This window comes from Listeria sp. ILCC797, from assembly GCF_900186185.1.
GTDB classification, from domain to species: domain Bacteria; phylum Bacillota; class Bacilli; order Lactobacillales; family Listeriaceae; genus Listeria; species Listeria goaensis.
On record NZ_FYBS01000010.1, the window covers coordinates 1 to 57,671 of the forward strand.

The 57,671-nt window shown below is 40.6% G+C and carries 56 protein-coding genes and 1 tRNA gene (1 of these 57 running past the window's edge); 46 read left to right on the forward strand and 11 right to left on the reverse strand.

All coding sequences use genetic code 11. The features are described from left to right. The first annotated feature begins 721 nt into the window (after nt 1-721). From BN1609_RS10495 to yjeM, 12 genes are all read left to right on the forward strand, one after another. Entirely contained in the window at nt 722-1,018 is a 297-nt protein-coding gene (locus tag BN1609_RS10495; protein WP_088809173.1) for an NfeD family protein, read from the forward strand. Continuing rightward, a complete protein-coding gene (gene floA, locus BN1609_RS10500) occupies nt 1,019-1,969 on the forward strand; it encodes a flotillin-like protein FloA (protein ID WP_088809172.1) in 951 nt (316 codons plus the stop codon). It begins immediately after the preceding gene. Between the two features lie 20 nt (nt 1,970-1,989). Beyond that, nucleotides 1,990-2,481, forward strand: coding sequence for a hypothetical protein (locus BN1609_RS10505; protein WP_088809171.1), 492 nt, complete (start codon nt 1,990-1,992; stop codon nt 2,479-2,481). A gap of 188 nt (nt 2,482-2,669) precedes the next feature. After that, nucleotides 2,670-3,446, forward strand: coding sequence for a DUF2653 family protein (locus BN1609_RS10510; RefSeq protein WP_088815343.1), 777 nt, complete (start codon nt 2,670-2,672; stop codon nt 3,444-3,446). 106 nt (nt 3,447-3,552) lie between these two features. Continuing rightward, the gene (locus tag BN1609_RS10515) at nt 3,553-3,936 is read left to right on the forward strand and encodes an OsmC family protein (RefSeq protein ID WP_088840835.1); all 384 of its coding nucleotides are present in this window, start codon (nt 3,553-3,555) and stop codon (nt 3,934-3,936) included. 169 nt (nt 3,937-4,105) lie between these two features. Next, nucleotides 4,106-4,381, forward strand: coding sequence for a hypothetical protein (locus tag BN1609_RS10520; RefSeq protein WP_088840836.1), 276 nt, complete (start codon nt 4,106-4,108; stop codon nt 4,379-4,381). Next, nucleotides 4,374-5,108: a hypothetical protein gene (locus BN1609_RS10525; RefSeq protein WP_088840837.1), complete on the forward strand. Its 735-nt coding sequence runs from the start codon at nt 4,374-4,376 to the stop codon at nt 5,106-5,108. Before BN1609_RS10520 ends, BN1609_RS10525 begins: the two co-directional genes overlap by 8 nt. 326 nt (nt 5,109-5,434) lie before the next feature. Beyond that, nucleotides 5,435-6,508 (forward strand): Glu/Leu/Phe/Val dehydrogenase dimerization domain-containing protein, encoded by a 1,074-nt coding sequence (locus BN1609_RS10530; protein WP_088809166.1) that lies wholly within the window; start codon nt 5,435-5,437, stop codon nt 6,506-6,508. A gap of 97 nt (nt 6,509-6,605) precedes the next feature. Beyond that, nucleotides 6,606-6,842, forward strand: coding sequence for a hypothetical protein (locus BN1609_RS10535; protein WP_088809165.1), 237 nt, complete (start codon nt 6,606-6,608; stop codon nt 6,840-6,842). A gap of 1 nt (nt 6,843) precedes the next feature. Next, a complete protein-coding gene (locus tag BN1609_RS10540) occupies nt 6,844-7,506 on the forward strand; it encodes a YdeI/OmpD-associated family protein (RefSeq protein WP_088815341.1) in 663 nt (220 codons plus the stop codon). A 118-nt stretch (nt 7,507-7,624) separates the two neighbouring features. Beyond that, nucleotides 7,625-8,128 carry a dual specificity protein phosphatase family protein gene (locus BN1609_RS10545; RefSeq protein WP_088840838.1) on the forward strand — a complete coding sequence of 168 codons (504 nt, stop codon included), beginning with the start codon at nt 7,625-7,627 and terminating at the stop codon, nt 8,126-8,128. Nucleotides 8,129-8,397: 269 nt separating this feature from the next. Next, on the forward strand, nt 8,398-9,894 hold the full coding sequence (gene yjeM / locus BN1609_RS10550) for a glutamate/gamma-aminobutyrate family transporter YjeM (protein ID WP_088809162.1): 1,497 nt from the start codon (nt 8,398-8,400) through the stop codon (nt 9,892-9,894). A gap of 275 nt (nt 9,895-10,169) precedes the next feature. On the opposite strand, the gene BN1609_RS10560 is transcribed toward yjeM, so the two are convergent. Further along, complete coding sequence (locus BN1609_RS10560; RefSeq protein WP_088840839.1) at nt 10,170-12,215, reverse strand: MucBP domain-containing protein; 2,046 nt, start codon at nt 12,213-12,215, stop codon at nt 10,170-10,172. 716 nt (nt 12,216-12,931) lie between these two features. Between BN1609_RS10560 and BN1609_RS10565 the strand changes: the two genes are divergently transcribed. The 9 genes from BN1609_RS10565 (at nt 12,932) to BN1609_RS10605 (ending at nt 22,427) form a co-directional block, all read left to right on the forward strand. Then, nucleotides 12,932-13,555 carry a Crp/Fnr family transcriptional regulator gene (locus BN1609_RS10565; RefSeq protein WP_088809159.1) on the forward strand — a complete coding sequence of 208 codons (624 nt, stop codon included), beginning with the start codon at nt 12,932-12,934 and terminating at the stop codon, nt 13,553-13,555. Between the two features lie 215 nt (nt 13,556-13,770). Beyond that, complete coding sequence (gene ptcA / locus BN1609_RS10570; RefSeq protein WP_088815338.1) at nt 13,771-14,799, forward strand: putrescine carbamoyltransferase; 1,029 nt, start codon at nt 13,771-13,773, stop codon at nt 14,797-14,799. Nucleotides 14,800-14,855: 56 nt separating this feature from the next. After that, nucleotides 14,856-16,253 carry an APC family permease gene (locus tag BN1609_RS10575; RefSeq protein WP_088809447.1) on the forward strand — a complete coding sequence of 466 codons (1,398 nt, stop codon included), beginning with the start codon at nt 14,856-14,858 and terminating at the stop codon, nt 16,251-16,253. Next, entirely contained in the window at nt 16,240-17,331 is a 1,092-nt protein-coding gene (gene aguA, locus BN1609_RS10580; protein ID WP_088809157.1) for an agmatine deiminase, read from the forward strand. The genes BN1609_RS10575 and aguA (BN1609_RS10580) overlap by 14 nt, the downstream gene beginning before the upstream one ends. A 16-nt stretch (nt 17,332-17,347) precedes the next feature. Further along, nucleotides 17,348-18,292, forward strand: a complete 945-nt coding sequence (arcC, locus tag BN1609_RS10585) for a carbamate kinase (RefSeq protein WP_088825570.1) — start codon at nt 17,348-17,350, stop codon at nt 18,290-18,292. 92 nt (nt 18,293-18,384) lie between these two features. Further along, complete coding sequence (aguA, locus tag BN1609_RS10590) at nt 18,385-19,509, forward strand: agmatine deiminase (protein ID WP_088809155.1); 1,125 nt, start codon at nt 18,385-18,387, stop codon at nt 19,507-19,509. Between the two features lie 14 nt (nt 19,510-19,523). After that, a complete protein-coding gene (locus BN1609_RS10595; RefSeq protein WP_088809154.1) occupies nt 19,524-20,309 on the forward strand; it encodes a MurR/RpiR family transcriptional regulator in 786 nt (261 codons plus the stop codon). Nucleotides 20,310-20,386: 77 nt separating this feature from the next. Next, a complete protein-coding gene (gorA, locus tag BN1609_RS10600; RefSeq protein WP_088809153.1) occupies nt 20,387-21,736 on the forward strand; it encodes a glutathione-disulfide reductase in 1,350 nt (449 codons plus the stop codon). A 16-nt stretch (nt 21,737-21,752) separates the two neighbouring features. Then, the gene (locus BN1609_RS10605) at nt 21,753-22,427 is read left to right on the forward strand and encodes a histidine phosphatase family protein (protein WP_088809152.1); all 675 of its coding nucleotides are present in this window, start codon (nt 21,753-21,755) and stop codon (nt 22,425-22,427) included. A gap of 54 nt (nt 22,428-22,481) precedes the next feature. Here BN1609_RS10605 and BN1609_RS10610 read toward each other — a convergent pair whose 3' ends face one another. Beyond that, nucleotides 22,482-23,627 carry an AI-2E family transporter gene (locus tag BN1609_RS10610; protein ID WP_088809151.1) on the reverse strand — a complete coding sequence of 382 codons (1,146 nt, stop codon included), beginning with the start codon at nt 23,625-23,627 and terminating at the stop codon, nt 22,482-22,484. A gap of 123 nt (nt 23,628-23,750) precedes the next feature. On the opposite strand from BN1609_RS10610, the gene BN1609_RS10615 reads away from it, so the two are divergent. The 4 genes from BN1609_RS10615 (at nt 23,751) to BN1609_RS10630 (ending at nt 26,769) form a co-directional block, all read left to right on the forward strand. Continuing rightward, the gene (locus tag BN1609_RS10615; RefSeq protein WP_088809150.1) at nt 23,751-24,134 is read left to right on the forward strand and encodes a GntR family transcriptional regulator; all 384 of its coding nucleotides are present in this window, start codon (nt 23,751-23,753) and stop codon (nt 24,132-24,134) included. A 2-nt stretch (nt 24,135-24,136) separates the two neighbouring features. After that, nucleotides 24,137-25,237 carry a DUF1648 domain-containing protein gene (locus tag BN1609_RS10620; RefSeq protein WP_088809149.1) on the forward strand — a complete coding sequence of 367 codons (1,101 nt, stop codon included), beginning with the start codon at nt 24,137-24,139 and terminating at the stop codon, nt 25,235-25,237. Between the two features lie 62 nt (nt 25,238-25,299). Next, complete coding sequence (locus BN1609_RS10625; RefSeq protein WP_088825573.1) at nt 25,300-25,794, forward strand: GyrI-like domain-containing protein; 495 nt, start codon at nt 25,300-25,302, stop codon at nt 25,792-25,794. A gap of 159 nt (nt 25,795-25,953) precedes the next feature. Further along, nucleotides 25,954-26,769: a formate/nitrite transporter family protein gene (locus tag BN1609_RS10630; RefSeq protein WP_088840860.1), complete on the forward strand. Its 816-nt coding sequence runs from the start codon at nt 25,954-25,956 to the stop codon at nt 26,767-26,769. A gap of 39 nt (nt 26,770-26,808) precedes the next feature. Here the strand turns inward: BN1609_RS10630 and BN1609_RS10635 are convergent, their stop codons facing one another. Together BN1609_RS10635 and BN1609_RS10640 are read right to left on the reverse strand one after the other, a co-directional pair. After that, on the reverse strand, nt 26,809-27,324 hold the full coding sequence (locus BN1609_RS10635) for a DUF2812 domain-containing protein (RefSeq protein ID WP_088840840.1): 516 nt from the start codon (nt 27,322-27,324) through the stop codon (nt 26,809-26,811). Then, nucleotides 27,314-27,640 (reverse strand): PadR family transcriptional regulator, encoded by a 327-nt coding sequence (locus tag BN1609_RS10640; protein ID WP_088840841.1) that lies wholly within the window; start codon nt 27,638-27,640, stop codon nt 27,314-27,316. The genes BN1609_RS10635 and BN1609_RS10640 overlap by 11 nt, the downstream gene beginning before the upstream one ends. 282 nt (nt 27,641-27,922) lie before the next feature. Between BN1609_RS10640 and abc-f the strand changes: the two genes are divergently transcribed. The 10 genes from abc-f (at nt 27,923) to BN1609_RS10690 (ending at nt 38,563) form a co-directional block, all read left to right on the forward strand. After that, nucleotides 27,923-29,515, forward strand: coding sequence for a ribosomal protection-like ABC-F family protein (gene abc-f / locus BN1609_RS10645; protein WP_088809145.1), 1,593 nt, complete (start codon nt 27,923-27,925; stop codon nt 29,513-29,515). A 90-nt stretch (nt 29,516-29,605) separates the two neighbouring features. Beyond that, nucleotides 29,606-30,790, forward strand: a complete 1,185-nt coding sequence (gene eis / locus BN1609_RS10650; RefSeq protein WP_088809144.1) for an enhanced intracellular survival protein Eis — start codon at nt 29,606-29,608, stop codon at nt 30,788-30,790. Between the two features lie 164 nt (nt 30,791-30,954). Beyond that, complete coding sequence (locus BN1609_RS10655; protein ID WP_088809445.1) at nt 30,955-31,980, forward strand: permease; 1,026 nt, start codon at nt 30,955-30,957, stop codon at nt 31,978-31,980. 15 nt (nt 31,981-31,995) lie between these two features. Beyond that, a complete protein-coding gene (locus BN1609_RS10660) occupies nt 31,996-32,835 on the forward strand; it encodes a TIGR03943 family protein (RefSeq protein WP_088809143.1) in 840 nt (279 codons plus the stop codon). 90 nt (nt 32,836-32,925) lie between these two features. Continuing rightward, nucleotides 32,926-33,846, forward strand: a complete 921-nt coding sequence (gene coaA / locus BN1609_RS10665; protein ID WP_088809142.1) for a type I pantothenate kinase — start codon at nt 32,926-32,928, stop codon at nt 33,844-33,846. Between the two features lie 104 nt (nt 33,847-33,950). Continuing rightward, entirely contained in the window at nt 33,951-34,673 is a 723-nt protein-coding gene (locus BN1609_RS10670; RefSeq protein ID WP_088809141.1) for an ABC transporter ATP-binding protein, read from the forward strand. Continuing rightward, entirely contained in the window at nt 34,670-35,797 is a 1,128-nt protein-coding gene (locus BN1609_RS10675; protein ID WP_088825576.1) for an ABC transporter permease, read from the forward strand. Before BN1609_RS10670 ends, BN1609_RS10675 begins: the two co-directional genes overlap by 4 nt. 75 nt (nt 35,798-35,872) lie before the next feature. After that, nucleotides 35,873-36,469, forward strand: coding sequence for a TetR/AcrR family transcriptional regulator (locus BN1609_RS10680; RefSeq protein ID WP_240310324.1), 597 nt, complete (start codon nt 35,873-35,875; stop codon nt 36,467-36,469). 226 nt (nt 36,470-36,695) lie between these two features. Beyond that, entirely contained in the window at nt 36,696-37,106 is a 411-nt protein-coding gene (locus BN1609_RS10685) for a MarR family transcriptional regulator (RefSeq protein ID WP_205408896.1), read from the forward strand. Between the two features lie 80 nt (nt 37,107-37,186). After that, complete coding sequence (locus BN1609_RS10690) at nt 37,187-38,563, forward strand: MATE family efflux transporter (RefSeq protein ID WP_088809138.1); 1,377 nt, start codon at nt 37,187-37,189, stop codon at nt 38,561-38,563. Between the two features lie 105 nt (nt 38,564-38,668). On the opposite strand, the gene kdpDN is transcribed toward BN1609_RS10690, so the two are convergent. The 4 genes from kdpDN to BN1609_RS10710 form a co-directional block, all read right to left on the reverse strand. Then, the gene (kdpDN, locus tag BN1609_RS10695) at nt 38,669-39,817 is read right to left on the reverse strand and encodes a KdpD-like non-kinase potassium sensor (RefSeq protein ID WP_088809137.1); all 1,149 of its coding nucleotides are present in this window, start codon (nt 39,815-39,817) and stop codon (nt 38,669-38,671) included. 122 nt (nt 39,818-39,939) lie between these two features. Beyond that, the gene (locus BN1609_RS10700) at nt 39,940-40,689 is read right to left on the reverse strand and encodes an SDR family NAD(P)-dependent oxidoreductase (protein WP_088809136.1); all 750 of its coding nucleotides are present in this window, start codon (nt 40,687-40,689) and stop codon (nt 39,940-39,942) included. A 102-nt stretch (nt 40,690-40,791) separates the two neighbouring features. Continuing rightward, nucleotides 40,792-42,033 carry a dicarboxylate/amino acid:cation symporter gene (locus BN1609_RS10705; RefSeq protein ID WP_088809135.1) on the reverse strand — a complete coding sequence of 414 codons (1,242 nt, stop codon included), beginning with the start codon at nt 42,031-42,033 and terminating at the stop codon, nt 40,792-40,794. Nucleotides 42,034-42,323: 290 nt separating this feature from the next. Continuing rightward, nucleotides 42,324-44,297: an LTA synthase family protein gene (locus tag BN1609_RS10710; protein ID WP_088840842.1), complete on the reverse strand. Its 1,974-nt coding sequence runs from the start codon at nt 44,295-44,297 to the stop codon at nt 42,324-42,326. 212 nt (nt 44,298-44,509) lie between these two features. Between BN1609_RS10710 and BN1609_RS10715 the strand changes: the two genes are divergently transcribed. Both BN1609_RS10715 and BN1609_RS10720 read left to right on the forward strand, forming a co-directional pair. Next, nucleotides 44,510-45,124, forward strand: coding sequence for a DNA-3-methyladenine glycosylase (locus BN1609_RS10715; protein ID WP_088809133.1), 615 nt, complete (start codon nt 44,510-44,512; stop codon nt 45,122-45,124). Between the two features lie 65 nt (nt 45,125-45,189). After that, entirely contained in the window at nt 45,190-45,852 is a 663-nt protein-coding gene (locus tag BN1609_RS10720; protein ID WP_088809132.1) for a class A sortase, read from the forward strand. An 82-nt stretch (nt 45,853-45,934) separates the two neighbouring features. On the opposite strand, the gene BN1609_RS10725 is transcribed toward BN1609_RS10720, so the two are convergent. Further along, nucleotides 45,935-47,122, reverse strand: coding sequence for a multidrug effflux MFS transporter (locus BN1609_RS10725; protein WP_088838808.1), 1,188 nt, complete (start codon nt 47,120-47,122; stop codon nt 45,935-45,937). Nucleotides 47,123-47,370: 248 nt separating this feature from the next. Here BN1609_RS10725 and BN1609_RS10730 point away from each other — a divergent pair, with 248 nt between their 5' ends. From BN1609_RS10730 to BN1609_RS10755, 6 genes are all read left to right on the forward strand, one after another. Beyond that, entirely contained in the window at nt 47,371-48,102 is a 732-nt protein-coding gene (locus BN1609_RS10730; RefSeq protein WP_088809130.1) for an MBL fold metallo-hydrolase, read from the forward strand. Nucleotides 48,103-48,117: 15 nt separating this feature from the next. Beyond that, entirely contained in the window at nt 48,118-49,113 is a 996-nt protein-coding gene (locus BN1609_RS10735) for a lipoate--protein ligase (protein ID WP_088840843.1), read from the forward strand. 215 nt (nt 49,114-49,328) lie between these two features. After that, entirely contained in the window at nt 49,329-49,715 is a 387-nt protein-coding gene (locus tag BN1609_RS10740) for a hypothetical protein (RefSeq protein WP_088809128.1), read from the forward strand. 206 nt (nt 49,716-49,921) lie between these two features. Continuing rightward, nucleotides 49,922-50,353, forward strand: coding sequence for a LytTR family DNA-binding domain-containing protein (locus tag BN1609_RS10745; protein WP_220387164.1), 432 nt, complete (start codon nt 49,922-49,924; stop codon nt 50,351-50,353). Continuing rightward, nucleotides 50,353-50,802, forward strand: coding sequence for a hypothetical protein (locus BN1609_RS10750; protein ID WP_088809126.1), 450 nt, complete (start codon nt 50,353-50,355; stop codon nt 50,800-50,802). The genes BN1609_RS10745 and BN1609_RS10750 overlap by 1 nt, the downstream gene beginning before the upstream one ends. 245 nt (nt 50,803-51,047) lie before the next feature. Further along, complete coding sequence (locus BN1609_RS10755) at nt 51,048-52,751, forward strand: carboxylesterase family protein (protein ID WP_088840845.1); 1,704 nt, start codon at nt 51,048-51,050, stop codon at nt 52,749-52,751. A 34-nt stretch (nt 52,752-52,785) separates the two neighbouring features. Here BN1609_RS10755 and BN1609_RS10760 read toward each other — a convergent pair whose 3' ends face one another. Together BN1609_RS10760 and BN1609_RS10765 are read right to left on the reverse strand one after the other, a co-directional pair. Beyond that, entirely contained in the window at nt 52,786-53,760 is a 975-nt protein-coding gene (locus BN1609_RS10760) for a glycosyltransferase family 2 protein (RefSeq protein WP_088809124.1), read from the reverse strand. A 19-nt stretch (nt 53,761-53,779) separates the two neighbouring features. Beyond that, nucleotides 53,780-55,774: a glycosyltransferase family 39 protein gene (locus tag BN1609_RS10765; RefSeq protein ID WP_088840846.1), complete on the reverse strand. Its 1,995-nt coding sequence runs from the start codon at nt 55,772-55,774 to the stop codon at nt 53,780-53,782. A 222-nt stretch (nt 55,775-55,996) separates the two neighbouring features. Here BN1609_RS10765 and BN1609_RS10770 point away from each other — a divergent pair. The 3 genes from BN1609_RS10770 to trmL form a co-directional block, all read left to right on the forward strand. Continuing rightward, nucleotides 55,997-56,067, forward strand: a tRNA-Gly gene (locus BN1609_RS10770). Between the two features lie 85 nt (nt 56,068-56,152). Beyond that, a complete protein-coding gene (queG, locus tag BN1609_RS10775) occupies nt 56,153-57,289 on the forward strand; it encodes a tRNA epoxyqueuosine(34) reductase QueG (protein WP_088815326.1) in 1,137 nt (378 codons plus the stop codon). Between the two features lie 7 nt (nt 57,290-57,296). Then, nucleotides 57,297-57,671, forward strand: the 5' portion of a protein-coding gene (trmL, locus tag BN1609_RS10780) for a tRNA (uridine(34)/cytosine(34)/5-carboxymethylaminomethyluridine(34)-2'-O)-methyltransferase TrmL (RefSeq protein WP_088809121.1). 135 nt of this gene lie beyond the right edge of the window; only the first 375 of its 510 coding nucleotides appear in the window; it begins with the start codon at nt 57,297-57,299; its stop codon lies off the right edge, out of view.

Here is a 57,671-nt window from a genome sequence, read left to right on the forward strand (position 1 = left end):
GTTAATCCATAAAAGAAAATGACGCTTTAGCGTTTAGAAACGCAATATAAGACCGAACGGAGAGAGGTGTTAATCCATAAAAGAAAATGACGCTTTAGCGTTTAGAAACGCAATATAAGACCGAACGAAGAGAGGTGTTAATCCATAAAAGAAAATGACGCTTTAGCGTTTAGAAACGCAATATAAGACCGAACGGAGAGAGGTGTTAATCCATAAAAGAAAATGACGCTTTAGCGTTTAGAAACGCAATATAAGACCGAACGAAGAGAGGTGTTAATCCATAAAAGAAAATGACGCTTTAGCGTTTAGAAACGCAATATAAGACCGAACGAAGAGAGGTGTTAATCCATAAAAGAAAATAACGCTTTAGCGTTTAGAAACGCAATATAAGACCGAACGAAGTCCATAAAATCCCCCCGCGCATCAAGAGCTGCCATTCAGACGGCTTTCTCACCAAACTTAACCTTCTGCCCCTCCCAATCACTCCCATACGAATCAGTCCTAAGACGGATAAGCCATACTTTCCTAGACGTTGGAAAATAAACGTTAGGTCAGCTATAATTATTTTATAAGCAAAAATTTTCAGTTAACTATTTATTGGCGTTAATTAAATTACAAGAAAGGAGCTTTTTTACAAAAAAATAATTGTAAATGAATGGTAATTAAGGTATGGTAAAGGTATAGCAGTTGCGCATGACCTTGATGAAAGAGGGTGACACAAATGACGCACAATTTTTCAGAAGACGAGCTAGTATACGGAGACTCTTGGGGACTCGTTCATCGTGGCGTTTTAGAGGATAAAGAAATTGAAAGAATGAAAGCGCTACGAGATAAGGTTTATGGAAAGTCTGGTATTGCTGTGACAACGATGAAGCCGATTGGGCGTGTTGAGATTGAAGGCAAAGTATATGAGGCGAGACTTGAAAATGGTTATTTGGACGTTCGGACGCCAATTATAGTAGTTGGAATTGATTTTGGCTATTTGCTTGTAGAAGAACTAAAAATGGAGGCGAAGTAGATGATGTATGCAGGACCAATTATTATTGCAGTACTTATTATTCTAGTTTTAATTATTTTCTTTACACTAGTACCAGTGGGGCTTTGGATTAGTGCAATCTCCGCGCGAGTGTCGGTAGGGCTTGGAACGCTTATCGGAATGCGCTTACGTCGTGTTGTTCCGTCGCGAGTTGTGAAACCACTTATTAAAGCTGTAAAAGCTGGACTTGAACTTGAAGTTAACCAATTGGAAAGCCACTATTTAGCAGGTGGTGACGTTGATAATACGGTTGATGCCCTTATTGCGGCTCATCGCGCAAATATTGAGCTTGATTTTAGTCGTGCGGCTGCCATTGATTTAGCAGGTCGTGACGTTTTAGAAGCGGTTCAAACTTCCGTAACGCCAAAAGTTATTCGTACACCTGAATTTACAGGTGTAGCGCAAAACGGGGTTGAAGTAAAAGTTATTACGCAAATTACGGTGCAATCTAATATTGAACGTATCGTCGGTGGTGCCGGTGAAGATACTGTTATCGCCCGTGTCGGTGAAGCAGTTGTATCAACAGTCGGTGAAACGCGTGAACATACAGATGTTTTAGAAAACCCAAATAGCATCTCGAAAAAAGTTCAGGAGCAAGGGCTTGGAGACGGGACAGCATATACAATTTTATCCATTGATATTGCGGAAATGCGTATCGGGGACAATATTAAAGCAAAACTTGATATTGAAAAAGCAAATGCTGACATGGAAGTTGCTCAGGCGGCGGCTTCGAAACGTAAAGCGGAAGCGATTGCGCTGGAACAAGAAAATCGTGCAGCCGTTGTGGCAGCAGAAGCCGAAGTTCCTAGAGCGATTGCAAGTGCTTTTGAGGCAGGAAAACTAGGGGTCATGGATTACTATAAGATGGAGAACGTTCAAGCGGATACAAGTATGCGCGAAACAATTGCCGGCGACGACAAACCAATCGGTTGATAGGAAAGTAGGTGCCTAATATGTCTTTTGATCCAATGGATTTCATTAGCGACTTGATGGGCTTTTTACCACTGATTATCATGGTAGGTGGCGTCTTGCTTGCTAGGCATGCTAAAAAAGAGGCTGAAAGTAAGCGGAAAGCTGGAACTGGAAAAGCTCCGCAAAGTAAGATGAGGCAAGCAATGAATGAGGCGCGGAATGAATATCGTGATGCGATGAAAACTCATTCAAAACCGAGCCCGAAAGCAAAACCCGCTGTAACAAGTGGGACTTATACAAGCGCACCGCAAGTTCAAACGGCGAAAGTAGATGTTGCGGCTAAAAAACAAGCGGAGCGTGCGCGAAAACAAATGGAGCGCGAGTCGACTATTGAAGATATTAATGTGACGAGAAGTGGATTTGAAACGCATCGTTCACATCGACAAAAACTTTCAAGCATAAATTTGAAGCGTGCCATGATTGCGAAAGAAGTTTTAGACAAACCAGTGTCTCTTCGTGATCATTCATCTTGAAATTTGCTTTAGAAACGTGTATAGTTGTAGTTAAGTTCATAAGAAAATCCCGCTTAAGGGGAGTAGCAGTCATAGCTATGTCGTCAATCCGGATTTTATGCCCGGCATAGTTAGCAATTTTAAATTGTTTGCAAGACCTTACGTTTATTTCGTAAGGTCTTTTTGTACGCAAAAGAAGGAGGAAGAGTGTGAAAAAATTAGTTTCTGTATTATTAGCAGCTGGCTTAATCTTTACGCCAGTAGGAGGTACGATTGTTGACAACCTAGTTCCTGCACAATATTCGCAAGTGAAAGAGGCGGACGCAAGGGGCTACCGCTCGCCAGTTAGATCGTTTAAATCAAATAACAACGGAATTAATCGTTCAAATGTAAACCGCTCGCAAACGAATGCGAATGCTGGTAAACGAGGGTTTTTTAGCGGCGGAGGACTTATGGGCGGCTTAATGATGGGCGGAATCGCTGGTTTATTATTTGGCGGTCTGCTTTCTGGAATGGGCGCATTTGGAAACATTTTAGGTTTAATGATTAACATTCTAGCGATTATTTTAATTATTCGTCTAGTAATGATGTTGTTTAGTAAACGAAAAAATCGCCATGCGGAACCAGTGGTGGAGTCTAGTCGCGGCAACCATGCCGATGTTCAGCATGAAACGATTCAAGCAGGAACAACTACGCGAGAAGAAATCCTTGATGAAGGAAATATTTCAAACGCGGTTATCGCCTTCTTCACGCACGAAAAAGGTTTAACGCTCGATGATGTACAAGTCGCGCTAACCTATGATGATAAAATTGGGTTTGGCGCTGATGTCATTCAAAATGACCGTGTGATTCAGCAATTAGACCATTTCTCACTTATTCAAGCGATTCGCTACTGGGCGGAACATTTCGCGCACATGGATCCGAATATGGGGCTTAAGCTTGAGTACTCGGAACGCGACGGCATCTATGCTGTTGTCACAGAATAAAATGAAGGCGGCTAGGCGTAAAAGCTTAGCTGCTTTTTTTGACAGGCGAAGCAACTAGCGGTATAATTATTCTTACTTATTTAGTCGGAATTTGGAGGGGTTTGGATTGCATTTAAAAAAAGTAGGAAAGAAAGTGGAACTTTTACACGAAACTGGGAACTGGCCTTTAATCAAAGAAGAAGGTTTTTCCCCGGTTCAAATTACAGTGGCGGCTGTCGCGGCTTGTAGCGTCTATGTGTACGCGAAGTTGCTTGAGAAGAAGCGGATTCCGTTCGAAGATTTGGAAGTTGATGTGGACTACGAGCAAGATTTAGAGCAGCCGGTGCACGTGATTAAAAAGATTAATGTGCAGTTCGAAGTAAAAGTGGCAGCGGAATTCCAACAAAAGGCTGAAAAAACGGTGCATCTCGTGAAAGACGCTTGTCCCGTCGCGAAAAGCATGCACCCTGATATTGAGATTACAGAGCAAGTAAGGTTTTTTGAAAAGTAGGTGTAAACCCACGGAGAATTTGCTCTGTGGGTTTTAAAAATGGAAGATAAAATGATTTGCTTTACAAAATATTAGTTTTGTTTTATTGTTATGCGGTATATCGAATTGTGAGATGATAAACAAATGTTAATGCTAACGTAGTGTATAGATGATTATAAAGTGGACTTAGTTGCTGTTAACATGGGGTAGCAAACAATATATAATTACTGTAGTTAATGATTACTATTCTGAAATCAGTGCGGGTGAAACAAACCGAGCTGATGAGTTTATTATGAATTTAGGTAAAGGTTCTTATGATAATGGAATGGATTGTTTAGTTTTGCAATATCAAGAGCATATGCATAATACAAAAGCGCAAAATATAACAATTGAAGATAGGAAAGTTGCTGCTGATTTCTTTCAAAACATACAAAATCATAATAATGAGTGGGTGGAATATGAATAAAAAAGTTATGTTACTTTCGTTAGTCAGCTTGATATTTTTATTCATGTTAGGGCTATTTAATTATTCATCTATTAAGCATAGTTACTGGCTTGAACATGCAGGTGCAAAAGAGCGAACACATTATTTTTTACAATTGAAGTATGATAAAGATTGGAAAAAGTTGAACCCTAACATTACTTTTAACTTTGACTCTCTTTTTGGGCGCAATGAATTATCATTAAATGATTATAGTATTGATGCTTGGGTTGAACCAGAGAGATATGATCGAAAAGTTACTAAAGTTAATTGGGACACGGATGTTTTTTTTCATGTACTTCTTAATAATGGTTATGATGCTAGTGTTCCGTGGGAGAATACGGGCAATATATACATTAGAAAGATTGAAAAAAATGAGGGAGAAAACGATAATGATACGGTTTATGAAATACCTTTCCGAGAGAAAAATGGAAAAGCGAATCCGGAATTAGAAAATGCTGTTGGGCTAAGTACAAAATCTATAACGAGAAAAGTGAACGATGCTTATAGTCAGCATATTGGCTATCTAAATAAGATGACGCAAGTCGAATTAAAGGAGTCTTTAACGAAACGAAATGTTAGACTCATTATCTCTTCTGTTTTAATTTTATTATATATTTTCATTGTATTTCGTACATGTAGGAAGATTAATCAGAATAAGAAAGAAATGGATGTATATTTTGATGCGTTAGAAAAGGAACAACCAAAATAAACTTTAAAATATTAATTAGTAAAATGTATTTCCCCTGCAAAGCATAGAATTTGTGGGGGTTCCTTATTTACAATAATACTTTTTTATTTTTCTGCTTCGAATTAATTTTCAAACTATGGCACTTTGTGCGACGTAGAAACTAAAACGAAAGTCCTCTTTTTTGTGAAAGCGCATACAAATAAAATAGGCCGAAAGTTTTTGTTTTAAACAAAAAGTATGAATTTCGTCTTAAATAATCCAAAAACTTTTACAGCGCTTTCAAAATTCGTATAATAAGGGTAGCGAGTTGAGTTTCATGTGTTTTAGACTAAAGGGGGCAATGTATCATGTTATTTGAGAAGATGGAAAAATATGATTATGAACAAGTTGTTTTTTGTCAAGATAAGGCTTCTGGACTAAAAGCGATTATTGCGATTCACGATACGACACTCGGACCAGCGCTTGGTGGATGTCGGATGTGGCCGTATGAAACGGAAGAGGAAGCGCTTCTCGATGTGCTTCGTCTAGCTCGTGGGATGACGTATAAAAATGCAGCTGCGGGGCTCAATTTAGGTGGCGGGAAAACGGTCATTATCGGAGATCCGAAAAAGGACAAAAGCGAAGCGTTGTTTCGTGCGCTAGGTCGTTATGTGGAAAGTTTAAACGGCCGTTACATTATTGCTGAGGATGTCGGTACGACCGTTCAAGATATGGACTACATTCATGAAGAAACCAAATATGTGACAGGGATATCTGAAACGTTTGGCTCATCGGGTAATCCAAGTCCAATGACAGCGCGGGGTGTTTATGCAGCAATGAAGCGCACTGCAAAAGAGGCTTTTGGAAGTGATTCTTTACTTGGGAAGAAAGTAGCGGTCCAAGGTGTTGGCAACGTGGCGTACGCGCTTTGTGCGCTGTTACGCGCGGAAGGCGCGGAGCTTGTCGTGACGGATATTAACCCAGACGCGGTAGAGCGAGCGGTACGCGATTTTGGTGCGGAAGCGGTCTTGCCAAATGATATTTATACGGTTGACGCGGATATTTTTGCCCCGTGTGCGCTAGGCGGAATTTTAAATGACGTTACCATACCAAATTTAAAATTTAAAATGATTTGCGGAAGTGCAAACAACCAATTGCTTGATATTCAAACGCATGGCGAAATGCTTTCTGCACGAGGAATTTTATATGCGCCCGATTATATCGTAAATGCTGGCGGCGTCATTAATGTGGCGGATGAATTGCTTGGCTACAATGAAAACCGTGCGAAGAAAAAAATTGATGAAATTTATGATCAAATTGGAAAAGTTTATGAGATCTCAAAAGCTGAAGGCATCATTCCAGCAGAAGCTGCTGACCATATGTCTGAAAAGCGAATTGAAATGATGAAGCAAGTTCGTAGTACGTTTTTGATGATGAAATAGCGTAAAGGGTCCCTTTGTTTTTTTAAAGGGGCTTTTTCTTGCCTAAAAAGCGCTGGATTATTATACTTATTTCATAAGACACAAGGAGGAATTGACAATGAATGAAGGACAACAAAAGTTTCTTGATTTTATTTTAGAGCGGACTGAAAAGGGGAAAGAATCCGCTATGAAGGAGCTTCTTAGCGAGAGCTTTGGCAAACAAGATTCGGGAGATTTTGACCAAAAGTATTTGATGGCAATGGTTCCAAAAATGGTTTCTTACATTCGCGAGGATAAGCGTGATGAAGTCATGGAAGTAGTTCAAAAATTTGGCGCAAGTCATGTGAGCAAATAATATGGCAAAGTCGATTGTAGAAAAACTTAATTTAACGAAATACGCGAACAAAGCGGTTCTAAACGTGCCACAGGATTTCACTGAGCTTGATGCTTTGGCTAGCGTGGACCATTCTTTTAAACAAAAACAGTACGATTTGATTTTTGGTTTTGCGCTAACGATGGCGGAAATGGAGGCTTTTGTAAACGATGTTGTTCAGCACGACCGCCTGGCCAAGAAGGGCTATTTGTTTGTGGCATATCCGAAAAAAGGAAATTCGGTGTATGACACATTTGTGCATCGTGATGAAATTATGCCAACGCTTAAAGTTGATGAGGAAGGCTTTTTGCCAAAAAGTAGTTTGAAGTTTTCGCGCATGGTGAGCATGGATGATACGTTTACAGTTGTTGGTATGAAGGAAGCTTTCAGTGAAAAAGGAAAAAGTGCAGCGAAGGCTGAGACGAATTATGCAGAGAAAATTCCCGATTTAAAAGCGCGACTTGCGGACGATGCGGAGGCTTCTGAGCTGTATGAAAAACTTGCTGCGGGTTATCAAAAAACTTGGGCAAGCTATGTTTTTAGTGCGAAACAAACGGCAACAGAAGAGAAACGCTTGGAAGAAACAAAAACCATTTTAAAGGCGGGCTTTAAAAGTAAAGATTTATACCGTCAAAATAAAAAATAAACGGAACGTACTTAGTGAATTTTGCTAAGTACGTTTTTTTCTATAAAGCTATGATAGCGTGGAAAAAGGCGAAATATGTTACAATACGAGTAGGAATAGTGGAAGGGACACGTTTTATATGGCGAATTATGTGAATAAGGAAAAACGACAAATTGATTTCGATCCATTGCAGTTGCCTATCATTGCCATCCCAGAAGTTATGGCGGTTTCGTTTACGCCAAAATCAGAAAATGCGCTTTTAATCCGAATAACAGATGTTGGTCTGGCTTTTAAAACGCTTAAAAATCCTGAGCTATTTGAAGGGATTCTTGAAGTGCGCTTTAATGACATTAACGAAGAAGACGACTACTGGGGATTAAGCCAAAAAGAAGAACATGAAATGAAGCTCTTTAACGAGCGACACGCTGCTGCGATTTATTCTTTTTTAGACCATCACGCAAATCATGGTCAAATTGTTGTGCATTGTAACGCAGGCGTCAGCCGAAGTAGCGCGGTTGCGATGGGAATTGCTGAATACTACAACGATACACCTACACTTTTAAAATTAAAGGAAATCAAACGATATTTACCGAATCCGCGGGTGCTAACTGTGATGCGCGGTGAGAAATTTACATCAGCCTGATGACAAACGGCCATCTTCGTCGTTAAAATACACGTCGGTGCGGTTCCAGACAAGTCATCAGGCTAGTTTTGTGTTCATTTATCGATTTGAAATGTGCTTTTTTTTTTGCGAATCATTGTCGGAAAAGTCACGCACGTCAGACTTTACATTCTATTTGAATTGTTCTTTTAAAAAGGATTTTTGTTTTTTAATGGTATAATGACATTCTAGTATGGGATACAATAATTAGTAATTATATGTATAATAATACACAAAAAGGAATGAGATTTATGTCAAATGAAATTAAAAAAATGGGACTTATTAGTTTAATTCTAATGATTTTCACGTCCGTATTTGGTTTCGCAAACGGTCCAATTGGCTTTTACCGAATGGGTTATAGTGCGATTCCATGGTACATTGGAGCCGGAATTTTCTTCTTTATTCCATTTGCGCTTATGATGGCCGAATACGGAGCCGCTTACCGTAAAGAAAAAGGCGGAATTTATTCATGGATGAACGATAGCATCGGGCCACGCTATGCCTTCATCGTTACTTTCATGTGGTTTACTTCTTACGTCATTTGGATGGTCGGAACCGCTTCTAAAGTTTGGATTCCATTTTCCATCTTCCTATTTGGCGAAGATAAAACCCAAACATGGTCGCTTTTCGGCTTATCGCCAACACAAACCGTCGGGATACTTGCCGCTGTTTGGATGCTTATCGTTACGTTACTAGCTTCAAAAGGTTTAAAACAAATTACAAAAGTAACGGCTGTCGGCGGAATCGCCGTTATGGGTCTAAACATCGTTTTAATCGTCGTAAGTTTACTTATTTTAATGTTAAACGGCGGAAATTTTGCGCAAGATATTTCGGGAGTAAAAGATTTCCTTGTATCGCCAAACCCAAGTTATCTTAGCCCGATTGCTATCTTGTCGTTCTGCGTATTTGCGATATTTGCATACGGGGGAACCGAGGCAGTAGCCGGCCTAGTTGACCAAACGAAAAACCCAACGAAGACTTTTCCAAAAGGTATTATGATTGCCGCCTTTATTATTTCAATTGGCTATGCTTTAGAAATTTTCATGTGGGGAATTAGTACCAACTGGGATAAAATTTTGAGTGGATCCAATGTCAACTACGGGAACATTACATACGTTTTAATGTACAATCTTGGTTTAGAATTTGGGAACGCGCTTGGTCTTGCAACGGACGCAGCATCGCAAATGGCCAATTGGTTCGCAAGAGTTACTGGTCTTTCTATGTTTTTAGCATACACGGGTGCGTTCTTTACGCTCATCTATTCACCGCTAAAAGCCATTGTACAAGGTACAGCCGAGTACTGGCCAAAGCGCATGAGCAAAATCAACAAATTCGGCATGCCGGAATTTGCAATGTGGATGCAGTGCTTACTCGTTGTTATCATCGTGCTCATCGTTTCATTCGGTGGGAAAAGTGCTTCGGCATTCTATAACACGCTAACACTTATGGCAAATGTTTCTATGACACTACCATATGTGTTTCTAGCCTTTGCATTCCCGTTCTTTAAAAATCGTGAAGGACTTGAACGACCTTTCGTTGTGTATAAAACAAAGGCAATCACGTACATTGTGACAATTATTGTCGTAGCTATTGTTGGCTTCTCAAATGTTTTCACAATTATTGAGCCTGCGATGAGCGGTAACTGGAATGATACTATTTGGATGGTAGTCGGACCAGTCGTATTCGCCGTGATTGCAATGGGAATTTATGAAAACTATCAGATTCGACAAAAGAGATTGAAGAAATAAACTTAAAAAACACTGCTCCCGATTTATCTAATCGAGCCAAACATTCATAACTGCGGAGATGGTTTTTGGAATCGGTATAATTGGAATCATTACAAGCACAATAACCTCCTTTTTTATTTCAACAAAAAAAGATGTTTATACGATTTTAAAAGATATCGATTTGCTTGCAGAAGAAGATAAAAATAAGGTTAAGAAGTATTTAGAAACGAATTGCTAAAAAAACAACTCCCATAAGTTTTGGGAGTTGTTTTTCATTTATTTTTACTTAATTATACTTATTTTGTTTTTCTTTGTCTGCGAGTGAATACTGCGAGAGCGCCTAATAATAATGCGCCAAGTCCGACTAGAATACCGCTGTCTACCGCTGAATCACCTGTTTTTGGTAGTGATGTTTTCACTTTTTCTGGATTGTTAGAAGTAGGGTCTTTGATGACGTTTTTCTCTTGTACATCAATGTTAGTGCTAGGAATCTTGCCATCTGTATCTGTTGTGTCGTTATTATTGTCCGTTGAATCATCGGCAGGAGGAGTTGGCATAACATCATTGGACGCCTCTTCATAAATGTAAGTGACAGTTTGAGCTGTGTCACTAAATAGACCTGTTGCATTATCAGGAGTGGTTTGTAAAACCCAACCGTCGATGTCTTTTGCGGTAGAAGTGTAGTTATCTCCGATATTTCCACTTAATGTATCAGCAGCGGCTAAATCATTGCCATCACTATCTACGTATTTAACGGTAATATCTTGAGCAGGGACAACTTCTTTTTCATACACATAAGTGACAGTTTGAGCTGTGTTGCTAAATACGCCTGTTGCATTATCAGGAGTGGCTTGTAAAATCCAACCGTCGATGTCTTTTGCGGTAGAAGTATAGTTATCTCCGATATTTCCACTTAATGTATCAGCAGTGGCTAAATCATTGCCATCACCATCTACATATTTAACGGTAACATCTTGAGCAGGGATAACTTCTTTTTCATACACATAAGTGACAGTTTGAGCCGTGTCACTAAATAGACCTGTTGCATTATCAGGAGTGGTTTGTAAAACCCAACCGTCGATGTCTTTTGCGGTAGAAGTGTAGTTATCTCCAACAACTCCACTTAAAGTATCGGACGGAGCAAGCGTATTACCATCGGTGTCGACATAGTTAACAGTTACTTCACTGTAAGTATCATCTACAACCTTAATTGGTTGTGATACTTTGAGGGAATAAGAAAAATCTACGCCATCTGCTGATTGGTCTGTAGCAGCCACGTTATAAGTGACAGTAGTATCACTTGTCATATTATCCCATGAAATAGTTTTTGAATCACTAGAGATTTGTCCTTCATTAGAAGCACTTTGCACAGCCATCACTTGATTATCTAACCCTTTTGTAGGATTTTGGGAAACGGCAGTGTCACCTTGTTTAACAGTTATTGCTGGTAAAGTAATGGTTTGATTATTGATTTGCAAACCTTTATAATCGTCAGAACCTTTTATCATTGTGTTAAATAAATGATTTAGAGAAGAGACATCTACAATATGATTAGAATCTGCATATAAGATTTCTAATCCTTCTAAAGTTGCTAGGTCATCTAAGGAAGTAAGATCGTTTTGATTTAAATATAAAACTTCTAAGTTATTCATATTTTCCAATGGAGCAAGTTGCTGTACATTATTTTTATTTAAAATCAATGTTTGAATTGAACTATTCCCGCTTAATGGAGAAAGATCACTGACTTCGTTGTCATTTAAATTAAGAATTTGAAGATTAGGCATTTCTGCAAGAATAGAAATGTCATCAATTGCTGAATAGTCGCTAGAAAGCCAGCGGTAAGATTCATAGCTGAAAGAGGTTAGGTTTTTAGCTCCTAGTAGTGGTGAAAAGTCTTGAATATAGTCACCACCGAGTTCTAATTGCTCAAGTGATGGAAGGTTTTGAATGCCTTCTAGACTTGTAAGTGCCGTATTGACACCAACAATCCTTTTTAGCTTGGGTAAATTTATTATGGGTGTAATATCGCTTACATCACTAGCTGAAATATCCAGTTGAGTCATGTTTGTTGCAAATTCTAACCCTGTTAAATCTGAAACTCGTCCAGGAACAGCAGCTTGAGCTGGATTAGAATAGTTAATTGCTGCATTGTCAAGTTGTGCCAAATCAGCTTCTGTTAAAGAAGTTGCAAATGGTTTATCTAATAAGTCTTTCAAGCCTTCAAGAAGGTTTTGATCTGGAATGTTGACAGTATCTGTCGCCGCAGCTTGAACGTGCATGCCAGGATTAATGCCAAAAGTTGCAAGTAAGCAAGCTAATATTGTGGCTACTATTTTTTTCATTTTGTTCTCCTTTTCCCATTTATTTTAAATCCCTTAATATCCGGTACTACAATCAAGATGTTTATGGTGTAAACTTGGTTACATTATTTCTTAGATAAGGATTATGCCGTTTGGCAGTAGAAATAACATAGTTTTTTCATCTTGGATACGTGTTTAAGCTTAACAGAGTTATAGAACATACTCGTGTGTAAATTCGACATAACTAATCGCTTTTTTTAACGAATTGATGAACTTTGTGATTTTCGTTCATAATTAGATTTATATCTTGTCGCTTTTGGCTATTTATTAGCATAGAGCAATTTTTCAAGGAGATTAAACAAAGTGAAGTGACCTATCATTCATCTCATTTTATTTGTTTATAGACAAAATTAGAGCTTCTATTTATGTAAATAGGGGCAAATCATTTTTATTTGTTTTCTTTGTCTGCGAGTGAGTATTGCAAGAGCGCCTAATAATGTGCCAAGTCCGACTAAAATACGTATCACCTGTTTTTGGTAATACTGATGTGGGTGCTTTTGTTGAAGTTGAATCTGTTAGTGTTTTATAAAAAAGAGGGGAGATAAATTGTTCTTCTAACATAGGGGAGGTATACGTATTTATGAAAATTTTGTCACATTATTTTTAGAGAAATATAGTGGTTGTGTATAGTTTATACACGATAAAGTAGAAGCTTTTTGATATCCTAAGTTATAAAAATTAAAATAGGAGTGAGTAGAATGAAAAATAAAGAAACAGTCAAGGTCATAAAGGATTTAGAGAAGAATCAGGCAGAGCCGACTTGGGTTCGTCGAATGGATTTGATTAAAAGCACAATGATTTCGGGGAAGTATTTTAAAGAAGAGTTTATGATTGTGATAGACGGGACTATGCACTTAGAGAGTAGAAACAAACAAATCATACTGTTCTTTTCAGATGGGGATGTCATCAATCAGCAAGTGTCAGAGCTAAGTATTCATAATGATCTTCAGTTAGTGTGCGATACGGATGTAAAAGTGGTGTTCGTTTATCGAGAATATTTCCTGAATTTTGCAACGAATAAGCCGACGTATTTAAAATGGTTTCTTGATATTTCTTTACTTAATAATATGAATCTGTACAATGAACTAATAAAATACCAATACTCCTCAGAAGAAAGACTTATGTGTTCGCTAAAAATGATTTGTGAAAAACTGAACATAAAAATTGAGAAAGGATATTACCAAATACCATCTTTTATAAATAAGATAACTTTGTCAAAATATAGTCATATTTCGCGCCAACAATTAGATATTTTGCTAGCAGCACTCATTAAAAAAAGAGAGATTAAAATGGACAATCGAACGCTTTATATCAGAAATTGATAAACTTCAAATTCTATTTGAACCAAGAAATAAAAATTTTACAGCACTTTTAGCGTTGTAATCTGTTACGCAAAATGTAACAGGTTACAAGCCTTGCGTTTTCGTTTTGAAAACGCTTTTTTCTATTCCAAATTAGAAATGCTTGTATTATGATGAACATGCGGCAAATAAAACTCGAGTAAAGCCCGTTAGAATCTAATTTTGAGGTGAGAAGGATGACGAAAAAACGTGATTTTGTAGATACGAAAGATTTTTCAAAAGAAGAAATTCTATTCATGATTGAAATAGCTTTAAAAATGAAGCAATCCATAAAAGATGGACATTACCCACAGCTTCTTAAGCATAAAACACTTGGAATGATTTTTGAGCAGTCATCAACACGGACACGCGTGTCATTTGAAACGGCGATGACACAATTAGGTGGGCACGCACAGTATTTGGCACCTGGGCAAATTCAATTAGGTGGGCACGAATCGGTTGGGGATACAGCGCGCGTTTTATCGCGTTTAGTAGATATTTTAATGGCTCGTGTAGAAAGACATCATACGGTTCAGGAATTGGCGAATACGGCGTCCATTCCAGTCATTAATGGTATGAGTGACTACAATCACCCAACGCAAGAACTTGGGGATGCAATTACGATGTTTGAACATTTACCTGAGGGTAAAAAAATTGAGGATTGCAAAATTGTTTTTGTGGGCGATGCTACGCAAGTTTGTGCGTCCACGATGTTTATGGCAACAAAACTCGGAATGAATTTTGTACAGTATGGTCCGAAAGGTTTTCAGCTCAAAGAAAATCATTTGGAAATTGCGGAAGAAAATTGCAAGGTTTCTGGTGGTAGCTATCTCATCACTGAAGATCCTCGTGAGGCTCTTCAGGATGCAGACTTCATTTATACAGACGTATGGTATGGTTTGTATGAAGCTGAACTTTCGGAAGAGGAGCGTATGAAAGTCTTCTATCCGAAGTATCAAGTGAACAAAGAAATGATTGAAATGGCGAGTCCAGATGTGAAATTTATGCATTGTCTTCCAGCGACTAGAGGGGAAGAAGTGACCGACGAAGTGCTTGATGCCTCTTATTCGGTTGTCATTGATGAGGCAGAAAACAGGTTAACAGCGATGCGTGCGCTTCTCGTTTTCTTTATGAAGCCATACTTGAATTTTGCATCAGAAAAAGTAGGAAATGTGTATGATGCCGAGCTTGAGCTTTTACTTAGAAATGCGCCACAAGAAAAATAGTTTGAACCAAGGAGGAGAGGGGCAACCTTCTCCCCCACTTAAAAAAAGGAGTGGGTATTTTGGAGAAAAAGAAATTTCGTTTATTTGATGCTGTTTTGATGGCGGTTTGTGTTATTTTAGTCGTGGAGTCAGCAGCTCCTGCGGCGGCCATTGGTTCATCACAATTTTTCTGGTGGATTGCACTTTTGATTTTATTTTTCCTGCCATATGGACTTATTTCCGCAGAACTTGGGACAACGTATGATGATGAGGGCGGGATTTATGATTGGGTAAAAAGGGCTTTTGGGAGAAAATGGGGTGGCCGTGTTGCCTGGTTTTACTGGATTAACTACCCAATTTGGATGGCGAGCCTCGCCGTTTTATTCGTAGAAGTAGGCGGACAAATTTTTAAGCTGAATATTAGTACGCCAGTTTCAATTTTCATTCAACTTATTTTCGTTTGGCTAGTTGTTTTAATCAGTTGTTATCCAGTGAGCGATAGCAAATGGATACTGAATGTCGCAGCTTTTTGTAAGGTTGCTATTATGATTAGCTTAGGAGCACTAGGCATTTATTTTGCGATTACAAAAGGCTTGGCGAATGATTTTTCTGGGAAAGCGTTACTACCGAGCTTTGATTTGCAAAGTTTATCGTTTATTTCTATTATTTTATTTAACTTTTTAGGATTTGAAGTCGTGACGACGCTTGCGAGCGATATGGAAAATCCGAAAAAACAAATTCCGCAAGCGATTATTTACGGTGGAATATTAATTGCATTTTTCTATTTGCTAGCAGCATTTGGTATGGGGGCAGCCATTCCAACGTCAGAACTTTCAACGTCTAGCGGACTAATTGATAGTTTCATTATGCTTGTTGGCGGCATCAACCCATTTGTCATTATTATTGGGCTTATGTTTATGTATACGCTCATTGCAAACTTAATTTCGTGGGCGCTTGGTGTGAACTATGTAGCGATGTATGCAGCGAAGCATAATGACTTGCCTAGCGTATTTGGGAAGGTGAATAAGAAAAATGAAATGCCGATTGGCTCAAGCATTTTAAATGGGATTGTTGCTTCAGTATTAATTGTGATTGCGCCACTCATTCCAAACGAGAACATTTTTTGGGCGTTTTTCGCATTAAACGTTGTGGCCCTTTTAGCTTCATATATTATGATGTTCCCGGCATTTTTAAAACTTCGCAAAATCGATCCGGACCGCGAGCGTCCGTTTAAGGTACCTGGTGGAAAAGTAGTGCTACGACTGATTACGTTTGTTCCAGTTGTGCTACTTGTCGTTACACTGATTTTCTCAGCGGTTCCTCTAAATGGTTCTAGCGCTGAATTAAATGAAAAAATTCCAATTTTAATTGGCTCTATCATCGCATTTGTCATTGGTGAAATTTGTATTTTCGTAGCTGGAAAGAAGAAGGAAAAGAATAGGGAAGAGGGAGTGAATTCGAGTGAAAACAATTGATAGCTCACCAAAAAAAGATGGTTTTAGAATGCCAGGAGAATTCGAAAGACATGCAGGTTGTTATATGTTATGGCCAGAACGCACGGACAATTGGCGTAATGGCGCTAAGCCCGCTCAAAAGGCTTTTGCAGATGTGGCAACAGCTATTTCAAAATTTGAACAAGTAACTGTTGGCGTGTCAACAGCTCAATTTAATAATGCGCGCTATATGTTGCCAGATGAGGTGCGTGTTGTTGAAATCGATAATGATGATGCTTGGGTGAGAGACTCGGGCCCAACTTTTGTGAAAAATGATGCTGGTGATATTCGTGCAGTCGATTGGAGCTTTAATGCATGGGGTGGCCTAACAGACGGCCTTTACTTCCCGTGGGACAAAGATGATCAAGTCGCGCAAAAAATCGCTGAACTCGAAATGAAGGACCGTTACCGTTTAGCCAATTTCGTCTTAGAAGGAGGATCGATTCACGTTGACGGCGAGGGAACGCTCATTGCAACCGAAGAATGCTTGCTCTCAGAAGGCCGCAACCCGCAACTTTCCAAAGAACAAATCGAACAAGTGCTAAAAGAATATTTAAACCTTGAAAAGATTATTTGGTTAAAAAGAGGCATTTATTTAGACGAAACAAACGGCCATGTTGACAATATCCTTAATTACGTGGCACCAGGCGTTGTTGCGCTTGCTTGGACGGATGATAAAAGCGATCCACAATATGAAATCTCCAAGGAATGCCTAGATATCCTTGAACAGGAAGTGGACGCAAAAGGGCGCAAGTTAGTTGTGCATAAAATCCATGTGCCGAAGCCAATTTTAATTACTGAAGAGGAAAGTCACGGCGTAGATGCTGTAGAAGGCACATTACCACGTGTAGCAGGTGATCGTCTTGCAGCGAGCTATATCAATTATTATACGGCAAACGGAGGCGTTGTATTCCCACTGTTTGGTGACCCGAAAGACAATGAGGCGAAACAGAAGCTTTCAGAGCTATATCCAGATCGCGAAATCATTGGCGTGCCCGCGCGCGAAATTTTACTTGGCGGTGGAAATATTCACTGTATCACTCAACAGGTGCCAAGATAATCTAGGAGGAAAGCAGATGGGAAAACGTAAAATTGTAGTTGCGCTTGGCGGAAACGCCATCTTATCGAGCGATGCAAGCGCTGAGGCACAACAAAAAGCATTGGAAGAAACAGCCGAACATCTCGTGCAGTTCATTTTAAACGGCGATGACTTAATTATTTCGCATGGTAATGGGCCACAAGTTGGTAATTTGTTACTGCAACAGCAAGCGAGCAATTCGGAAAAGAACCCTGCTTTGCCGCTCGATTCATGTGTGGCGATGACGCAAGGAAGTATTGGTTACTGGATGCAAAATGCGCTTGATAAAGCGTTTCACAAACATGGAATTGAGAAGGAAGCGGTTTCGGTCATCACACAGGTCATTGTAGACGAAAAGGACAGCGCCTTTCAAAATCCAACAAAACCAATTGGCCCTTTTTTAACAAAAGAAGAAGCAGAAATTGAAATGCGTGAAACGGGTGCGATTTTTGTGGAAGATGCGGGACGCGGCTACAGGAAAGTTGTGCCATCACCAAAACCAGTTGGGATTAAAGAACACAAAGCTATTAAACAGCTTATTGAGGGCGGTATTGTGACGATTTCAGCTGGCGGCGGTGGGGTTTCCGTTGTGAACCATGACGGTGATTTAGTCGGTGTTGAAACGGTTATTGATAAAGATTATGCCTCATTAAAACTCGCGGAAATGGTGGAAGCAGATTTGCTTGTTATATTAACAGGCGTCGATAATGTGTATGTGAACTTCAATCAGCCCAATCAGCAGAAATTGACGCAAGTCACGGTTTCAGAACTGGAAAAATATATGGAGGAAAATCAATTTGCGAAAGGTAGCATGCTACCAAAAATTGAGGCAGCTACAGATTTCGTCCGGAAACGTCCAATGAGTAAGGCAGTTATCACATCGCTTGAAAATATCGGGCAATTTCTTGCAAATGAAGACGGCACGATTATTGTCGCCGGTTAAAACAAAGCAAAATGGACTTTAGTGATATTTTTCACTAAAAATCCATTTTGCTTTACGTGTTTATTGTATAATGGAAATGTGGAGGGATGGACATGGCAAAATTAAAACACGAAACACCAAATGAAAACGGATTCTTTATGCCTGGAGAATTTGAAGAACATGAAGGCTGCCTTATGATTTGGCCAGAACGAACCGATAATTGGCGGCTTGGGGGAAAACCTGCACAGAAGAGTTATCGTGATGTCGCGGTGGCGATTAGCAAGTTCGAGCCAGTTACCATGTTTGTGTCTTATGAACAGTACGCAAACGCACGTGATATGTTACCAGACAATATTCGCGTCATTGAAATGAGCAATAATGATGCATGGATGCGTGATTACGGCCCAATATTTTTAGTAAATGAAGCACGGACGAAAATGCGTGCTGTAGATTTTCGCTTTAATGCATGGGGCGGACTACTTGATGGCTTATACTTTCCGTGGGAGAAAGATGACCAAATGGCCCGGAAGATAAGTGATTTATTTGGCATTGATTATTACTTTTTGGACAAGTTCGTGCTAGAAGGTTGCTCCGTTCACGTAGACGGCGACGGAACGCTCATCACCACCGAAGAATGTTTGTTATCAGAAGGACGTAACCCACATTTGTCTAAAGCAGAGATTGAAGACGTTTTAAAAACGTATTTTAATGTGTCAAAAGTCATTTGGCTTTCACACGGTTTTTATTTGGACGAAACAAATGGCCATATTGATAATATTGTGAACTTTGCCGCACCAGGCGAAATTGTTTTATCTTGGACAGATGATAAAAATGATCCGCAATATGAGATTTCAAGAGAATGTTTTCAATTGCTCGCAAATGAAACAGATGCAAAGGGGAGAAAGTTTCACATACATAAATTATATTGCCCCACCCCAATGTACATAACGAGAGAAGAAAGTGAAGGCGTGGACGCTATTAAAGGAACAATTCCAAGACAACCTGGTGATCGTTTGGCAGCTAGTTATGTGAATTACTACACAGCAAATGGTGGTATTATATTTCCTTTGTTTGATGATGAAAATGACATAGCGGCGCGGGAACTTCTCCAAACACTATATCCAACGCGCAAAATTATCGGAATTCCAGCGCGGGAAATTTTGCTTGGTGGAGGAAATATTCATTGCATTACCGAACAAATTCCCAAAATTACGCATCTTGTTGAAGCCGTAAAATAAAGGAGCGCTTATTGATGGATTTTTTTGAAATCTCAAGTAAACATGTATCAACCTTGACGCGAAATGAACGAATTTTATTTGATTACGTTGTAAAAAATATGAATACAATTAAAAATCAAAGCATTCGTGAGGTATCGGCGGAATGTTTTGTATCCACCACGACATTCCTGCGTTTTGTTCGCAAATTAGGATTTTCAGGCTATAGCGAATTTACAACTGTACTTAAATTTACTCTTTTAAGCAAAGTAGAACTAAAACCATCTCCATTCGTTGTGGAACAAAAAGATTATCGGGAAGAATATTTGAAAAATATTATAGAGTCTGTCCGTGTATTAGAGCCGTCAAAGATGACCAAAATCACTCGAAAGCTTATGAATAAATCAAAAATTTATTTTTTTGCAAAAGGGTTAAGTAAACATGCGGCTCAGTATATTAAGTATCTGTACACGATGAGTGGCTTTTTAGTGGAGTTTCCAGAAGATTATCAATACCGGCAAGCGATTTTGCAACATATTGGCCCCGATGATTTAGTTTTTATTTTGACATATGGCGGACACGATATTGAGCTGATTCAGACTGCGCAAAAATTGAAAGCGCGCAAAACGCCGCCGATGCTAATTTCTATAACAGGCGCAGATAATAATATCATTCAGAACATGAGTGATATCAATTTATATATTTTTACCGATGAAATCGAGTTAGATGCGTTAGATATTACATCGCGAATTTCAACCATTGCGATTATGGAGCTGATTTTATACCAATTTATGGAAGATATGGATCCAGAATGCGGCGAATAAAATGCTTTTTTCTATTAGAAATCCTCTTTTTCTAGTACACTTAATTGAGAAGAGCTAGTCAGGAATGGAGGATTTTTATGAGTAAACATTACGACTATATTGTTATTGGCGGAGGCAGTGGTGGAATTGCTTCGGCGAATCGGGCGGCGATGTACGGGAAAAAGGTGGCGTTAGTTGAGCCTGTTCATCTTGGCGGGACGTGCGTCAATGTTGGCTGTGTCCCAAAGAAAGTGATGTGGTACGGGGCGCAAATCAAAGAGGGCATTGAAAAACTAGGCCCGGATTATGGGTTAAACGGAAAGGTGAATTTTGACTTTAAAACGCTCGTCAAAAATCGCGAAGCCTATATTGAGCGGCTACACGGTATTTATAAATCCAATTTAGACAAAAATAAAGTGACGGTTTTAAACGGCTTCGCTAAATTTACGAGTGAAAAATCGGTCGAGGTCGCAGGCGAAACTTATTCGGCGGACCACTTTTTAATTGCAACTGGCGGCAAGCCGACAATTCCGGATATTCCAGGCGCCGAGTTTGGAACGGATTCAAACGGCTTTTTTGCAATGCGTGAGTTGCCAAAGCGCGTGGCCGTCGTTGGAGCTGGCTACATTGCTGTTGAATTGTCGGGGATTTTAAACGCGTTTGGCGTAGATACGCATCTTTTTGTTCGCAAGTCTCTGCCACTGCGCCATTTTGATTCAATGATTTCGGAGACCCTAAAAGAATTGATGGCGAAAACGGGGCCGAAGCTGCACACGGAAAGCGTGCCTCAAGCTGTTCGAAAAAACGAAGATGGCAGCCTAACGCTTGAACTCCAAAATGGGCAAGAAACGGTCGTTGATAAGCTAATCTGGGCGATTGGGCGGACTCCAGTTACTGAGACGCTAAATATTGCCGCTAGTGGCGTAGAACTTGACGCAAAAGGTTTTGTCAAAGTTGATAAATATCAAAATACTTCGGTTCCGGGGATTTATGCGGTCGGTGATGTGACGGGGCATATCGAGCTGACGCCAGTAGCGATTGCAGCGGGTAGACGGCTTTCTGAGCGACTTTTTAACGGGAAGCTTGACGAACATTTGGACTACAATCTTGTGCCGACTGTCGTGTTCAGCCATCCGCCGATTGGGACGATTGGTTTAACCGAAGAAGAAGCAAAAGCAAAATTTGGGGAGAAAAATATTAAAATTTATTCGTCGTCGTTCACATCGATGTACACGGTTATTACCGAACATCGCGAGCCGTGCCGCATGAAACTTGTCTGCGAAGGCGTTAACGAAAAGATTGTCGGACTACACGGAATTGGAGCCGGCATGGACGAATTATTACAAGGCTTCGCAGTAGCAATTAAAATGGGTGCAACGAAAGCTGATTTCGACAACACAGTTGCGATTCACCCGACGAGCGCCGAAGAATTTGTTACGATGCGATAAAAAAGGAGGAGCTATCATGGCAAAAAAACTTGCACTTTATTTCGTTAGACATGGACAAACCTATTTAAACAAAAACCTGCGCATGCAAGGCTGGGCGGACACCCCGCTCACACCAGAAGGGATTGAAATCGTGCGTCAAAGCGGGCGAGGTCTTGCGGACACAGAATTTGTTGCCGCCTATTCCAGTGACTTACACCGCACCATTTCAACTGCTGAAATCTTGCTTCACGAAAATAAACACGGCTTCGGCTTGCAACTTGAACCTCGCAGTGAATTTCGCGAAACGTTCTTCGGTTCTTTTGAGGGGGAAAAGGGGAGTGTGGCGTGGGACGAAATCGCCCGCTCTAACGGCTACGATTCGCAGGAAGACTTCTTTTCAAAAGTGGACGTCAGAACGATGATGAACGACACGAAAAAAGCCGACCCAACTGGCGATGCCGAGGACTTCATGACCTTTTGGACACGCGTCGAAAAAGGTTTCCTTCACGTCATCAACCAACACCGTGACACAGGTGGAAACGTCCTAATTGTGGCCCACGGAAACACCATTCGTAACATCGTCCACGAACTCGAGCCGTCCATCACAGAAAGCTTTGTCCTAGACAACGCCAGCGTAACAGTTTTAGCTTACGAAAACGGCCTATTTAAAGTTGAACGACTGAATGACATTTCGCATTTTCGAGCAGAATAAGCAAAACAAAGAGGCTGATCTCCATGTCCCAGCCTCTTTGTTTTGCGTTTTTTATTATGTTTCCAAAGTATCGAGTTCACTTTCCCCATCATCAGGAGGAGGTGCGTTCTTATCACCTCGCCGCAGTTGAATGAGTTTGACGATATTAACAATAATCGTTTTAACGACTGCGTAAAGTGGGACACCTAAAACCATGCCAAGTAGTCCAGCTAAATTACCAGCTACAAGTAAAATGACGATGATTGTTAGCGGGTGAATTTTAAGCGAGCGTCCCATAATAAGTGGCTGAAGCACGTTGCCATCGATTTGTTGCACGATGACAACTACGATAATAACGAGCAACGCCTGGAACGGCGAAGTGAAGAGTGCCACAATAACGGCAGGTGCCGCTCCAATGACAGGCCCTAAGTACGGTATAATGTTTGTTACAGCGGCAATAAGCGCGAATAACAAGCCATATGGCTGGCCGATAATTAAATAGCCGATAAACGTAAAAATACCAACAAATAAGCAATCCAGAGCTTGCGAGCTAATGTAAGAGGATAATGTTTTGTTCATTTCTTGGATGATTTTTTTGGCATCTGGACGAATAACTTTCGGGAAAAACTTTTCAACGGAATCCATAAAGCGATGACCATCTTTAAACATGTAAAGTAAGATGAACGGCACCGTAACGAGAATCATCACGAAGCTTGTAAGGAAGCTTGCGATGGCGCCAATTCCTGCAGTTACACCGTTTAAGACGCTATTTAAGATTTGAGGTACCGAAATATTTGCTTTTTCGAGTTCACCTTTAATATCAAAATCATTTAATGGTGGATTTTTTGTAATGCCGCTGAGCCATTTTTCAAAATCAGACCAGTAACCTGGAATTGCTTTCGCAAGTTCAGATATTTGATCGGCAAGGATAGGGCCAATTTGAACGACTGCAAGTGTGACCACCACGATGAATGCGATGAAAATTAAAATGACACTAAGTAGACGTGGGACCTTCCTTTTTTCTAAAAAAAGTACGAGTGGGTTGAACATATAAAATAAAAATCCCGAAACTAAAATTGGTAAAAATAAAGTTGAAATAATAACCCCAATTGGTGAGAATATATATTTCATTTGAAGTAATAAGAAAACAATCGCGACAACCGCCAAAACTTCGATTGTCCAAAAGAATAACTTGCTTTCCCTAAAGCGTGATCCTTTCATTTGGAGCCCCTTTCTAAAATTCTTTTTTTATAGTGTACCATTATCCGCATGAAATAGCCATGTATAAATTGACCTTCTGCGAGAACTGTTATATTATATATATAACAGTAAGGAGGGGGAAGTATGCTCTTACAGATTGACCTACAGGCAGAAGAGCCCATCTACATGCAAATTGTCAATCAGATTATTGAAGGCATTGCGAAGCATGAGTTAAAACCAGGCGATGATTTACCTTCCGTAAGAAGTTTAGGCGCTGATATTGGTATTAATTTTCATACTGTGAATAAAGCATATCAAATATTGAAGCAGGAAGGCTTTATTTTAATTCATAGACAAAAAGGGGTTGTCATTCACCCTGATGGTGCATTTTTGGCAGATCAAGCTTATTTTGAAAAGTTGAAGCGGGCTATTCGGCCGATAATTGCGGAAGCGGCTGCGCGCAAAATGCCACTTGATGAGATGACAAAATTGGTTACTGCTTTATACAGCGAGATGGAAGGAGAATAAAAATGGAGGCAATTATCTTCATAATGATGTCGCTACTTATTATTTTACTGGAAGCGATAACCCCGTTTATTGTGCACCGGACAGAATGTTTTGGTGTCAGCGTCGGGGTCCGAGCTAACCAAGAGCCTGAACTAAAGCAAATGAAAAAGCAATACGCCTATAAAGTAGTGCTATACGGAATTTTTGTTGTATTGCTTAGTTTTGCTTTAATGGCAGCTTTTTCAGGAAATGATACGGCGCAAGGCTTTTTATTTACGGCATCGATGTTTTTAATTTTAATTATTGCATTCGTGCTTTACGTGAAATATCACCGGCAAACGGTCGCTTGGAAAGCGAACAAAATTGAGCGTGGGGAAATTGGCGAATCGAGCGTTGTCCTCGTTGATACAGCTTTTCACCGGAATAAAATGATTATTTCTTATGCGTGGTTTCTCATTCCGTTTTTGATTACACTGATTACGGTGGCGATGACGATTGTGTTCTACAGTTCAGCACCAGACGTCATACCGAGTCACTACGATTTCAACGGAAATATCACGAATGAAATGCCGAAGACCGTTCGGAATGTATCGTTGCTCATCGTGATGCAACTTTTCATGATTGGCTTATTTATGGGAATCAATTTTATCATGTCGCGCAGTAAACAGGTGCTGGATAATGATAATCCAAATGACTCTGTAAGGCGCAATCAGCTTGCGCGCGCTATTTTTAGTAAAGCAATGCTTGTGATGTGTATTTTAATGGTCTTGATGCTTTTTGGGATTCAATTGACATTTTTAACTGGGCTTAGTGCGGAAATAATGACGACGGTGACACTTATTTTCATGTTGCTCCTGTTAGTTATCGTCTTCCTGCTTGCTTTTTTCGTGGGTCAAGGCGGCTCAAGGCTGAAAATCGGGGGGACGAAAAATACAGATAAGCCCATTCGGGACGACGACAAGTACTGGAAACTAGGTATCTTTTATTTAAACAAAAGTGATCCTGCGCTCTTTGTCGAAAAAAGATTTGGCCTTGGGTGGACGATTAATGTGGCGCGACCGCTTGCTTGGATATTGCTCCTTGCCGTGATTTTGATTTCGGTTCTCATCGGCGTCATCCTTTAGTGTGCAACTTCTGCCGTTTTGTGTTATCCTTTTAGCTATAAAGCAGCAAAGGAGTGAGTGAAGTGTCTTTACAATCCGCACGGTTAGAAGAACATGAAGATCTCTTTTTAGTTGGCTTAGCTTGGCAGGGAACATTTGCCGAGGCACGCAAGGGAAATATTCGGGAGGTCATCCAGAAAATGAAATCGCTTCTAGGAGGCGAGTTTACAGAGCTTTACGGAATTTCCATTCACAATATCGAGGAAGGGCTGACGCATTATTCGGCGGTTTTAGCTGACCACAAGCCGAAACAATTGCCTGATGAGCTCGAATGGCTAGAAATCCCAGCGCACACTTACTTTGTTGGAAAACACGAGGGGAAAACAGATGTCGAGGCAACTTACAAAGAAGTTGCGTCAGAAATCGAGAATCGCAATTATGAACCCTACATGACGGCTGATTTTCCTGTTTTCGATCCGCTACCATTTAAAATTGAAATTTTTGATTTAAAAGAAGACATCAACGGAGAAAGCGAGTTTGAAATCCGCATTCCCGTTGTCCGTAAAATTGTTGACTAACACAGGAAAGATTCCTGCATCATAAATAAAAAAACGTATCATGTTCAATTGGACTGATGCGTTTTTTATTTGGAAATGGCTAGAAGGAACAGACGAAATATGCTATAATGAAATCGCATTTTTGTGAATGAATTAACAAAAAGGAAGAAGTGATTGAGTTTGTCCTATTACAGTCCAAAAGAAATTACAGATGTGACGATTGAAAAGGGGATTCAAAAAGCGCGTTCGGGTACATTAAGTTTAGTTATTTTAGGATTTCTAGGAGGCGCATTTATTTCGCTCGGGTATTTGCTTTATATTCGCGTTGTGGGGACGATGCCGCATGAGTGGGGAAGCTTCGCCACATTTATCGGTGCGAGTGTGTTCCCAGTTGGCTTAGTTTGCATTTTACTCGGCGGCGGGGAACTGATTACCGGCAATATGATGGCGGTTCCGTTAGCTTTTTTTGATAAAAAAATAACTACTGCGATGTTGCTCCGTAATTTGGGCATTGTCACGGTGATGAATTTGGTAGGCGCTTTGTTTGTCGCTTACTTTTTCGGACACTTCATCGGTCTTACGGAAGGTGACTTTTTGGAAAAAACCGTTGCAACGGCGGGATCAAAAATTGACGCCTCGTTTTGGGTAGCCTTCGTTTCAGGTATCGGCTGTAACTGGTTTGTTGGTATTGCTGTCTGGTTATCTTACGGTGCAAAAGATTTTGCTGGTAAAATTTTAGCTATTTGGTTTCCAGTTATGGCTTTCGTTGCCATTGGTTTCCAACACGTTGTCGCGAATATGTTTATTATTCCCGCCGCGATTTTCGCAGGGCATTATACATGGGGGGATTTCATTTTAAATATCATTCCGGTATATCTTGGAAATGTAGTCGGTGGCGCCATTTTTGTTAGCCTTTGCTACTTCCTAGCGTTTAAAAAGGACGCACCACAACCGGAGAAAGAAGAAATTAGACAACCCGTAACAGAAAACGAGTAGTGCTTGTCACTACTCGTTTTTTTATAAATAGAAGTCATTTTAGCTTAAAGTCTTTATTTTTCTTGTTAAAGTGATAAAGATATTGCCGTAAAGAATGATGAGGAGAAGTGGTAATACAAGCCAATATGGCGATAAGGTAAAAGTTGGAAATACACTAAAAGGAATCATGATAGCTCCGAAAATTGTCCAACGTAAGCGAATTCGTTTGCAAAGTTCAATAAGTGATTCTGAATCTGTATAGAGTTGCGCTTGCGGTTCATTTGGAACAGTTTCGTGTGTGAAGTACATCCATGCCCCTTGAAAAATGGAATATTGGAAGACGTTTTGAAAGCCAGCATCCTCGTGAAGGCTTACGTACTCGGATAAATCATTTAAATCCGCTTTGAAATCAATCTGATAAGACATTTTTTTAGGTTCCCCTTGTTTAAAATAGTAAAAAGGAAAGCGGTATTTTTCAAAGTGCCAACCTGAAGCCGCCATTTTTTCCAAGTATTGTTCTTCCTTTTCAAAATTCGCGACAGTAAAAAATTTAATCGTCCGTTTCCTAGTTTTCATGGCGGATTCCCCCAATATTTTCGTAAAGTTCGATAATACGTTTTTTTTCAAGTGCTAAAATTTCAAGTCCAAGAGGTGTGATTTGATAGATTTTTCGATTGCTTACTTCTTCAACGGGTTCAATTAAACCATCTTTTTTCATTTTGGAAAGACTCCCATATAAAGTTCCAGGCCCCAGCTTGATGCGGCCATTTGTTAGCTCATCGACGTTTTGGATGATGGCGTAACCATGCCTTCGTTTACTCAAAGAAAATAAAATGTAAAAGGCGGTTTCTGTCATTGGAAGATACGTTTTTCTTAAAGCATCAGTTAACATTGTATCGCACCTCGATATATTTGATGTCTTAACTATATCACGACGCGATATAGTTAGCAAGCAAAACTTGCAAAAAACAGCAAATGTCTTTATACTTAAATTATTAAATTAAAGGGGTGTTATTTTTAAGCCAATGAAATTATAATCCTGTTTTATATGAAAAAATGAATGCAAAACCATTTTTTTCGGACAGGATACGTATGCTCATTTCGCTTGTTAACATCTGCGGACTTATGTTTATTTTGTGTACTCCTATCCGGAAAATGGACAGGAGGTTTTTTTATGTTTACGTTAGAAGTAAAAGATTTGAAAAAAGATATGGGGGCAAGAACGCTGTTTGAAATTCAGCATTTGACAGCCAAACACGGAGATAAAATTGGTATTGTTGGGCGGAACGGGACAGGAAAGACGACGTTACTTGAAATTTTAGCTGGCGAAGCGGAAGCTGATGCGGGGACGGTTTTTCGTGATGGTGCAACAGGTTACATTCGGCAAATTAATCCGCAAGATGAGCGGCTCAGTGGCGGGGAAAAAACGCGGAAGTTGATTCAGGAAGTGCTGCGTACAAGACCGGAGCTTTTGTTCGCGGACGAGCCAACTTCGAATTTAGATGCGGACAGTGCGGCGCATTTAAAACGCGATTTTAAGAAATTCGCTGGGACTATTTTTGTGATTTCACATGACCGCGATTTTCTTGACGCGATTTGTTCGGAAATTTGGGAGCTTGAAGGGGAGACGGTTACACGGTACAAAGGAAATTATACGGCGTATCGTAAGCAAAAATCGCAAGAGCAGGAAATGCAGCAAAAAGCGTACACGGAAAATGTGGCGGAGAAAAAACGGCTGGAGTCGGCCATTTCGTATCGGAAAGATATGGCGGGCAGCATGGACGCTAAACAGGAGAAGCTATTTAAAAAAGGGCTGACACGGAAAGAAGTGGCATACGGCAAGATGTTTAAAGGCGTTCAGCAAAAAAGCCAGCATAAAACGATTAAGGCGACCGAAAAACGGCTTTCGCGGCTCGAACACGTCGACAAACCGTTTCAGTTTAAGCCCGTTAAAATTACGCTGCCGGAAACGCGCAGACTGAAAAAGGGCACGACGCTTTTGCAAATTTCGAAAGGGGACGTCACAGTTCCAGGGAAGAAGCTTTTTCAAACGGAAGCTTTTTCGTTAAAAATAGGAGATAAAGTGGCGCTTGTTGGGAAAAATGCCAGCGGGAAGACGAGCTTTTTGCGAGCGGTTTTAAACGAGGACGATTTTATTCGGCGGACGAAGGAAGTACGAATCGCCTACTTCGATCAAGAACTGGCGGGGCTTAAACTTTCCGACACGTTAATTGAAAATGTGAACCGTGTGAATGCCCACGACAAACAGCTTGCGATGGACGTTTTAGGTAGCATGCATTTTACGCAGGCCGATTTAAATAAGAAAGTTACGATTTTATCTGGCGGCGAACGCGTCAAGCTTTATCTATCGATGATTTTACTAAGCGATGCCAATTTGCTCATTTTAGACGAGCCAACCAATTACTTGGATATTGACGCGATGGAAGCGCTCGAAGGTATGATTCGCGGTTTTGACGGCGCCGTTTTATTTGTCTCGCATGACGGGGCGTTCGTTCGCAATGTGTCTGAACAAGTGATTCGCATTCAAGATGGCACGATGAAATGGATTCCAAAAGCGATGACGGACATTTTGAAGGAAGAGGATAGCTCTAAAGAAACAGTTGCGGAAGACAAATTGGTTGTCCAGTTACGGCTTACAGAAATCGCCGCGAAGCTTTCCGACCCGAAAATAAGTGCGGCAGAAAAAGAGAAGTTAAACGAGGCTTATTTGGAAAATAGTAGAATTTTGCGGCAACTTGAAAAGTGAATTATTGCGGTGTTTATGATAAAGTGAACTTAATTCAAGTTAAAGCGAGGTAATATTACGTTGCAGAATGATGTCCATGACAGGTTGAAAATGAAAAAAGTTGAGATGGAGCACTTAGTGCAGTTTAATGAACTTTTGCGCTATGTGTTTCAGGTGACGAACCAAGATTTGCAAGAAGTAGGATACGAGGAAGGCGAGATCGAGCAAGCGAAACGCCCCGTTTTAAAACAAGCAGATGTTTTAGGTTGGTTTGATAACGAGAAGCTTGTGTCACAGCTTGCGGTTTATCCGCTTCAGGTGAACATTCACGGTGAGATTTATGAGATGGGCGGCTTGACGGGCGTTGGCACGTATCCAGAGTACGCCAATTTTGGTTTAATGCATCAACTCATGCGGCAAAGTTTAAAAGATATGCGCGACCGCAAGCAAACCGTGTCGTATTTATTCCCTTATTCAATTCCTTATTATCGCCGCAAAGGCTGGGAAATCATTTCAGATATGATGACCTTTTCCATTAAAGATACGCAGCTCCCAAGCCTCGTTCAAGTTTCTGGCATGGTGGAGCGCACTAACATTAATCACTCAGACATAAAAGCCACTTACGACCGCTTTGCGCGCACACATCACGCAGCGATGATTCGCGGTGAGCTCTCGTGGGAAGAATATTTTCGCTGGGAAAAAGATGAACTCACAGCGGGTGTTTATTACGACGCGAACCACACACCACAGGGCTTTGTCTTCTACTGGATTGCGGACGATATTTTCCACCTAAAAGAAATGATTTATTTAACAGAAGAGGCGCGGTTAGGGCTGTGGAACTTCATCAGCGCACATTTTTCGATGGTGACCGATGTAAAAGGGCGCACCTACACGAATGAACCGATTGCTTATTTGCTCGAAGATAGCGAGATTGTCGAAACGATTCAGCCGTACTATATGGCGCGAATCGTGGACGTTCTAGGCTTTTTGGAAAAATACCCATTTCGACATCAAGGAAACGAGTATGCTTTCCATTTTGTTGTGGAGGATCCACTACTAGACTGGAACTTGGGGCCTTTCGGCGTTTCATTCGCTGATGGTAAGAAACGCATTACCCAAGAAGCAGTCGGCCCTGAAGTGAAAATTGACATCGGGACACTCACCACCATGCTATTTAGCTACAAACGCCCAACCTACCTAGCAAAAATTGGCCGCATCAAGGCAAAAGAAGAGACCATCGCCTGGCTCGAACAACTCATTCCACTTGAAACCGCCTATTTCTCAGATTATTTTTAAATGGAATAATGAGCCAAATAAAACGCAATAAGCGAACTAAGATGGCCGTTTGTCATCAGTCTGGGCACACCTTTCAATTTTGAAAGGTGTGCTTTTTTAACTTGATTTCTGCGGCTGATAGGAATAGAATAAACAAAGATTTGAAACAGGAAGAAGGTAACCAATTGTTCAGCAATTTACCTAGCTCATTTTTACAAATGAATACGATTTTTATCTCCATTTTAATAGAAGCATTGCCATTCGTCTTAATCGGTGTGTTTATCGCAGGATTCATTCAAATGTTTATCTCCGAAGCATTCATCGCACGTGTTATCCCAAAAAATCGCTTTTTTGCGGTCGTCATTGGTTCGTGCATCGGCGTCCTTTTCCCATCATGTGAATGCGGAATCGTTCCCATCGTGCGCAATTTGTTGAAAAAAGGAGTACCACTTCATGCGGGAATCGCTTTTATGCTGACCGCTCCCATTATTAATCCAGTCGTCCTTTTCTCAACCTATGTCGCCTTTGGAAGTACATGGGAAATTCCAATTTTACGCGTCGTCGGCAGCCTCGTTGTCGCAATGGTCGTCGGGAATTTAATCGCCTTTTTCTACAAAGGTGAAGGTTTGAAAGAGAAAATTTTATCTGAGCCAAACGAACAAGTTGAAACCGTCCAAATGGCGTCGCTTGAACTTGCCGGAACCGATACAACAATCACGCAATTTGCCGGCATGGAAAGCGTGGCGAACGAAACGAAAACGCATGCTCATGCGCATCACGATGGCCACGAACATCACCAACACGCAGAAATGAAATTCGGGCAAAAATTATGGCATACCGCACAGCATTCTGTCGATGAATTTTTTTCCGTCGGTAAATATTTAGTGTTTGGCGCCTTTATCGCAGCGGCCATGCAAACGTACATTAAAACATCTACGCTCATGCAAATTGGACACGGTCCCGTTTTATCCATTTTACTCATGATGGTACTAGCCTTCATTTTATCGCTCTGCTCCGAAGCAGATGCATTTATTGGCGCCTCATTCCGCAGCATTTTTTCCACACAGTCGATTGTCGCCTTTCTCGTTTTCGGCCCCATGCTCGACATTAAAAACCTCATGATGATGCTCGCGTCGTTCAAAGCAAAATTCGTACTACTACTCGTCACCTCGGTCACAGTAGTGGTGTTCCTTTACGCCCTTATTATTTAGAAAAGGAGGAGTTCGATGTTACGCGCTTTTATACTATTCGGTTTTGGCTTTTATATGATGTTTCTGCACATTTCCGGCGATATTAGTAAATATATTAATATGAAGTATGCCTATCTCTCCTTTTCGGCGATGATAGCGTCATTTTTGCTTGCCACTATTCAGCTTATTATGGTTTTTCGTGACGAGGACGGGGCGAGCCATAATCACGCGGGGCATACGCATTCTGGAGAAAATACGCTTTGGAAAAAAATCTTTGTTTATAGTTTGCTGGCATACCCGCTAATTGTAGGCTTTCTCTTTCCTGTCGCCACACTTGATTCAACGATTGTGTCCGCGAAAGGTTTCCATTTTCCGAAAAACAATGCGGCGGGCGATGACCCTTATGCCGCAAACCAATTTTTACGACCTGATACAAGCGGCTATTTTGGCAAATCCGATTATGAAAAAATGATGGAAAAAGAGAAGGCGGCCATCGTCAATCAAAATCCGATTATAGTAACCGATGAAAATTATTTAATGACAATGGAAATTTTATATAACTATCCAGGCGAGTTTACCGGGAAGAAAATTGAGTTCACCGGTTTTGTTTACAATGACCCTGTCACAAAATCAGGCAACGTTTTCTTATTTCGCTTTGGGATTATTCATTGTGTGGCAGACTCTGGTGTTTTTGGGATGCTTGCGAAAATGCCTGATGGGACAGAAGACTTGCCAAATGATACGTGGGTAAGGGTATCTGGTGAGATTACGCAAGATTACTATGCGCCGTTTAAAATGAACATTCCAGCGCTTGATGTGGAAAGCTATACCAAAATGGACAAGCCAAAAGATGTTTACGTCTATCGAAAATATTAATTTTTGGTTGCGGATTTAACATGATTGCGTTATGCTTATTTTTGTGAGCTGTTTACGTTTTCACGAATCGATAAAAGGATGGGCTTAACAATGAATGATTATCGCCATTACTATCATTTTCCGCGCGCTGATTGGCAGGAACTTGAAGTAAGTAAAGACCAAATTTTAACTTCAGATGAACTGGAAGAAATTCGCGGTTTAAACGACCGGATTTCTCTTGAGGATATATCAGAAATTTATTTGCCGCTTATAAAACTAATTGCGATTCAGTATCATGAAGCGATTTTTATTCACGGTGAAAAAATGGAATACTTGAAGAAGAAAGAGGAACGTCCGCCTTTCATTATCGCGCTTGCTGGGTCGGTTGCAGTTGGTAAAAGTACCACAGCACGTGTGCTGAAGCTCATGCTTGATCGCTGGTTTTCAAAAACCCGTGAAGTGGAACTTGTGACGACTGACGGCTTTTTATACCCGAATGCGGAGCTTGAGCGACGCGGGATTATGAACAAAAAGGGCTTTCCTGAGAGCTATGATAAAAATCGGTTTATTGATTTTCTGATGGATTTGAAAACGAACAAAAAGAATGTCGAAATTCCGCTTTATTCGCACCTGACGTATGATGTTTTGGAAGAAACGCGCACGCTTCGAAATCCCGATATTGTTATCGTTGAGGGAATTAATGTGTTGCAAACGGATGCGACTGCGACTTTTTTTCCACGCGACTTTTTTGATTTCGCTATCTATATGGATGCGGCGGAAGAAAGTATTAAACGCTGGTATTTAGAACGTTTCTTCATGCTTCGCGAAACGGCATTCCAAGATACAAGTTCCTATTTCCATCAATATACCAAAATTAGCGAACAAGTTGCAGAAAACTACGCGCTAGAAATTTGGGACACGATTAACGGCTTAAACTTAAAAGAAAATATCGAAAAAACCAAATACCGCGCTGATTTGATTTTACATAAAGGGGATAATCATCTGATTTCGGATGTGTATTTGCGCAAATAACCGTCTAGGACTTTCTAGGCGGTTTTTACTTTACATTCCAATTAAAAAGGTTTATATTGTAAGTGAGTAATCACTCATTAAAAAACTGAAGTGGGGAATGTGATATGGAAGCGGTTATTTCGACGGAAAAATTGAATATCCAGTTTCATAATAAGCAGATTTTATTTGATGTGACAATGAACGTGAATAAAGGGGAAATTTATGGGCTTATCGGTCCTTCTGGTGCTGGCAAGACGACGCTTGTGAAAGCGATTGTTGGCATGGAGAGAGCGGATAGCGGGGAAGTACATGTGCTGAATGCTAAAATGCCAACGCTTAGCGTGATGAACCAAATCGGCTATATGGCGCAATCAGACGCGTTGTATGTGGATTTGACGGCTAAGGAAAACTTGGATTTCTTCGCCTCGCTTTATTTGCTCAAAGGGGCGATAAAACGCGAAAGGATAGCTTATGCGGCTAAGCTTGTGAACTTGACCGATGATTTAAACAAAAAAGTAAGTGCCTATTCGGGTGGAATGAAACGGCGGTTATCGCTTGCGATTGCAGTGCTCGCGGACCCGGACGTGCTGATTTTGGACGAGCCAACTGTCGGCATCGACCCGGAACTGCGGAAATCGATTTGGGACGAACTGAATGAGCTGAAAAACGCGGGAAAATGTATTCTTGTGACGACGCATGTCATGGACGAGGCGGAAAAATGTGATCGTCTTGCGATGGTGCGCGAGGGACGGATTATTGCGGAAGGTACGCCTGACGAGCTCGCGAGTGAGACGGAAAGCGGCAAGTTAGAAGATGCATTCTTGAAATTTGGGAGGGTGACAAAATGAGAGTTTTAGCCATTGTAAAGCGAATCGCCAACCAGTTTAAACGAGATAAACGCACGCTCGCACTGATGTTTATTGCGCCGCTGCTTCTCATCACGCTACTCAATTTCCTATTCGACAGCGATTCTGTAAATCCCAAAATTGGCGTTCACGGCATGACAGATAGCATGATCACACAACTCGAGAAAAGTGATTTATCTGTAAAAAAATATGCGAATGATTCGAGTCCAAAGGAAAAAATTGAAAAGGACGATTTAGATGCCTTCATCGATTTATCTGACAGCCAATTAACCATCACCTATGAAAACAGCGATCCTACAAAAAGTAAACAAATTGCGATGAAAATGCAAGGTGCTCTGTTAAAAGAACAAGAGACCGCAATGAAAGATGCTGCCAAACAATTGGAAACCCTTGCCAAACAAATGCAAGCAAGCGGTGCGAATATGCAAGGAAATACGATTACCATGCCAACAAATGGCGCAGATATTCAAGTGGCGGCGCACTATGTTTACGGCGACAAAGATACGACATTTTTTGATACCATTGGCCCCATTTTCATCGGCTTTTTCGTATTCTTCTTCGTATTCCTAATTGCCGGCATTTCATTTTTGCGCGAACGCACGACCGGTACGCTTGAACGCCTGATGGCCACACCAATTAAGCGCATCGAAATTGAACTCGGCTATATGATTGGCTTTGGGATATTTGCACTCCTTCAATCCGTCCTAGTTGCCATCTATTCCGTTCAAGTACTCGATATGATTCAAAACGGCTCCATTTGGTATGTCTTACTCATCACATTAACGCTCGCAATGGCCTCACTCGCACTCGGCATGTTACTTTCCACATTCGCCAACAACGAATTTCAAATTATCCAATTCATTCCAATCGTGATTGTGCCGCAAATTCTCTTCTGCGGAATTTTCCCACTCGAAGGAATGGCCGACTGGCTGCAATGGATTGCACACATCATGCCGATGTATTACGGCGCACAAGCACTACAAAGCATTATGATTAAAGGAGAGGGTTTCAGTAGTTTCGCCGGTGATTTCTACATTCTTCTTCTATTCGTAGCGGCCTTTTTAATTCTCAACATCTTTGCCTTAAAGAAATATCGAAAAGTATAGGAGGAAACAAATTTGGAGAAACAACCAACTGACCTTTTACGCCAGATTTTAGACGTCACAGAAAAAGATAAGCGAATGAGCGAGAAGCAAAAAAACATTATCAAAGCCGCCATTGAGCTTTTTGCCGAAAAAGGTTTTTCTGCTACGAGTACGAGTGAAATTGCAAAACGCGCCGGCGTAGCAGAAGGAACGATTTTCCGGCACTATAAAACGAAAAAAGATTTGCTGATGGCAATTACGATGCCAACCTTAATTGAAGGAGTCGTCCCGTTTTTAGCGCAAGATTTCGCCGAAGAAGTGTTCCAAAAGGAGTATGCCGATTTTGAGACGTTCCTAAAAGCTATCATCAAAAACCGTTTTGAATTCGCAAAAGACAACGGAAAAGTCATTAAAATTTACTTTATGGAACTCATGTATCATGACGAATTGCGAACGCAATTTTCTGAGATTTTCATGACGCACGTAAAAGAGCATTTTGATGCGCTCATCGATTTCTACAAAGAAAAAGGCGAACTGGCAGACATGCCGAACAGCACCATCATGCGCGCTTTGATTACCAATATCGTCGGATTTATCCTCACCCGCTTCATCGTCATGCCTGATGCAGCATGGGACGACGAAGCCGAAATTAATTTCACAGTCCGCTATATGATGCAAGGTCTTGTTAAATGATTAATCTGTAGGTGGGCCTAGCAAGGCTTAGAAACGCGAATCTCCATGAGTTTCGCGTTTTTTTAAATTAATTTTATTAAGAAATCCGAAAATTTTTGCCGATTTATTAGAATTCTAATTGTTAGATATAAAATTTATAGTTGACATTCTATTTTAAAGCGTGTATATTTATTTCTAACAGTTAGATATCTAATTATTTGGTGTAGGAGGGATTATTTTGGATAAAATGGTAGTTTCGAATTTGTTACGTTCCATCATGCATAAATCCCGCGAATCGATGGAAAAGCGTGTCAAAGATATGGGGGTTAGTTCGCAACAAGGTCGGATGATTTCTTATATCGCGCAAAATGAAGACAAAGGATTGATTCAAAAAGACTTGGCAGAAGTGTTTCAACGCCGTAGTGCAAGCATCACAAGTATGTTGCAGGGATTAGAGAAAAAAGGGTATATTGAGCGACGCATACCTGGAAACAATGAAAGGCAGAAAAATATTTACGCACTGCCAAAAGGAAAAGCGCTGATTGCTGAAACCAATGAAGCTTTTTATGAGGCAGAAAAAGAACTAGTCCACGCTTTAAGCGAAGAAGAAGTCCAGCAATTGACAGCTTTACTAAGAAAAATCGATCGCAGCCTCTAACGAACGAGCAGTTACTAACTGCTTGCAATCTTATAGTTAGAAATCTAACATTTATAAATCTAACAAAAGAAGGGATTATTATGGAAGAATTAGAAGTTAATGAATCAAATATTTACTATTTAAAGGAAGCGCCAATCCGCAAAGCTATCGCCCATTTGTCAATACCGATGATGGTCGGAATCTCAGCAACGACGGTCTACAATTTAATCAATGCTTTCTTTATTGGTCTGCTAAATGATACGAATATGATGTCCGCGATTACTTTGGCGTTACCAATTACAATCATTTTGATGGCTTTTGGGAATATGTTTGGAGTTGGAGGAGGAACCTTTATCACGCGCTTATTAGGCCGTGGTGACGAGCAAAAGGGTCGAAAGGTGGCTGGTTATTCTTTTTACATGAGCATCCTATTTGGTGTGATTATTGGAATTGTCGCAATCATCTTCATGAATCAATTTGTCCACTTACTTGGCGCAGATGGTCAAACATTACTTTATACAAAACAATACGCAACAATCCTTTTTGCAGGAAGTTTTGCTTTCATTTTAAATTTTGCTTTGGAACAATTGGTTCGTTCAGAAGGGGCATCAAAAGAATCCATGTATGGCATGTTCATTAGTGTTGCTGTTAGTATCGCTTTAGATGCATTACTGATTTTAGTTTTTAATCTGCATATGATTGGTGCAGGGATTTCGATCGTCATTGCGAATCTCGCTTCATCGATTTATTATGTTTGGTTCTTAGAAAAGAAAAGCGCGTCTTTAAAAGGCTTCTTGAAGCAATTTAAACTTTCAATCAAGGATCAATTAGAAGTTTACAAAATTGGGGTCTCGGAATTGTTTAAATCTGCATTCATGATTGTCACAACTTTATTGTTAAACAATTTTTCCGTTGAATACGGTGATAATGTCGTTGCTAGCTTTGGCATAGCCGTTCGAATCACCCAACTACCTGAATTTTTGACGATGGGGCTATTTTTAGGTGTGATGCCATTATTTGCCTATAGCTTCTCCGCACATAACACGAAACGCTTAAAAGAAGCGTTGAAGGAAGTTTCTTTATGGATCGGGGGAATCTCAATCCTCTTTGCCCTTTTGGCTTACTTATTCCGCGTACCCGTATTAAGTTTATTTACCAGTGATCCACGTGTCATTCAAGTCGGCTTAACCATTCTTGCTGCTCAACTCATTTCCTCGGTCTTTAACGGTTTTTCCGGTTTATTTACTGGAATCTTCCAGGCGTCTGGTTTGGGTGCTCAGACTGGGATTATGGCAACTATTCAAGGAACTTTCTTCATTCCAGTTGTTTTGCTGTTGCATTATTTCTACGGCTTGAACGGTTTGATTTGGTCAATGACGGTAACGGAAGGAATTGCTTTTATTACGGGAACCATAATGATGATTCCTTACTTGAATAGACTGAATAAAAATGAATTGCCGGCACTGCAACAACAATAAACTAGTTCCAAATAATTTACGAAGTACGTCCAATTGCTGCACAAAAAGCCAGAAACACAGCAAACTTTCCATCAGGCGAGTCTGCCGCGTTTCCGGCTTTTTTTATTAATTTTTCCGCGAATTAGCTACAATATGAATATCTACGCCATCTGTTTGGCGCATGATGGCATTGACAATCGAGCCTTTTGTAACTTCCTCGACTCTTGTTTTAACAGACTGGCCTAAAATAATTTGGGTGATATTATGCTTGTTTGCCACATCTGTAATCACTTGTGCAATTTTCCGTTCTTTAATCGGCTCTACTAAGAAGTGGGCGTTAAATTGTTTGGCGAGACTTTGCCATGCCACGTATTCTTGTCGTGTTTTTTCAGGTAGTTCATCGAGCTCTTTTGTGATGGCTGCTAAGATGTACAGTTCGCTACGTAACCGGTCTGCGATGCGGAAGCCGCGGCGAATCAATTTTTCAGCATTGGCATCATTTTTAATACAAACGAGAATTTTTTCGTTCATCATCGCTGCCCGGAGGCGTGCCGCTTTTTTATCCGCTTTGTCGTCTACATCATCGGCGACTTCGCGGAGTGCGATTTCGCGAAGGGCAGACAGGTTTTTCGTCGTGAAGAAGTTTTCAAGCGACCGTTCAATCTTCTCCGGCGCATAGATTTTCCCTTCTTTTAGCCGTTTTTGCAATGTTTCTGCCGTAACATCAATTAAAATGACTTCATCTGCTACTTCTAATAAAAAGTCTGGAATTCGTTCGCGCACAACGACCCCAGTAATGTCGTGGACAACATCACGCAAGCTCTCCAAGTGCTGAATGTTGACGGCTGAAATGACGTTAATTCGGTGCTCCAATATTTTTTGAATGTCCTGATAACGCTTTTCGTTCGCTGATCCAGGAATATTCGAATGCGCCAGCTCATCAATCAGGACGACCTCCGGATTTCGAGCAATAATGGCCTCAACATCCAAATCAAAATACGTATTATTTTTATATGGAATTTCTTTTAAAGGAAGTTGTTCAAGGCCATCGATTAACGCGGCCGTTTCTTTTCGACCATGCGTCTCAACAAGCCCAATCACTACATCAATGCCTTCTTTCCTCAGTTCATGCGCTTCCGTTAACATTCGGTACGTTTTCCCGACACCCGGTGCCGATCCAATATAGATTTTTAACTTACCGCGCTTTAATTTTTCAATTTGTGCTAGCAACTCTTCCGGACTTTTACGATGGAAGGAAAGATTTTTGTTGCCCACTAGACGCACCTCCATTAACTTTAAGCTGTTTACAAATATTCATTTTAGCACAAACTCTTTTAAGAAAGAAGAACATTTTTTGGATAAAAAAGAGCTGACCATTTGGTCAGCTCGGATTTCACTTACTGCGCGTAGTATCCTCCGTCAACAGGTAATTCAATTCCCGTGACGAAACTCGACTCATCACTTGCGAGATATAAAACGCCATAAGCGATGTCGCGTGACTGGCCAAGACGTGGAAGTGGTGTCAGCGATTCGAACCAGCCTTTTGTGGCTTCATCTTCAAATAATTTTTTCGTCATCGGCGTTTCGATATAGCCCGGGTGAACCGAATTACAGCGAATGTTTTGTTTGGCGTAATCGACTGCCACAGCCTTCGTTAACAATCGAACAGCGCCTTTTGATGCCGTATAGGCACTTGCACCAGAACCGCCAGTTAAACCAGCAATGGAGGAGATGTTAATGATGGAGCCGCCGCCCTGATTTTCCATAAGTGGGATAACATGACGCATACCTAGAAACGTTCCTTTTAAGTTGACGTCAATCACTTTATCCCATTGCGAAATGCTTGTATTAACAAGATTTAATTCGGTGCTAATACCAGCATTATTCACTAAAATATCGACACGACCAAATTTGTCTAAAGCAAGTTGAATCACTTTTTCCCAATCTTCATCAAGTGCTACATTATGCGTTAAAACTTCAGATTTTGGTTGAATGGCTTTTAATTCTTTACCTGTTTGATTTAAAACTTCTTCTTGCATGTCCGTCGCTATTACGAAAGCCCCTTCTTTCGCAAACAGCAATGCTTCTTCCTTCCCTTGTCCCCCAGCAGCGCCTGTAATGATCGCAACTTTATCTTTTAATCTCACTTTGAATCCCTCCTAATTTGATAACGCTTACAATATTATTATAAAACGAAAAAAAGAGCAGTTCCAGAAAACTGCTCAAAAAATAGTACTTAAATTTTAGTATCAAAAACTGACTTTTCTTTTTAACCAATTTTTCCCTTCGACAAAGCGCGATACGAGCATGGCACAAACTGTATTGCCGGTTGAATTGAGTAGCGTTGCAGGGATATCAATAATCGTGCTAATAATCATAATCGTTGCGACAAGTTCAGGTGAGAAGCCGAAAATCGAGATGATCAAAAGTTCGCCAGTCATTCCGCCGCTTGGGATGGCGCCCATGACTGCGCCGACTAAAAAGGCAACAGCAAGAATTGCTAAAATGCTTGAAGCACTCGTCATATCTTTTCCAAAGAGGGTGAAGAGGAACACAATTTTCATGATGCCACCCATGACCGAACCGTCTTTGTGCGTGTTCGCCCCGAGTGGAATGACGGTTTCAGCAATGTCGTCAGGCACACCCATTTTTTTGGTCGCGACAAGGTTCACTGGAATACAAGCCGCGCTAGAAGAGGTAGCGATAGCCGTAATGGCTGGCGTTGTGACATGTTTCCAGAAAACTTTTACGCCAGTTTTCCCAGAAGCAATAAAAGCATACAATGTGTTCATACCGAAGAAATAAATCACGGTTAGGACGAGATAAAGGAAGAAAATGCCGAGGTAGCCGTTAATAATTTGCGGACCGAGCTGACCAACTGTCACCGCAAAGTAGCAGCCGAGTCCAACTGGCGCAGCGTACATGATGAATTGCACCATCTTTAAAATAACCTCGGTTGCTGAATTTAGAAATGCAGCAACGGGCTGTCCTTTTTCTCCAGACATCGAAGTAGCTAATCCAAACAAAATCGAGAAAATGATGAGCGGTAGGAGATTGGACTTTGTAAAGAGCTCGAGAAAATCAGGTACAGTAAATGTTGTCACTAAAATTTCCGCAAGTCCTTTTCCTTCCTCCGTAGGCGCTTTTGGCAAATTCGCTGTTATAGCCGATAAATCTACGTTATGTAGCGGGTTATAAATCGAAATCCCGATAAAAGCAATAATTCCTGCAAGAGCTGCTGTTGTAAAAAACACTGCGAATATTGTACCGATAATTTTTCCAAGTCTTGCCATCTGCTTCATGTTCGCGATGGCCGACGAAACGCTTAGAAAAACAAGAGGAACAATGACAACAAACATTAAGTTTAAAAAGATGTCCCCAATTGGTTTCACAATCACCGTTTTATCCCCAAAAATAACACCAAAAAGTCCACCTAAAACAATACCAAGTAGCAGACAAATGGTAAACGCATAATTTCGTAATAATTTCATTCCAATTCTCCCTTTCTAGTAAGTACTTTATTAGAATAGCAGAGATGGTGGGGGAATGGAAGAGGTGACATAAAAAAGCCACTCTATTATGAGTGGCTTCAGACTGATGACAAACGGCAATCTTCGGAGTTTTTGCCTCCGCTTCGCCTAACTTCTCACATGGTCGGGCAAACTACGCCCCTGTGGTACTCGAATTTACTTAGAATCTCACCATCTGTATTCTTATGCGTGACACGTTTTGCTTAAGTTTATAAATTTGGACCACTCGTAAAATGAGTGGTCCAGATTATTTATTTTGTTGTTTCAGACGTGTCGTCGCTGTCTGGTTTCTTTTTATTGTAGTTGTATTTTGATGGGTCGACTTTTTTGAAGCCGTCTGGTGTGTAGAATCTTAGTAGGTCGCCCTGCAAGACAGAATCGGAAAGTTGTAGTTCTTTTGCGACCGTATCTTTTGTTGCTTCCATTTCCTTCGTTTCTGTTTCAATTTGTTCGCCCGTTGTTTGGTCGTAATATTTCCCACCAATTAAAGAATAAGTTGGGCTAATAAAATCACCATTTCTAAACGGTACGAGTTCTTTATGATCTTTCGAAAGTAAATCTGTTCCCATTTGTAGGTAATCTTTTGTGTCAATACCTAGCAAGTGGAGCATCGTAGGAAGCACATCGATTTCGCCGCCGTACTGCGTTTGAACGCCGCCTTTTACGCCTGGAACGTGAACCATGAATGGCACGCGCTGCGCTTGAGCATTCTCAAAAGAATTATAATTTTTCCCTAAAATTTGCGTCATCGCAGAAGCGTGGTTATCGGAAATTCCGTAATGGTCACCGTACATAACAATGACAGAATTATCGTATAGCCCTTTTTCTTTTAGATAAGTGACAAACGATTTCACAGATTCATCTAAGTAGCGAGCCGTTTGGAAGTAAGTATCTACCGAAGAATCGCCTGTCGTAGCTGGCGCAATACTTGCCTCATCTTCATTAATCGGATAAGGGAAGTGGTTCGTTAAAGTAATGAACTTCGCATAAAATGGCTGTTTAAGCGTCTCAATATATGGCTCAGATTCTTTAAAGAACGGTTTATCTTTCAAGCCGTAATTCGAAACATCATTTTCATTCATATCGTAATAACTTGCATCAAAGAAATGGTTGTAGCCAAAGTGCTTGTACACTTCATCGCGATTCCAGAAACTCTTATAATTTCCGTGGAACACAGCCGAATCATAGCCATAGTTCGCTAAAATCCCCGGAGCTGATTGGAATGTATTCGAACCTTTTGTTGTAAAGGCGGACCCTTGAGATAAGCCGTAAAGGGAGTTCTCAAGCATCATTTCGGCGTCAGCCGTTTTGCCTTGCCCCGTTTGATGGAAGAAGTTTGTAAAGCTAAGCGTGTTTTCATCCTTAAAGAAGGAGTTAATAAACGGCGTTACTTCTTCACCATTTAATTTATAGTTGATTAAAAATTGTTGGAAACTTTCTAGATGGATATAAATAACATTTTTACCTTTTGCTTTACCAAAATATTCCATGTTCGGTGCCGCATATTTTGATTTCGTATAATTAAGTACTTCATTGACGTCACTAGAGTCAGCAAGCGCTTTTTGCGTTTGTGATTCAGTGCTTTTCACAGCATCGTAGATTTGGTAATTAGTCATTCCTAGGTATTTCACAATATAATTACGGTCAAATGTTCGCGTTAAAAGTTGCGGACGATCAATTTCGGCTAGACCGAGATTGGCGAAGAACATCGCAACACCAAGCGTCAGAACGCCAACCACTTTTCTTGCACGAATGCGCGCTTCTTTATTTGGACGAACGATACCGAAAACTAGCAAGGCAATCAAAATGAGTACATCGACAAAGAATAAAATATCCGTCCAGTTTAGTAAGGCAAGAATACTTCCACCCATGTCACCCATATTTTGCATTTGCTTCGGATTTAAATTCGGAAGCGTGATAAAGTCCGAGAAGAAACGGTAGTAAACCATATTTGCAAAAAGAATAAAAGTCAAAAGGAAATCGATCACGATAATCCAAATAAAAGAACGTCGACCTTTTGCAAATAGTGCCAGTCCCATAAAGAAGACAGCCGTACTGAGCGGATTAATGATCAATAAAAATTGTTGCATTGCATTTTCAATACCAAGGTTAAATTGCGTTTCATAGGCAATGACTGATTTTAGCCAAAACAGAACGACGGCTAGAATAAAAAATCCATAATTTTTGCTTAGAAAAGTCAGGATTTTTCCTTTCCCATCCTTCATATTACACCTCTCCTACACTCTATTTACTATCTAGTAATTTTTAGATTTTGATGAAAAAAAGCAGGGTTTCGTATATAAAATACAAAGCCTGCACCAACATAATCTTAACATAATTTTAACAAAAGGGAAAACATAACACATGGGTCTTGAGATGGATGACTAGAAAAAAATACGCAACATCGGTTATTATAGAAGAAAAACGAGGAAAACCATTGAAACTAACAGAAAAAATTTTTGAAAAAAAGACTACAATTGAAGTGGCGCGAGATTTACTAGGGGCGAAACTCGTACACGATAAGTGCGGCGTGAAATACGAAAGCTTAATCGTCGAGACCGAGGCTTATTTAGGCGAAACTGACCAGGCGGCGCACAGTTTTCGGAAACGGCGCACAAAACGCACGGAAGTCATGTTCAGACAAGCAGGCGCGATTTACATGTACCAAATGCATCGCCAAGTTTTGCTGAATTTCATTACGATGGAAGCAGGCATTCCAGAAGCCGTTTTGATTCGCGCTGTAGCGCCGCTTACTGCCCTCCCTGAAATGGAGATAAATCGCGGCGGAAAAACAGGTTTTGATATTTCGAACGGGCCTGGCAAATTGACACAGGCGATGGCTTTTTCGATGCAGGACTATGGTAAAACGCTGTTTGATAGCAACATTTGGCTTGAAGAAGGTAAGCGGCCAGTTCAAATTGTTGCGACCGAGAGAATTGGCCTCCCAAATAAAAAATTGGCGAAGCATTTTCCCCTAAGGTTTATTGTGGGTGGAAATCCGTATGTTTCGGGAAAAGTGAAGAATTTATCAGAAAACAACGGTTTTCATTGAATTTTAATTTGCTGTGACGCGGTTGCTACTATATAATAGAAAAGCAAAGAAGGAGGAGGAAGGTTATGGCAAAGAAAATTATTGCAATTATTATTTTAGTTCTTGGCTTACTACTTATTTTCTCACCATTTATAAAAAGTGGCATCGTGAAATATTTAAGTGGTCATGATGACATTACGAACTATTCGGCCCAAACTTTAGATGATAATAATAAAAAAGAGGCAACATTTGATTATGATAGTGTGCAACTTCCTTCTATGAAAAATGTTGTTGAAGGAGCAGCGAACTATGATAAAGACGCGGTTGTTGGTTCCGTTGCGATTCCGTCTGTCGATATCCAACTAATGGTATTAAAAGGGACGAATACGGCGAACTTGCTTGCTGGTGCAACGACAATGCTTCCTGATCAACAAATGGGCAAAGGGAATTATCCACTTGCAGGGCACCATATGCGCAATGAGTCGATGCTTTTTGGTCCGCTAATGGATGTAAAAGAAGGTGCTAAAGTTTATTTAACCGATTTAAATTCACTTTATGAATATAAAATCACATCGACGAAAATCATTGATGAAACAAATGTCAGCGTACTGGACGATGCCGGAGACAATCGCATCACGCTCATTACGTGTGATAAGCCAACCGAAACAACAAAACGCTTCGTAGCAGTTGGCGAACTAACGAATACGCAAAAATTAACTCCAGAACTTAAAAGTAAATATTTTGAATGAAAAGAAGCATAAATCCAGTAAGAACCATTTCTTTAGATGGTAGTATTACTAGATTTATGCTTTTTGTTTTTAGCGACTCATTTTATTTTGCGAATTTGGTGCAAATCATGGAAATGAGTAAAAGCAATACACAAAATAAAGGAAATACAAGGATAGAGCCGGTGTGAAAAATACTAATTAAAAATGTACAGATGCTTACAATACTGTAGTAGCCTAAACTTAAAAATGCCCCAGCTGTACCAGCTACATCAGAAAATTTAGCTAATGCTAGGCTTAAACAGTTTGGTAAGGCCATTCCAATTCCTGTAAGAATGATGAAAACACCTATTATATAAACAAGCACTTGCAAAAATAAAGGTAAAACTAAAAGTGAAATGAAAGAAAGGAATAGGCTACCTATTAATGATAATTTAATGCCGTTTTGAATAATGGCATGCGGTGCTTTCTTTTTCAATAATTTATTGGATTGCCATGCACCTAAAATGGCTGCTGAAGCGACTACACATCCCATAAGTCCGTATTGACTTTGAGTAAAGTGAAACTTTTCAATAAAGATTGTGGGTGCTTCGGTGTGATAGCTAAAAAGCAGCCCATTAAAGATTCCTATTAGGACGCCAAATGCTAGCGTATATCGATCTAACAACATTGTTATACCTATTGAAAAAATTTGCTTGGCATTCCTTTTTTCTGAGGAAAGACGGACAGTTTCTGGCAATCCTTTAAGACTCCAAAATAATAAAAGCATGCCCATGACGACTAGAAATAAAAAAACGAATCGGAATCCATAAAATTCACCAAGATAGCCACCAATCAAGGGGCCAATTGCTGGTGAGAAGGCTAAAGCGGCTGAAATTTTAGCAAATAACTGATGGCGTTCCGTGCCTTCATAATTATCTCGTAAAATTGTTTGTGTAGTTACAGAACCTGTACTTGCACCAAATGCTTGTATAAAACGACCTACAAATAACCATTCAATATTTTTAGATAACACACATAGTATGCACCCTACAACATAAATCACTATACCTAAATTCATTGCTTTTCTTCGACCAAAATAATCTGAACCGATTCCCCAAAAGAAAACGCCTAACGCAAAAGCTACAAAGTAAATGCTTAACGTCATTTGTGCGATATTTAATTGGACACCATAACCATGCGCGATTTCTGTTAGTGAAGGTGTATAGATTGTTTCGCTTATTTGTGGAAAGCCTACTAGGCAGACTAATAGAGCTAAATTTATTTTTTTACTTTTTTCGATGTTTTTTTCCATTATTAAACTCCTAATTTAATTATAATCTGGGAAAAAAACATCCTTCACAGGGAAACGGTGGAACCATGATTTTTATGCGATTATAAAAATTCATGTTATCACCTCTTTCTTTTCATTTAAGCTTAAAGAATAACATAAATATAAAGGCGGGGCAATGCGGATTGAAACAACAGCACAAAGCCTATTACTTTGGTTTAAAAACGAAGTGTTGTATCATGGAATTATGTTGAAGAGAGGGTGAAAAACATATGGAACTTACTGTTTTTGGTCACTGGGGCGGGTATCCGCTAGCGAATGATGGGACAAGTAGTTATTTGCTATCAGAAGGTGACTTTCATCTATTAATTGACGTCGGAGCAAGCGCTGTTTCAATCATGCAAAATGACATCCATCCAAATGATTTGGATGCGGTCATCATTTCACATTTCCACCCAGATCATGTGGCCGATGTTGGTATTTTACAACATGTCCGCCTACTTTCGGATATGGAAAATAAACCGCCTGTTTTGCCGATTTATGCGCATAAGGAAGACGCACGTGGCTATTCGTATTTAGATATGGAAGGCGTCTCAAAAGCACATGAATACCGGGCGAATGAGGAACTTAAAGTTGGGCCATTCCAAATTCGCTTTTTAAAAACAATTCATCCAGTTCCGTGTTATGCGATGCGTTTTGAAGCGAATGGGAAAGTGCTGGTTTATACGGCGGACAGTGCGTATCAAGAGGCGTTTATTCCATTTGCAAAGGATGCTGATTTGCTCATTACGGACACAAATTTCTATCAGGATATGGCTGGGAAGTCGAAGGTGCACATGGCGAGCGTTGAAGCGGGGAAAGTGGCGCAAGAAGCGGGCGTTAAAATGTTGCTGCTGAGCCACCTGCCACAAAAAGGAAATTTAGAAGAGCTGAAAAATGAAGCGGAATCGGTTTTTTCCGGCGACACGAAATTGGCTGAAAAAGGTTTAAAAATTCATATATAAAAAGGGGTAAGAAACGTGTATTTTATTGATAACAAGGATGAAAAAGATCCACGCATCAATCTTGCGGTCGAAGAATTTATTTTAACGGAGCTCAATTTAGACGAGCCAGTGCTGCTGTTTTATATTAATAAGCCGTCTGTTATCATTGGACGGAACCAAAATACGATTGAGGAAATCAATACGGAATATATCGAAAAAGAAGGAGTTATCGTTGTGCGGCGCTTATCAGGCGGTGGCGCCGTTTATCATGATGAAGGAAATCTAAATTTCAGCTTTATTACAGAAGATGATGGCGATTCTTTCCACAACTTCGCGAAATTCACTCAGCCGATTGTTGAGGCGCTCAAAAAACTTGGCGTAAATGCGGAGTTAAAGGGGCGAAATGACCTGCTAATTGACGGTTTCAAAGTGTCTGGAAATGCGCAGTTCGCGACAAAAGGAAAGATGTTCTCGCACGGCACGCTCATGTACGACTTAAACCTCGATGATGTGGCGGCTTCGCTCAAACCGCGCAAAGATAAGCTGATGTCAAAAGGAATCAAATCCGTGCGCAGCCGAGTTGCAAATATTGCTGATTTTTTGGATAAAAAGATGACCACGGAGGAGTTTCGCGATTTATTACTTCTTTACATTTTTGACGTGGAAAACGTATCCGATGTGAAAGAATACAAACTGACTGACGCCGACTGGACGCGCATTCACGAAATTTCAAAAGAGCGCTACGCCAATTGGGATTGGAACTACGGAAAATCTCCTAAGTTTGATTTGGAGCGAACAAAACGCTTCCCGGTAGGTTCTGTCGATATTCGTCTGAATGTCAATAAGGGCATCATTTCCGACATCAAAATTTTCGGTGACTTCTTCGGCGTTTTAAACGTATCCGATATTGAAGAACGTCTAAAAGGTGTTACCTATAAAAAAGAGGAACTTGAAACGGCGCTTGCTGATTTAGACATTCAAAAATATTTTGGCAACATCACAAAAGCGGACTTTTTAGAGTTGCTTTATTAACGCGTGAAAGAGGATACGTATAATACGCATCCTCTTTTTCCTGATTTCAGGAGAGTAATAAACTGAAAAATTCACATAATGGACACAGAATGTTAGTTTTACATATGCTACACTTAATACTGGAATGATTTAAAAATAATAATGAGCTGAATGATTACCGAATGATATTTTTGACATATGGTGAGATGCGGCGAAGAGGGAAGTTGAATTAGAAAATGAAAATAACAGTAAAAAGAAACACCGGTTTTATGGGAGCGGCAACTAAAGTCGCCTTAAAAGTAAATCAACAAAAGGTGAAATCGTTAAAACACAATGAAGAGGTAGAAGTAGACATACAAGGAGATTCAGCCGAAGTAAATGCTAATCAAGGTTTTTTCGGAAGTAAAGGAGTGAAAGTTGCTGCAGGGGAATCGGTAGAAATACAGACAAATCCGACGGCTCTTCTTTTATTTGGAATTGTTCTAGCCCTGTTAATTTTATCTTTCTTTTGGAATAGTCTAATCGGGACCGTAGTAATGTTTGTAGGGATTTTGACCACGCTCTTCTTTTGTATTAAGAATTATTACATAGTTAAACCTGGTTCATCAAATAGCCAGAAATAAAACGATTTTGTTAGGAAAAATACATAAGTTACGCTAGAAAGTGGCCTAGGAGTCGTCAAAAACTTCTGGGCATTTTTTGTGCGCTCACATGCGTAAAAGGTTTGAACTTCTAAGTTTTCACAACTTGTATGTTTGATTGCGTAAGTTGCCTATCAAATAGAATGTTTTTCGATTATAATTGGCGTATGAAGTGAGGAGGTAGAATGATGGAAGTGGATATCCGAGAAGGTTTTAAGGCAGTTCGAGCTGAAATACGTTGTCCTTACGAAAATGCCGAAGTACGACGAGCTGCAAGACTGCTTAGAAGTTTGGGACAAGAAATTAGTGGGGAACTCGGTGGCAAAACATATTTACTTGAATTGCTAGATATATTATATGTGGAATCTGTTGACCGAAAAAGCTTTGTTTATACAGCGGAAGAGACGTATGAAACGGCATTAAAATTATATGAAATTGAGGAACGATTCCCGGATAGCAGTCTTTTTCGCAGCGCCAAGTCCCAAATTTTAAACATTTCGCATATCTTAGCTCTTCGCCCAGATTTTAACGGTAGATTAGAAGTTTCCCTAACAAATGGAGAAAAATTAATTGTTTCGAGGCAGTATGCTCGGCAATTAAAAGAAAGGATTGGTCTATAATGAACAAAATAATGGCTTATATATTGCCAATGAAAAATTTTGCAGCCATGATTTTTGCAGGATTTATTATCCTCTATATGGTGACAGGCGTCTTGTTCGGTGCCATTTACAACACAGATTTTGATTATAAAATCCCGTTCACCTTTGTGTTACAAGGACTTGTGTTAGCGCTATTAATTTCGTGTTTGTGGTCCATTTTGTTTAATAATAAAAGAAAAAGTCGCACCTTTATCCGGCTAATCATCTTTGCTATTATCCTTATAGGGCTTGTTAAGATTAGTGCGCTAGCGTTACTTACATTATCACTACAGTGGGTCAGTTTATGGATTGCGGTTACAGCAATAATTGCGGTCGGATTAATTGTCATTGCCATTTTAGGCGAATTATTTTTTAGAAAAGAGGGGAAACGTTATACAGAGAAATTAAAAGAGTATCAAGCGAATTTATAATAGAAAGCGTATAAATTAAGAAGTAAATGTGTAAAACACACAAGAAAATAAAAAAATATGTCTTTTTAGAAAATTTTGTATGCTTACTCTTGCTTTCATCAAAATACGTGCTATATTAAATTTATATATATATTCTTGTTAAGGAATGTAACCTTATGGGCATAACCTGAAACAATGATACGCAGCTTTTTTGTGTATTTTTGTTTCAGGTTTTTATTATATATTCATAAAAAAGGAGTGGAACTATGAAAAAGTGGATTATGTTAGTTTTAGTAGGTTGTTTATTTGCTTTAGCAGGGTGTGGAACTAGCCAATCGGAAGCACAAACAGGATTAACGTATAAACAAGGGGTGCTAGAAACTACAAAATATGGAAAAGTAAAAGGTTATCAGAGTAAAAATGAAAACGTTTTAATTTGGAAAGGAGTACCTTATGCCAAGGCACCTGTTGATGAATTGCGCTGGAAAAAACCAGAAAATCCTAAGAAATACAAAGGCACGTTAGATGCAACCAAGGATAGTGAGATGTTTATTCAAACTTCTCAAGATGGTGTGACAGGGAGCGAATCAAGTTTGCGTCTGAATATTTACCGACCTAACACAAAAGAGCAAAATTTACCTGTTATGGTTTACATTCACGGTGGGAACAATCAAGGCGGGAGCGCTACGGAAATTAGTGGTGAAGCTTTTGTAAAGGATTTAAATGCGATTTTTATCTCAGTAGATTATCGTCTTGGAGCATTAGGATTTAATCCTCTCCCAGCTTTACATACAGGCAACAAGTTAGAGGATTCTGGCAACTACGCGTTACTTGATATGGCGAAATCATTAGACTGGGTGAAGGAAAATATTACAGCTTTTGGCGGGGATCCCAAAAACATTACATTTTCCGGCTTTTCAGCAGGAGGAAGAGATGTTATGGCGTCGTTAACTTCGCCTGTTTTTGACGGGAAATATCAAAAAGCCATTGCTTTTAGTGGTGGTATGACAGTGGCAAATCCAGAAGATAGCGTGAAAGTTTTTGCGAAGGCAATCGCGCCACTTGTTGTAGAAGATGGTGTCAAAAAGACAACGGAAGAAGCTTATACGTGGTTACAACAAGATAAGAAAGAAGTGCGGGACTATTTATACGGTTTATCAGCGGAACGATTAAGCAAATTGATGGGCAATGCCTCTATTCGCATGAGCGCTTTCCCTCATCTTTATACGGACGGAGCTGTGTTACCTAAAAATGGTTTTGACACGAAAGAATATAATGATGTGCCATTAATGATGTTGTCAGGGACAAGTGAATTTTCCTTTTTCGCAATGGGAGATCCTTATTTTGCTGAAAGCCTAGCAAATGGCGATATTCCAAAAAATCAGGAAAAACTAGCCGAATTTAACTTTGCGAAACAATATGGTAGCGATATGTATGCCTTGTTTAACACAGAGCTGTCAGCAGAAAAACTAAGTGAACATTATAAAGGTGATATTTATAACACGAAAATGCCTTTTGGAACAAATCTTAAAACGACAACAGATATGAGTTTGGTGGGGGCATTTCACGGCGTGTTTATTCCTTTCTTGGATAGCAACAATCAAACGTACTTATCTACGATTACGGAATCGTATCAACTACCTGGAGCGAAAGAGTTGCAAGGGGAATTCAGAGCGTATCTTAAAAACTTCTTGCATGATGGTAATCCAAACGGTGATGATTTGACGAACTGGACAAAATGGAGCAAACAAAATCAAGCTAGTTTACTTCTCGATGCGAATGACAATCATGCGCAAATTAAAATGGAGCAAGAAACGGATACGAATCAAGCTATTATTGAACGCATTGAAGCGGACACAAGCATTTCAGAAGCAGCCAAAAGTAAAATTGTCCACACTGTATTAAATGGAAGATGGTTTAGCTCGGATTTAGATGCCTACTATCATAATCCTAGTTTATGGCCAAACTAAATAAATGAACCGCCCGATTTTCGGGCGGTTCATTTTATTTGATCTGTTCTTTCAGTGCGTATAAATGGCTTGCCTCAAAGCCGTTTGCCTCGTCCACCACGTAAAGCGGGCGGTGCCGCGTTTCTTCGTACATGCGGCCAATGTATTCGCCAATCATACCAAGGACGAGGAGGACGATGCCGAAAAAGATGAGCTGAATGATGACGATAGACGCCCAGCCAGGCACCGTCATGGTGGTAAAGAGTTTTTGAAAGAGGACGACAATCATGTAGAGGAAGCCGCATGTGGCAACCGTTACGCCTAGATAAGTTGCGAGTTTTAGAGGCAAATAAGAGAAAGAAGTAATGCCGTCAAGCGAAAGCTTAATCATTTTCTTGAGCGGATACTTCGTTTCACCGTAAAGCCGCTCATCGCGCTCGTATTCGACCTCCGTTTGCTTGAACCCGAGCCAGCTCACCTGACCGCGGACGAACGGATTTTTCTCCTCCAACTGCCGAAGCGCCCTGCACACCTTCGCATCCATTAGCCGAAAGTCGCCAGTATCAACAGGGATCGGGGTATCGGACAGCTTTTCAAGGATCCGGTAGAACACTTTGGCACTAAATTTTTTGAAAAACGATTCACCTTTACGGACTAAACGTTTCGCATAGACAACTTGGTAGCCTGCGCGCCATTTTTCTACCATTGCGGGAATGAGTTCCGGTGGGTCTTGCAAATCGGCGTCAATCACTACAACGGCTGCGCCACTTGCATAACGAGCACCCGCGGTAATCGCAATTTGATGGCCAAAGTTCCGTGAAAAATGAATCACTCGAACGTGCATATCTAGTTCCTGGAGGTCATCTAAAATGCGGCGTGTGTTATCTTGGCTGCCGTCATTCACAAAAATCAGTTCAAAATTAGGCGTTAGACCCCGCATGACGGCCGTTAGACGTTCGTAGCTGCTTATTAAAACTTCTTCTTCATTGTAGACTGGAATGACTACTGAAAGCTCGATTAGATTGGTCATTTCACATCATCTTCCTTTCCTATTTCAATAAATAAAGCGTTCCATTTCCAGTTCCATTCATGCCCTGTGCTCCGAAAGCACTTGTAGTGGCCGACGAATTTGCGTCTGTTTCAGAACTATACTCGCTGGAATCAATTGCGGTTCCATTTTCTTGAATCCAATTAATGACGTCTGAGTCGGCTGCTTTACTATTACTTGGAAGGTAGAAGTATTTTATTTCGCCGTTTTTAACCATCGTTTTCAGTTCGCTTACGGTGAGCGTCGGGTCGGTCCCGTTAAAGCCACCCATCGCCATGACGGCTTTTTGCGTTTTAATGATGTAAGGGCCTGCTGTTGTCGCGTCTGTCGTGCCGAATAAATATGTTTCGCCGGTATTGTTTTCTTCTAAATACGCGATTAAACCAGTGTCCACAGAAGCATCTGCGAAACCGCCGCCGCTTGAAGTTGCGAGTTGTGGTCCTGTTTCAGGAAGCGAACTATTGCCACCGTAAATTAAAGGCGTGAGCGACCAATAGGTTGGTGCCGCTAGTAAAATTGCCAGTCCGAGCGCTGTGATTTTTGCGGTAAGACCTTTCGATTCTTTGCGATATAACACGAGGAAAAGCGAAATCGCTGCTACGAGAAGGGCAATCCCAATGGCAAATGGCGCGCTATACTGAAAGACGAAGAAGGCTTGCAAGAAACCAGTTAAAGTAATGGCACTTGGGAGTAAAAAGGATTGCCAATTTTGCTGCTCGCGATATAGTTGGAAAAGAGCGACTAGCCCTGCGCCAGCTAACGCCGCAATTGGAGGAGCGAGCATAATCAAATAATAATGATGGAAGAAACCAGCTACGCTGAAAAATCCGGCAACTGGAAGAAGCCAAGCTGCCCAGAAAACCATTTCCTTTTGGGCATCTGATAAGTGGAACCATTTTGCGTTTTCACGACGATACGCAATGAAAATCGCAAGTATGCCAAAGAGTGCTAGCGGCAAGAACCAACTAATTTGGTCGCCTAAGGCCGTTTGGAAGAGCCGTAGCGGACCTTTTTCGCCTGTGCCAAACATACCGCCGCTACCCATCATTTTTGAACCGCCTTGTCCGCCACCGTTTTGTCCAGAAGGGGGGCTAGGCATGCCGGTTGAATTGCCATCGCCGAACGACTGGCTGCCATCATTTTGTCCGCTAGGTGCGCCGCCTTGTCCGCCGTAACTGCTAGTAGACGGGCTACCGCCGCCGGTTCCTGTGCCGGTTTCCTGCCCAAGTAAACGTTCCACGCCATTGTAGCCGAAAGCAAGTTCTAGGACGGAGTTCGTCTGACTGCTTCCAATGTAAGGACGACTCGACGCACTTGTTTGGTCAACAATAACCGCCCACGAAACGGATACACCGAGCATGAGGACGAGAGATAGCGCCAAATGGACCGCCTTTTTTTTCCAAGAAATGTTAGTAGCGAGTAAATAAAAAACTACGAAAGCGGGAAGTACCATGTACGCCTGCAACATTTTGACGTTAAAGCCAACCCCAATCATGACGAAAGCGAGCAGCAACCAGCCAAGTTTTCCGCGCCTAACAGCTTTGAATAGAAAGAGCGCACCAAGCATTAGGAAGAAAACGAGGACGGCATCAACGTTATTTGTTCTGGAAACGGCTACCGCGATTGGAGTTAGCGCAAGTAGAAGTGCCGAAATACGGGCCGCCCATTTTCCGAAGCGCGGCCGAATTAGGATATATAAAAGGATAACGGAGCCAACGCCAGCAAGTGCTTGCGGTAAAATGACACTAAAGCCATGAACGCCGAATATTTTAGCGCTAATCGCCTGAAGCCAAAAAGCAACAGGCGGCTTGTCTACAGTAATGAAGCCTGCTGGATCAAAGGAGGCATAAAAGAAATTATGGGAATTTTGTACCATACTTGTAACGGCTGCTGTATAATAAGGATTAACCGTTGCATCATTCCAAATACCATAAAAATTAACAAAAATAGCTATACAAATAATACCAACAAAATAAAAATCAATTTTTTTCTTCATGAAATCACTTCTCTCTTTTTATGAATAATCTTAGTGTAAAAGCTAAATGTGAATAGGTTATGAATAAATTTGGAAAGAAGTTTAAAATTCAGACGGATTAGATGTGAGGCTTACCCAATTTTTAACAAAAAAAACATAAATTTTTAAAAAAGGTCTTGTCAAAATTAGTATCTGGTGTTATGATATAAAAGTTGTTACAAACAACGTCATAAAGCCAATTGTGCGGGTGTAGTTTAGTGGTAAAACCACAGCCTTCCAAGCTGTTGTCGGGAGTTCGATTCTCCTCACCCGCTCTTTACATACTGTTACTAACGCAGTGTTTCGACCTTTTTAAGCGAAGCATTGCGTTTATTTTTTATTTTAAAAGGAGGTTTTCGCATGGATACGACAAAGCTAAAGGCTGAAATAATTCAGTATGCGACCGAAATTGGTGTGCAGAAAATTGGCTTTACGACTGCGGATCCTTTTTTGTTTTTAAAAGAACGTTTGGAAATTGCCGAAAAAGAAGAGGTTTTAACCGGGTTTGAACATCCCGTTTTAAACGAGCGAGTGTATCCTGAACTCATTTTCGAAGAGCCAAAATCCATTATCGCGATTGCGCTCGCCTATCCGTCTAAGCTAAAGGAAAGCCCTGTGAGCAAGCGTGAATCGCGGCGTGGCGTCTTTGCACGCGCTTCTTGGGGCACCGACTATCATACGATTTTGCGCGAAAAGCTGGCACTTATTGAAGCTTTTATTTTAAAACGAGTGCCCGAAGCTAAAATGAAAAGCATGGTCGATACGGGCGAATTATCTGATGTGGCTGTGGCAGAACGAGCAGGTATCGGTGCTCGCGGTAAAAACACGCTGTTAATTACGAAAGAATACGGTTCGTGGGTGTACTTAGGCGAAATGCTAACGAACATTGCTTTCCCGCCAGATGAGCCAATTGGCGACTTGTGCGGTGACTGCAATCAGTGCGTTAAAGCTTGCCCGACTGGCTCACTACTCGGCGAAGGCGCAATGAATCCCAAAATTTGCTTAAGCTATTTAACGCAAACAAAAGGCTTTTTAGAAGAAAAATATCGCGATGTGTTGCATAATCGTTTATATGGTTGCGATACGTGCCAAGTTGTTTGTCCGTATAACCGCGGTCATGATTTCCACTTGCACCCTGAAATGGAACCAGACCCAGAACGCGTGCGGCCGGAATTGAAACCGCTTCTGCACATTTCAAATCGCGAATTTAAGGAGCAATTTGGGCATATGGCAGGCTCTTGGCGGGGGAAAAAGCCGATTCAAAGAAACGCAATTATTATTCTGGCGCGGTATAAAGATAAAACGGCGATACCCGACTTAATCGGCTGCTTGTTGCATGATGCGCGGCCAGTCATTCGCGGCACTGCCGCATGGGCGCTCGCTAGAATTGGTGGCCAAAACGCGGAAACAGCCATTTTAACAGCAGAAAAAGCAGAAACGGACAATGACGTTTTGGCAGAAATTAAACAAGCGAAAAAAATTTTAGGAGTAAGGTGAGTAAAAAATGGCAAATCATATCGTACTTTATCAACCAGAAATCCCGGCGAACACGGGAAATATTTCGCGCACATGCGCAGGGACGGATACGTATTTACATCTTATTCGACCACTCGGTTTTAGCACAGATGACAAAATGTTGAAACGCGCAGGCCTAGATTACTGGGACCACGTAAAATTAAATTATTATGACTCACTAGATGAGTTTTTTGAAAAAAATGCGGGTGGGGAGTTTTATTTTATTACGAAATTCGGCCGCCACGTATATAGCGATGTGAATTATAGCAATCCAGATAAAGATTACTTTTTTGTGTTTGGAAAGGAAACGACAGGACTGCCTGATGAGCTTTTAAAGGCACATGAGGAAACGGCGCTTAGAATT

Bases quoted from the DNA above. Each gene is read 5' to 3' on its own strand.
- BN1609_RS10495 (WP_088809173.1), top strand. From the start codon at position 722: ATGACGCACAATTTTTCAGAAGACGAGCTAGTATACGGAGACTCTTGG.
- floA (WP_088809172.1), top strand. From the start codon at position 1,019: ATGATGTATGCAGGACCAATTATTATTGCAGTACTTATTATTCTAGTT.
- BN1609_RS10505 (WP_088809171.1), top strand. From the start codon at position 1,990: ATGTCTTTTGATCCAATGGATTTCATTAGCGACTTGATGGGCTTTTTA.
- BN1609_RS10525 (WP_088840837.1), top strand. From the start codon at position 4,374: ATGAATAAAAAAGTTATGTTACTTTCGTTAGTCAGCTTGATATTTTTA.
- BN1609_RS10530 (WP_088809166.1), top strand. From the start codon at position 5,435: ATGTTATTTGAGAAGATGGAAAAATATGATTATGAACAAGTTGTTTTT.
- BN1609_RS10535 (WP_088809165.1), top strand. From the start codon at position 6,606: ATGAATGAAGGACAACAAAAGTTTCTTGATTTTATTTTAGAGCGGACT.
- BN1609_RS10540 (WP_088815341.1), top strand. From the start codon at position 6,844: ATGGCAAAGTCGATTGTAGAAAAACTTAATTTAACGAAATACGCGAAC.
- BN1609_RS10545 (WP_088840838.1), top strand. From the start codon at position 7,625: ATGGCGAATTATGTGAATAAGGAAAAACGACAAATTGATTTCGATCCA.
- yjeM (WP_088809162.1), top strand. From the start codon at position 8,398: ATGTCAAATGAAATTAAAAAAATGGGACTTATTAGTTTAATTCTAATG.
- BN1609_RS10560 (WP_088840839.1), bottom strand. From the start codon at position 12,215: ATGAAAAAAATAGTAGCCACAATATTAGCTTGCTTACTTGCAACTTTT.
- BN1609_RS10565 (WP_088809159.1), top strand. From the start codon at position 12,932: ATGAAAAATAAAGAAACAGTCAAGGTCATAAAGGATTTAGAGAAGAAT.
- ptcA (WP_088815338.1), top strand. From the start codon at position 13,771: ATGACGAAAAAACGTGATTTTGTAGATACGAAAGATTTTTCAAAAGAA.
- arcC (WP_088825570.1), top strand. From the start codon at position 17,348: ATGGGAAAACGTAAAATTGTAGTTGCGCTTGGCGGAAACGCCATCTTA.
- aguA (WP_088809155.1), top strand. From the start codon at position 18,385: ATGGCAAAATTAAAACACGAAACACCAAATGAAAACGGATTCTTTATG.
- BN1609_RS10595 (WP_088809154.1), top strand. From the start codon at position 19,524: ATGGATTTTTTTGAAATCTCAAGTAAACATGTATCAACCTTGACGCGA.
- gorA (WP_088809153.1), top strand. From the start codon at position 20,387: ATGAGTAAACATTACGACTATATTGTTATTGGCGGAGGCAGTGGTGGA.
- BN1609_RS10605 (WP_088809152.1), top strand. From the start codon at position 21,753: ATGGCAAAAAAACTTGCACTTTATTTCGTTAGACATGGACAAACCTAT.
- BN1609_RS10610 (WP_088809151.1), bottom strand. From the start codon at position 23,627: ATGAAAGGATCACGCTTTAGGGAAAGCAAGTTATTCTTTTGGACAATC.
- BN1609_RS10615 (WP_088809150.1), top strand. From the start codon at position 23,751: ATGCTCTTACAGATTGACCTACAGGCAGAAGAGCCCATCTACATGCAA.
- BN1609_RS10620 (WP_088809149.1), top strand. From the start codon at position 24,137: ATGGAGGCAATTATCTTCATAATGATGTCGCTACTTATTATTTTACTG.
- BN1609_RS10635 (WP_088840840.1), bottom strand. From the start codon at position 27,324: ATGAAAACTAGGAAACGGACGATTAAATTTTTTACTGTCGCGAATTTT.
- BN1609_RS10640 (WP_088840841.1), bottom strand. From the start codon at position 27,640: ATGTTAACTGATGCTTTAAGAAAAACGTATCTTCCAATGACAGAAACC.
- abc-f (WP_088809145.1), top strand. From the start codon at position 27,923: ATGTTTACGTTAGAAGTAAAAGATTTGAAAAAAGATATGGGGGCAAGA.
- eis (WP_088809144.1), top strand. From the start codon at position 29,606: ATGAAAAAAGTTGAGATGGAGCACTTAGTGCAGTTTAATGAACTTTTG.
- BN1609_RS10660 (WP_088809143.1), top strand. From the start codon at position 31,996: ATGTTACGCGCTTTTATACTATTCGGTTTTGGCTTTTATATGATGTTT.
- coaA (WP_088809142.1), top strand. From the start codon at position 32,926: ATGAATGATTATCGCCATTACTATCATTTTCCGCGCGCTGATTGGCAG.
- BN1609_RS10670 (WP_088809141.1), top strand. From the start codon at position 33,951: ATGGAAGCGGTTATTTCGACGGAAAAATTGAATATCCAGTTTCATAAT.
- BN1609_RS10675 (WP_088825576.1), top strand. From the start codon at position 34,670: ATGAGAGTTTTAGCCATTGTAAAGCGAATCGCCAACCAGTTTAAACGA.
- BN1609_RS10680 (WP_240310324.1), top strand. From the start codon at position 35,873: ATGAGCGAGAAGCAAAAAAACATTATCAAAGCCGCCATTGAGCTTTTT.
- BN1609_RS10685 (WP_205408896.1), top strand. From the start codon at position 36,696: ATGGTAGTTTCGAATTTGTTACGTTCCATCATGCATAAATCCCGCGAA.
- BN1609_RS10690 (WP_088809138.1), top strand. From the start codon at position 37,187: ATGGAAGAATTAGAAGTTAATGAATCAAATATTTACTATTTAAAGGAA.
- BN1609_RS10705 (WP_088809135.1), bottom strand. From the start codon at position 42,033: ATGAAATTATTACGAAATTATGCGTTTACCATTTGTCTGCTACTTGGT.
- BN1609_RS10710 (WP_088840842.1), bottom strand. From the start codon at position 44,297: ATGAAGGATGGGAAAGGAAAAATCCTGACTTTTCTAAGCAAAAATTAT.
- BN1609_RS10720 (WP_088809132.1), top strand. From the start codon at position 45,190: ATGGCAAAGAAAATTATTGCAATTATTATTTTAGTTCTTGGCTTACTA.
- BN1609_RS10725 (WP_088838808.1), bottom strand. From the start codon at position 47,122: ATGGAAAAAAACATCGAAAAAAGTAAAAAAATAAATTTAGCTCTATTA.
- BN1609_RS10730 (WP_088809130.1), top strand. From the start codon at position 47,371: ATGGAACTTACTGTTTTTGGTCACTGGGGCGGGTATCCGCTAGCGAAT.
- BN1609_RS10740 (WP_088809128.1), top strand. From the start codon at position 49,329: ATGAAAATAACAGTAAAAAGAAACACCGGTTTTATGGGAGCGGCAACT.
- BN1609_RS10745 (WP_220387164.1), top strand. From the start codon at position 49,922: ATGGAAGTGGATATCCGAGAAGGTTTTAAGGCAGTTCGAGCTGAAATA.
- BN1609_RS10750 (WP_088809126.1), top strand. From the start codon at position 50,353: ATGAACAAAATAATGGCTTATATATTGCCAATGAAAAATTTTGCAGCC.
- BN1609_RS10755 (WP_088840845.1), top strand. From the start codon at position 51,048: ATGAAAAAGTGGATTATGTTAGTTTTAGTAGGTTGTTTATTTGCTTTA.
- BN1609_RS10760 (WP_088809124.1), bottom strand. From the start codon at position 53,760: ATGACCAATCTAATCGAGCTTTCAGTAGTCATTCCAGTCTACAATGAA.
- BN1609_RS10765 (WP_088840846.1), bottom strand. From the start codon at position 55,774: ATGAAGAAAAAAATTGATTTTTATTTTGTTGGTATTATTTGTATAGCT.
- queG (WP_088815326.1), top strand. From the start codon at position 56,153: ATGGATACGACAAAGCTAAAGGCTGAAATAATTCAGTATGCGACCGAA.